We start from the raw sequence: 54171 nt of genomic DNA, 5'->3' as shown, positions 1-54171 counted from the left end.
GCGGGCGGCATCTATCGGCAGCGCCGTGGCACTCATCGTCGTGCCGTCGGGCGTGTACGGCGATGAGCGGCTGCTGTCGTTGCAAAGCTTCTTCACACGTCAGGACGACACTCTGTCGGGTCGCCTCGTCGTGTGGGAGTTCGCGCGCAGCATGTGGCAGGACCATTGGTTCACTGGAATTGGGGCCGGCATGTTCCCAGTCGCCGACCCATTCGGCATCGGCGCTCACAGCGTGGTGTTGACGTTGTTCGTTGAGCTTGGCGTCATGGGCACCCTGCTGTATGCGGCGGTGTGGTGCTCAGCGATGGTGAACACGGCGCGCTCTAGTTCCGACGGGCGTCGGGCGGTAGGGCTGCTACTGGTGACATGGCTGCCCATCTGGCTGTCGGGCCACTGGGAACTGTCCCCGGCGGCCTGGGTCGTCCTCGGCGTGTGGTCCAGGGTCCAGGGGCGGGAACGCCGGGGCGCGGGACGGGTCCGCGACGGTCAGGGGTTCGGGACGCTGTCAGGACATTCGCGCGGCGGTCTTCCCTCGTCGTCGGCATGTTCGCCCTCATGGCCGAGTACGAGGCGGACGTCATCCGCGAACGCACCATGGCCGGCCTCGCCGCCGCCCGCACCCGCGGACGCAACGGTGGCCGGAAGCCGAAGATGACTCCGGAACTGATCGATAAGGCCCAACGGATGTACGACTCCGGCAGTTCGCCATGACCGAGATCGCCGCCTCTTGCGCCGTCAGGCCCATGACCATCTACCGCAACATCCGCACGATACCCACGACGGCGTGGCCCTACGGCCACGCCTTAATGTGACCTCAGCCGCCTCGCACGGCTGACCAGCTCAAACCAAAATCATCCTTAGCGCGAATTTCCCGAGCGTTAGTCCTCAAGCGCCTGCTCCCAGTCGAGGCTGCGTAACGCGCCGTGGAGAGCTGCTGGTGCTGGTGCTCTCGGCGGTCAGGATGGCTGGACCTGGTCGAAGAGGGCGAGGGCTTCGGCCGGGTCCGGGCTCACGAGGCGTTCCAGACCGGCCGTCGTGATCGTCGCCCACCTGCTGGCCCGTGCCCACATCCGCTCCTCGAAGGCGCGGACGGCCTCGTCCAGATCTTCAGGATCGGCAGCGATGGACTCCGCGAGCTCGGCACCGTCGAGCATCGCGAGGTTCGCGCCCGCCCCCAACGGTGGCATCAGGTGGGCGGCGTCGCCCAGCAGCGTCACCCCGCGGACGTGGGCCCAGGTGTGGGATACGGGCAGGACGTAGAAGGGGCGGTGGACGAAGGCGGTGCCGTGGCCGAGCAGGTCGAGGACATCAGGGGCCCAGCCGTCGAACAGCGCCAGAATGCCCGATCGCGCGGCCTCGACGTCGGCCAGGTCCAGCTCCGCGTGCCAGTCCAGCGGCGCGCGAAACTTGGTGTACACCTTGACGTGACCGCCGCTGTTGCGCTGGGCGACGACAGATCGGTTCACGCCGTACACGGCCACCGAACCGTCGCCGATCAACTGGGCGAGGTCAGGGTGGCGGGTGTCGACGTCGTCGAGGGAGGTCTCGACCGAGGTGACACCGGTGTACTGCGGCGTCACCGGCGAGACCGCCGGGCGGACCCGGGACCAGGCGCCGTCCGCGCCCACCACGAGGTCGAACGTCTCCTGCCCCCCGTCCGCGTAACGAACCAGTACGCCATCCTCGGTCCCCGGCACCACCTGCACGACCTCTCGACCCCACCGCACGTCGAGGGAGCCGAGCAGCAGATCGCGGAGTTGCCCGCGATCGATCTCCGGATTGGCCTGCTCATCTGGAGAGGGTCGCCAGTCCCGCAGAACGGTCCCAGCGGCGTCCAGGATGCGCATGGCCTGCCCCTCCGGGCGAGACAGCGCCTGGAACTCTGCCAGCAGCCCTGCCTTGTCCAGTGCCAGCTGGCCCAGTCCTTCGTGCAGGTCCAGAGCGCCGCCCGGGGGCGGGCGTCGGGGGTGGGATCGCGTTCGAGGACGGCGACGGGGTGGCCGTGGCGGTGCAGGACACGGGCGAAGGTGAGGCCCGCGGGGCCACCCCCGACCACGGCGATACGGTGTCTCATGGCGATACACTGTATTCCCCTCGTACGATGCACAGCAACAGAACGGTGGTGACCATTGACTGTGTGGGACCGGCCCGAGCCGTCGAATCCTCCCGTGCCGCTCGACCGCGAGCGGATCGTCGCCGCCGCCATCGCGTTGGCCGACGAGGGCGGGCTGGAGGCGGTGTCGTTGCGCAAGGTCGCCGCCCGACTGAACGCCGGCCCGATGCGGCTGTACGGGTACATCTCCACCAAGCAGGAGTTGTTCGACCTCATGGTGGACGAGGTCCACGCCGAGATTCTCCCCGCAGAGCAGCCCGGTGACTGGCGAGAGGCGCTGCGCGTCCTCGCCCACCGCACCAGGCAGGCCGCACTGCGCCACGTTTGGCTGGCCGACCTGCTCGGCGGCCGTCCGACCCTGGGACCGAACGGCATGGCCGTGACCGAGGCCAAGCTGGCCGCCCTCGACGGCTTCGCCGACATCGACACCGTTCTGCGCGCCGTGGAAACCGTCAGTTCCTACCTCACCGGCGCGATCAGGCGCGAGATCGCGAACCTGCGGGCCGAGCGCGTCACGGGCCTGTCCAAACGCGAATGGCAGCGCGCCTCCGGCCCCCACCTGACGAAAATGTTGGCCACGGGCCGCTTCCCGGCGCTGACCAGGGCCGTGCACGACGGCGCAGACGTGGACGCCGAAGCATCCTTCGCGACGGGCCTGGACTGGGTCCTCGACGCCGTGGCCGCCAAACTCAGCCGACCGCCGGCCGTTTAGCGGCGAGGGCGGGGCAGCAGGGCGATCAGCGCGACCGCCACGGCAACGTGTGTCGCCCCGAGGGTCAGCTTGGCGCCACCGGTGGCCTCGACGCCGACCAGGGGGACGAGGGACAGCAGGGTCACCGCAACGGCCAGCGAGATCCAGACCGGACGGGCGGCCCGTGGGGCGAACCGCTCCAGCAGGGCCAACACGGCCCAGCCGAGCAGGGCGGCGCCCAGGGCGACCACGAAGATCGCGCCCGCACCGATGACCGTGGCGGGCTTACCCGGACTCTCGACGGTGTAGTCGACCCCGGCCAGCGCGCCGATCGACCAGATGGCCAGGCAGGCCACGACGGCGACGCCGACAGCGAGGGCACGGCGGCGCAGGGTCGAGGTGGTGGGGGTCGTGACGGCGGCAGCACTCATGACGGCTCCTCGTTCAGGGGAAACGAACGAGTACGACCGTAACAGATAGTCTTGTTCGGAACTATCTTTGTCGGAACTAACAGCCCGAACGGCTACCTGGCGCGTACGGGGAGCTGGTGGCCAACGGACCGGTCACCAGGGCCACCAGGGCACGCAGGAACACCTCGCGATCCTGCTCGGGCAGGGTCGCGAGCAGGTCCTCCTGGATGCGCTCGACCACCTGCCGCGCCCGCAGCAGGACCTGCTCCCCCGCCGGGGTCACCGCGACCAGCCGGGCGCGCCGATCCGTCGGCACGGGGCGACGCTCGGCCAGCCCGGCCCGTTCCAACTGGTCGAGCGTGACGACCATCGTGGTCTTGTCCACGCCGCACCGCTCGCCGATCTGCCGCTGGGTCAGGTCTCCGGTGCGCGCCTGCGCCAGCACGTAGTGCGCCCGCGGCGAGATGCCGAGCTCGGCCAACCCCGCGGCGTGTTCGGTCTGCAGCGCGTGACTCGCCCAGGAGAGCAGGAACAACAGATCCGGGGGGCCGTCAGCGGGCGTGCAGGAGGTCATGCGCCGAGGCTAGCAAGATCCTCCGCGACGAGACGGTTCGCCAAGCGGACGATCAGGGCCGCTGGTAGATGCCGTGCTCACGGGTGAGCAACCGCTCGTCGATCAGGTACCGACGCAGCGTCGCGTGATCCGACCCGCCCGCCGCACACCACGCCTTGAGCGCGTCATCGACGGCGCGCTCCGGATAGCGGGTGCCCGGTTCGAACGACCGCTCGGCGATATGTGCCAGCAGGACCCTCCGTCGGCTGCGCTGCGCCGGCAGACCCACCAGGACGCCCGCGCGCAGGAAGGTCCGCAGCACCGGGTCGGCGTCGGGCTCCGCGTCGTCGGCCGGGCGACTGTTGCGGGCGGCCGCCCGCAGCGACGCCTCGTCGACCGCCAGCGAGCCGTCCGCGCCGGTGACGAGACCCGCGTCGGCGAGCCGGCGGACCCCGGTGAGCACCACCCGCGCCGGCAGGCCGGTCCGTTCGGCGACCTCCGTCGCGCTGGTGGCACCCAGCACGATCGCTGCGAAGATCCGTCGCCGTCCGTCGTCGGCCAGGGTTCCGGCCAGAGCATGCGCAGTCACGCCGGTCACCCTTGCATCAGCTGTACGCGAGGCGCCACGCGATTTCTCCGAGCCTGCTCAGTCGACCTTCGGCTGTTCGGCGACGAGCATCACCCGGCGCAACAGGTCGGAGAGTTGTCGCCGTTCGGTCGCTGTGAGCGCGCCGAGCAGGCGGTGCTCCTCTGCGCCCTGGATCTCCATCGCCCCACGCCAGGCGGCCTGACCCGCGTCGGTCAGCTCCACGTCCACCCGCCGGCGGTCGACTGTCGACGGAATCCGGCGCACAAAGCCCCGCCGGAGCAGGGTGTCGACCCGGGCCGTGATCGAGGCGGGGGCAACCGCGAGATCCACGGCGAGGTCCGAGGGGGCTGCCCGGCCGCGTCGGCCGGCCAGGGCGTGCAGGGTGTCGTACTCGTGAGCGGGCAGGTCCAGGTCGGCCAGAACCCGTTCCTTGACCGTCCGCAGGTGCCGGATCAGCTTGATCATCCTGGTCACCGCACCCTCGACGTCCGCGTCGAGGTCAGGCACCACGGGCAGCCAACGCTCGATGTGACGGTCGACGTCATCCGGAGTGGTGGTCACCGCACCAGCTTACCTCAGCGCCGAAATATTCATTGCCGAAAGGTTCGGCGTCGAAGTATGTTGTGGCCATGGCTCACCCGCTGCGCATCCCCGCCTTCCGGTTGCTGTTCCTGGGCCGTACCGTCTCGGCTCTCGGCGAGGCGGTGGTGCCCGCCGCTCTGGCCCTGGCCGTGCTGCGGGCCACCGGCTCCACCGGCGCGCTGGCCGTGGTCCTCGCCGCGGCGATGATCCCCCGACTGCTCCTGCTGCCACTGGGCGGTGTCGTGGCCGACCGGTTCGACGCCCGTCGGGTCGCCATGGCGGCCGACCTGGTGCGCTGCGCGACCCAGCTCGCCGTCGGCGTGGAGCTGCTCGGCAGCGACCCGTCGCTGACCATGGTTGTCGTGGCGTCCGCGCTCGGCGGCACCGCGTCGGCGTTCGCCATTCCGACCGCGTGTCCACTGGTCGCCGGCACCGTCGAGCCCGCCGACCGGCAGCGGGCCAACGCCCTGATGGGCATGACCGCCAACACCAGTCGCCTCGCCGGGCCGGCATTGGCCGGCGCGCTGATCTGGGCTGCCGGCCCCGGCTGGGCGTTCATCCTCGACAGTGCGTCGTTCGGGCTCAGCGCCGTCCTGCTCGGGCTGCTGCGGGTCCGCCACGTCCCGGTGCCCCGCCGTTCCGTCCTCGCCGACCTGCGGCACGGCTTCGGTGAAGTACGTGCCCGCGACTGGTTCTGGACCAGCCTGCTCGGGCACGGCGTGTGGAACGGTGCCGCCGCCGTGCTGATGACCCTCGGGCCGGCCGTCGCCATCGACCGCCTCGGCGGTGAGACGACCTGGGTGGTGCTGTTGCAGGCCGGCGCGGTCGGGATGCTCGTCGGATCGCTGCTGGCCGGACGGGTCCGGCTACGCCGACCGGTGCTGCTGGCCAACCTCGGGCTGGCCTGCTACGCCGCGCCGCTCTTCCTGCTCGCCGTCGCCGCGCCCGCCCCGGCGGTGATCGTCGCCTACGCGGTGGCGCTGACCGCCCTCGGTTACCTCAACCCGGTCTGGGAGACCGTCGTGCAGCACCACTTCCCACCGGAGGTGCTGGCCCGCGTCACCTCGTACGACTGGTTGGTGTCGCTCGGCGCCATGCCGCTGGGGTACGCGCTGGCGCCGCTGGCCGCCGACGCGTTCGGCGCGCCCGTGCCTCTGGCCGTCGCCGGCCTGCTGGTTCTCGCCTCCTGCGCGGGCACGGCCCTCGTCCCCGGCGTACGCCGACTCACCTGGCCAGCGACCCCGCAACCGCAACCGGTCGCACCCGTCGCTTCCCGCTGAGACCAGCGCCGGGATCCGTCCCGCGAGGTGGTCAGTCAGTCGGCGTCGCGTGCCATCGTCACGAAGCCACGCCACGACTGCGGGCTGAAGGCCAGTGTCGCGCCGTCGCGGTCCTTCGTGTCGCGGACGAGGACCACGCCGGGAAGGTTGTCGGCAACCTCGACGCAGTCACCGCCGTTGCCGCCGCTCTTCGTGCTCTTCCGCCACCGCGCGCCGGTCAGGTCCATGATGCTGCCGCTTCTCTCAGAAGGTCCACGGAACGTCCTCGGGGCAGTGCCTCTCCGCGAATACGCTCCCACCGCCGCTCCAGGCTAACAAGGTCCGACATCTGGTCGAGGATCTGCGCCTGGGCGGGGCTGTCGACGTGCGCGACCCGCGATCCGTCCGGCATGTCGGCGATGGTGAATGGTCCGTCGAGCCCGGGGTAACTGGGCGCGTCCGACGGGACGATGTGGAGCTGAACGCTGCCGCTCTCGGCAAAGCCAAGCAGGCGCGCGAGCTGCGACGCCATCAACGCGCGGTCGTCGCCGACGCGCCGCCTCAGCACCCCCTCGTCCAGCACCGCGATCAGCAGCGGTCCGCCGTCACGACTCAGGATCGCCTGGCGGCTCATTCGGGCCTCGGCGAATTCGGCGACCGCGTCCGGTGCCAGCACCCCGCCCGCCAGGGTCGCCCGCGCGTACGCCTCCGTCTGGAGCAGTCCGGGCACCCACGCGAGTTGAAACGACCGGAGCGTCACCGCCTCGCGTTCGAGGTCGACCCACGGCCGGAACCACACCGGTTCGCGGCGACGGACGACATCCGGCCAAAGTGCGTCGGCATCTTTTGCCAGGAGCTTTGCGACGGTCGAGCGATGGCGACTCTGGGGAATGTGACCCGGGTTTGCCCACCTGGCGACGGTCTTCGGGTGCACACCGATCTGACCTGCGAGGCTCTCGGCGGTGTGACCCGCCCCAGCCAGCGCTGCGACAAAGGCGTGATTCATGCCGCCCCTCCCCTGGAACAAACCAACTGCCTTGAAGAGATTAGATAACGCTGTGTATTTGTCCAGCAACCCGCGGCAAGGTGCTCTGTAGACGGCGCGGCCGGCAGGGGACCCGAACCCGGCGGACGCGTTCGTAGCGGGGCCGCTTCCGTTAAGCGAGCACTCACGGGGGCGGCCCCTTCCCACACGTCGATCAGGGGGAAAGCCGTGTCCGACGAGGACGGAGAAGAAGCCCGCCCAGTACTCAGGGCTGGGGACGTGATCCGCTTGACCACCGCCGCGAGCGTCCAATTTATGAAGCCGATCGTCGTCCGGGTCATCCGCGAGCTGCCCGATCGCCACACCTACGACGGTTGGCTCTGGCTCGACGCGTACGAGTTGGGCAAGAAGGGCGAGGCGGTCACCCGGCGCGAGCTGTTCGTAATGCGTGCGGGCGTGCAGGTGCAGGTTCAGTCCCCCCGCTCCTCCGGGGACGCCCGCTCACTCGCACCGATCCGGCCTGTCAAAACGGTGGAGGTCGTCTGATGCCCGAGCGACCGAAGCACTCCCCCTTGCGGCCAGCGTGGCGCTGCCCGGTCTGCGGCATCCTGTGGCCGTGCTCGGCCGCGAAGCTGCGTCTCCTCGGCGAGTACCGCGAGGATCGGCCGGGCCTGTGGAGTCACCTGGCAAAGCTTCAGGAGGCAGCCGAAGCCGATCTCATTACGCTGAACCCGGGCGTCGCGCTGCCCGATCTGACCCCGCGTTTCGTCGGCTGGGCCCAAGCCCGCTGAGCCACACGCCCCGCGTCGGAGTCCGGCGGCAGCGAAATCCTTGGTGCATCGGCCGCCGCTCGTGCACGGCATTATTCACGCGCTCGCCGACGCTTGACTCGTTATGTTCACCCAGAGGCCGGTCGGTGAACCGCACTGCTCGCAGCTCACCTACCGCGCGCATCGGTGGCACACCGCGCTGAGCGTGATCGGTATGGCGACGGTGGAGGGATGCGACATGCCAGGCGCAGCGGGAGGCACCTCGTCGCTGCGCCCCACCCAACTGCTTCGCCGCAACAGGCCCTTCCGAACTCTCTTCTCGGGACGGCTGGTCTCGTACGCCGGTGATTCACTCGGCCTTGTCGCGCTGATGTTCCACGTCGCCGAGACGACGGGCCAGGCACTGGCGATCTCCCTGCTGTTGCTTGTCGGAGATTTCGCGCCGTCCCTGTTGGGTCCCTTCACCGGTGCCCTCACCGATCGGCTCGATCTCCGCCGGCTGATGATTGTCTGCGAACTCGTCCAAGCCGGGGTCCTGCTGGTCATCGTGCTGACCCTGCCTCCGCTGCCGGGGCTGTTGGCCCTCGTCGCGATTCGCGCGACCGCCTCGCAGATCTTCCAACCGGCGTCCCGGGCAGCGGTGCCCGCACTGGTTGCCGACCGTGACCTGGAGACCGCCAACTCGACAGTCGGGTTCGGCGCGAACGCAGCGGAGGCGGTCGGTCCGCTCATCGCCGCGGCGCTGTTCCCGGTGGTCGGAGTGCGTGGTCTGCTGCTCGTCGACGCCGTGTCGTTCCTGGCCTCGGCCGCGCTGCTCGCGACGCTCCCGTCACTCCCGGCGGCCACCGGCGATGGCCACCAGCCGTCTTTGCTGCGACAGGCCAGAGCGGGAATCGGCTACCTGCTGAGTGTTCCGACGGTGCGGGTGATCTTCCTTGGCTTCGCCGCGGTGGTCGCCTTCAACGGGGTCGACGACGTGGCGCTGGTGCTGCTGGCCCGGGACACCTTCCAGGCCGGCAGTTCCGCGGCCGGACTTCTGCTGGGCGCGGTCGGCCTCGGCCTTGTGGCCGGTTACGCCCTGTTGTCCCGGTGGGGTACGCGGGCGTCGATGCCGCTGCTGCTGATCGTGGGCTTCGCGGTCAGCAGTGTCGGTAACCTGCTGACCGGGCTCGCCTGGGCCGTCGCCGCCGCGATCGCCCTGCAGGCCGTCCGAGGGATGGGGTTGGCGGCCATGGACATCGCCTCGATCACGCTGCTGCAACGTACGGTCCCGGCGGGCATGCTCGGCAGGGTCTTCGGCAACCTGTACGGCGCCATCGGGGTCGCCGCCGCGACGTCCTACATTGCCGGCGGACTCCTGCTGGACGCCACCTCCGCCCCGGTGACCCTGGTGATCGCGGGCGTCGGCGGCCTGGTGGCCACCGGCATCGTCGCGCTGCGACTGCCGAGGGTGATGCGGCGCGCCGACGAGAACGACGCGACGGGATCCGCGCCGACCACCTACCCGGGCGGCGCCACGTCCGGGTAGGTGGTGGCCGGGTCAGCTCGGGCTGAGCAGGCAGAACTCGTTGCCTTCGGGGTCCGCGAGGACGGTCCACGCGACGTCGTCGGGGCCCAGATCGACGGCGGTGGCACCGAGAGCCCGCAGTCGGGCCGCCTCGGTCTCCGGGTCGTCACCCGGGTAGGGCCGGACGTCGAGATGGACGCGGTTCCACACGGTCTTCACGTCGGGTGTCCGGACGAACTCCAGGTACGGGCCGACGCCCTTGGCGGAGCGCAGCACCGCCTGGCGGTCGGTCACGTCGTGCAGGACCCAGTCCGTGGCCTGGCTCCAGAAGTCGGCCATGGCTCGCGGATCCGCGCAGTCGACCACGACCGCGGCGATCGGCCCGGTGTCCCGGTAGAGCGGTCGGGGCTCCAGCACGCAGAACTCGTTGCCCTCCGGGTCGGCCAGGACCGTCCAGGGAACGTCGCCCTGGCCCACGTCGGCAGGTGTCGCGCCGAGATCCTTCAGGCGCGCCACCACCTCCGCCTGGTGAGCCGCCGAGGTGGTGGCGAGGTCGACGTGCACGCGGTTCTTCACCGTCTTTGGTTCCGGGGAGACGACGAGGTCGATGCAGACAGCGACGGGGTCCGGGTAGACGAAGCCCTCGGGTTCGAGGTTGGTCACGCCGGGGCCCTCGCTGGAGATCTCCCAGCCGAGCACCGCCGCCCAGAAACCGCCCAGCGCGGAATCGTCGCGGGCCTTCATGTTGATCTGTACGAGCCGCGTTGCCATGCCGGAGATGGTAGGGCCCGTCGAGTCGGCGGTGGTACCCGCCCAGACCCACATCCCTTGACGTCCACTGATCAGGTCAAGCCGTCGGTGCGCAGCCGTGCGTGCAGGGCTTGTCGAGCGGTACTACGATTCCGTATAGTCCGATATCGTGACTAACTCTTCTACGTCATCACCGGAGAAGTCTGCGTTGCTTGCTTTGCAGCGCGCGACCCATGCCACCTTGCAAATCCTCGCCGCGAGACTTGTCGACCTCGATCTGACCGCCTCCGAGATCAATGTTCTGGCCATCCTCGCGGACGGCCGTGGCCGCACGATCTCCGAACTGGGGGCCGCCGCCGGCACCCGGCCGACCACGCTGACCAGCGTGCTGGACCGGCTGGAGCGGCGCGGGCACATCACGCGCGGCGCGCGCCCGGGAGACCGCCGGGTCGTGGTCATCGAGCTGACCGCCTCAGGCCGCCTGGCCGCCGGCACCATCCGGCAGACGCTGGCCGAGCTGGAGGAGCGTGCCCTCGCCGGCCTGCCCGCGGAGTCGATCGCCGGCTTCCACATCGTTTTGCGCGCATTGGCAGAGGTGTCCGCATGACCCCGACCAGCTCAAGAGCATTGCTTTTCGACAAGCTGATGGCCGAGGTGACCGCAGCCAACGAACGTTTCGACCACCGGGCTCACCTGCACCTGACCTGGCTGGCAGTCCGCACTGCCGGCATGCCGGCCGCCATCGGTCTGGTCAGCGATGGCATCCAGAGGACCGCCCGCTATGCCGGGATGCCGCAGAAGTACCACGCCACTGTCAGCCGGGCCTGGGTGGAACTGGTTGCCCACCACGTTGCCGACCGTCCCATCGGGGACTTCACCGTTTTCATCGATCGGCATCCCGCACTGCTCGACAAGCGACTACTCACCCGCTTCTACAGCTCAGCGACTTTGGCCAGCACGCAAGCCCGCACCGGCTGGGTCGAGCCCGACCTGGCCCAATTTCCCGCCACATGACCCCCCGGTCGCACCGCCCGCTTGGAGCTGATGAGCGCGCCGCGCCTACCTGGGCGATACGGAGTCCGTCGCCAGCCGTGCGTGCAGGTGCATGTCGTGCCAGCCGTCGCTGTGGCGGACCGACCCGCGAGCCACGCCCTCGGCGGGGAAGCCTGCCCGCATGGCCACCCGGCACGACGCCGGGTTGGCGGTCGAGTGCTCCAGGGCCAGCCGGTGCAGAACGGCGTCCGTGAAGCTCCACCGGGTCAGAGCTCCCAGCGCCTCGGTGGCGATCCCCCGACCGCGCGAGCCGGGCAGCAGCCAGTACGACAGGTGCGCCGACCCCTCGGCCAGCAGCACGCCCCGCAACCCCACCTGACCGAGCGGCCGGTCGTCCGCGTCGACGATTGCCCAGCTCGCGGACGTCTCCTCGTGCCAGTGGCCGGCCCACTGCGCCGTCCACGCCCGCGCCTCGTCGTCGCTGTCGAGACGGCGGACGTGCCAGCGCTGGATCGCTGGACAGTCGAACGCGACCCGGACGACCCCGGCGTCGTCGTCGCGCCACGGCCGCAGCGCCAGCCCGGGGCGTACCGGTAGGTGGGGTTGGTCCTGGGCGCCGAGGCTCCCGGCGGACAGGGCGGGTGTGACGAGCGACGGCATTCGCCCATTATCGAGCCGGGGGCTCACTCGCCGACGGGGCCGTCGGCGAGTTCGGCGACCACGTCGAGGTGGCCGAGATGGCGGGCGTACTCCTGGACCAGGTGGAACAGCACCCGCTCCAGCGACGCCGGGTCCGCGCCGTTCCAGCGCGGCCCCGGCGCACCGATCTCCGCCAGGTCGTGCGCCGTCACCACCGCGCTGGTGTGCTCGCCCTGCGCTCGCAGCGCCGCCACCAGGTCCTCCCGGGTTTCCTCCGGGGCGACGTACCAGCGGTCGTCGCGGCGGTCGCCCCACGGGTCGGCGACGTCCCGGCCCTGGAAACCCCACTCGATCCAGCGCAGCTCGACGTGGCGCAGGTGCGTGAGCAGCTCCAGTGGGGTCCACCCCGATGGCAGCCGGCTGCGGCGCAGCTCCGGCTCGGCCAACGCCGACACCTTGGCCACAGTGGACTCGCGGAAGTAGTCCAGGTAGCGCAGGAAGACCTCGGTGCGGCTGCCGGCCGGCGCGGTGGGCTCGGGGAAGGGAATCATGATGAGGTCGGCAGGTCGCGGCCGCGCTGCCGCACGCCCGCCGCGCCGTACGGGTAGTCCCCCACCGGCGGGGCGCTCGCCTCGTCCAGCAACCGCATCTGCTCGGCGTCGAGGACCAGGTCCGCGGCGGTCAGGTTGTCGTCGAGCTGTTCGGTGGTGCGCGCGCCGAGGATGACCGAGGTGACCGCCGGTCGGGCGGCCAGCCAGGCCAGCGACACCGCCGACATGGACACGCCGTGTTCGCCGGCGACATGACGGACCGCGTCGAGCACCCGCCAGGTGCGCTCCTCGGCGTTGCGACCGGCGTACGCCTCGACGCCGCGCTGGGGGTTTTCGCCGAGGCGGGTCGCTCCGGTGGGCGTGCTGTCGCGCTGGTACTTGCCGGTCAGCCAGCCGCCGCCCAGCGGTGACCACGGCAGGATGCCAATGCCCTCGTTCTCGCAGACCGGCACCAGCTCGAACTCGATCTCCCGAGCCAGCAGGTTGTACTGCGGTTGCAGGGTCACGATCGGGGTGAGGTTGAGGTGCTGGGTGAGCAGGGCGGCCTTCTGCAACTGCCAACCGGTGAAGTTGCTGACCCCCGCATAGCGGATCTTGCCGGCGCTCACCGCGTCGTCGAAGAATCGCAGGGTCTCCGGCAGTGGGGTCATCGGGTCCCAGGCGTGCGCCTGATAGAGGTCGACGGCCTCGACCCCAAGTCGCCGCAGGCTGGCGTCCAGCGCGCGGGTGAGGTGCACCCGGGACAGGCCGGCGTCGTTCGCCCCCGGGCCCATCGGGAAACGCCCCTTGGTGGCGATCACCAGCCGGTCGCGCAGGTCGGGCCGGGCCCGCAGCCAACGCCCGACGATGTCCTCCGAGACGCCGGCGGAATAGACGTCGGCGGTGTCGATGAAGGTGCCACCGGCCTCGACGAACCGGTCCAGTTGGGCGAAGCTGCCAGCCTCGTCGGTTTCCGCGCCGAAGGTCATGGTGCCCAGGCACAGGGTCGAGACCACAGTGCCGGTGGAGCCCAGAGTGCGGTAGCGCATATCGTCCTTTCGGTCCGAGTGACGAAGCTGATCTTCGCACCCGTCCCGACCACCCGCATGCGGGACAGTGCCGAACGCGGTACGGGCACCCGCGCGACCACCTCGCGGGTCATCATGAGCAGGTGAGCGACCCCGCGATCGACATTGACCGGCCTCAGCGGCCGGCTCCGGCGTCACCGCCGGGCGCGCCACCGGAGGTTGGCGCACGAGGGCGCGGCCCGTGGCTGGTTTCCGCCGCGACCACTGTGACGCTGCTGCTGCTCGCCGGCCGGTACGGCTACCACCGCGACGAGTTGTACTTCCTGCTCGCCGGCCGACACCTCGACTGGGGCTACGTCGACCAGGGTCCGCTGGTCCCGGCGCTCGCTCGGCTGCTCGACACGATCGCACCGGGCAACCTGGTGGTGCTGCGGACGCCGTCGGCGCTGCTGGCCGGCGTCGCGGTGTTGCTGGTCGCCGCCATCGCCCGGGAGTCGGGCGGCGGCCGGGGCGCGCAGACCTTCGCGGCGGTGCTGGCCGCGCTGTCCGGCATCGTTCTCGCCAGCGGTCACCTGCTCAGCACCACCACCGTCGACCTGCTGGTCTGGCTGGCCGCCGTGTGGTGCACGGTGCGGTTGCTCCGCACCGGCGACAGCCGCTGGGCACTCGGCATCGGTCTGGCGCTCGGGGTGGGCATGCTCAGCAAACTTCTGCCGGCGTTGCTGGCAGTGGGTCTGATCGCCGGGGTGCTCATCGCCGGGCCACGTCGGCTGCTGCGTGACCGGTGGGTGCTCGCCGCTGCCGGGATCGCCGTGCTGCTGGCCGCTCCGAACCTCATCTGGCAGGCGGCACACGGCTTCCCGCAACTCGGCGTGGCGGCCTCCATCTCCGATGGGGACAGCTCCTACAGCGGTCGGGTCGACGCGTTGACCCTCCAGTTTGTCATCATCAGCCCGTACGCCGTACCGATCTGGATCGCGGGCCTCGTCGCGCTGCTGCGCCGACCGGCGTGGCGGGCGTACCGGGCGGTGGGCTGGGCCTGGCTGGTGGTGGTCGGCATCGTGCTGATCGCCGGCGGCAAGGGTTACTACGACGCGCCGCTGCTGCTGGTCCTCACCGCCGCCGGCGTGCTGGTCACCGTCGCGTGGGCGTCGCGCGGGTCGATCCGGCTGCGTCGAGGGCTGCTCGTGCTGGGTGTGGTGCCGTTCCTCCTGCCCAACATCGTGCTGCTGCTGCCGGTGCTGCCCGCCGAGCGGCTCCCCGGGTTCGTGGTCGACGTCAACTACGACGCCGGCGAGACGATCGGCTGGCCGGCGTTCGCGGATTCGCTCGCCGCCGTCCACGGTGGCCTGTCGCCCGAGGAGCGCTCCCGGGCGGTCATCCTGACCGGCAACTACGGCGAGGCCGGTGCGGTGGCCCGTTACGGTCCGGCCCGTGGTCTTCCGCGCGCGTACTCCGGGCACAACAGCATGGTCGACTTCGGTCGGCCACCCGCCGACGCGGACGTGGTCATCGCCGTCGGCTGGGAACGGCCCGACCCGTTGAGCGCCTGGTTCGAGACGTGCACGCTCGCCGGGCGGGTGGACCAGCGGGTCGAGGTGGAGAACGACGAGAACGGCGGCCCGATCCACGTGTGCCGGGGGCTGCGGCGTCCGTGGGCGCAGATCTGGGACACCGAGGTACGCCACACCGGCTGACAGTGGTCAGCCGGCGCGGTCGCCGGTGAGCCAGGTGTGGATGCCGGCCAGTGCCTCGGGGCCGGAGGCGGTGTCGACGTCGCGGGCGAGATCGGCGATCGTGACCGCGGCGAGCGCCTGGCGCCACGCGTCCTCGGCTGCCCACATGGCACGGGCGACCGGGCAGGGCGTGGTGCAGGAGTCGGCCGGTGTCGCGAACGGGCCGCGCTGGCGGATCTCCGTGCAGACGAAACTGGGTCCCGGGCCGTCGACGGCCCGCACCACGTCGAGCAGGGTGATGCTCTCCGGCGCCCGGGTGAGGACGTAACCGCCCGACTTGCCCTGAACAGAGTGGATCAGGTCGGCGCGGGCGAGGGACTGGAGCTGCTTGGCGAGGTAGCTGCTGGAGACATCGTGCAACTCCGCCAGTTTGGCCGCCGGGACGGGGGTTTTGCTGGTCGTGAGGACCACGCAGCAGTGCAGCGCCCACTCGACCCCGCCGGACATCTTCATGACCTCACCCTAGCCAACCCCGGATACCCGGACTCGCAATGTCCGAGTATTGTTCTCGGACAGGAGAGGTCCGAGTTTGGCTCGAGCCAGGAAGCCGGACAGACGACCACATTTCACAGGAAGGTGCATGAGCATGAAGATCGCCGTACTGGGTGGGACCGGCCTCATCGGGTCGCAGGTCGTCAAGATCTTGCAGACCGCCGGGCATGAGGCGGTGCCGCACTCGCTGTCCACCGGGGTGGACCTCCTCAGCGGGCAGGGGTTGTCCGAGGCGCTCAGCGGCGCCGACGTCGTCGTCAACCTGACCAACTCGCCGACCTTCGACGACGCCTCCCCCGCCTTCTTCCAGACGACCATGGACAACCTCCTGGCCGCCGCCGAGCGTGCGGGCGTCGGTCACGCGGTGGTGCTCTCCATCGTCGGCGTCGACCAGGTGCCCGACCTGGCCTACTACCGCGCCAAGACCCTCCAGGAGGACATCCTCAAGGCCGGTCCCGTTCCGTACTCGATCGTCCGCGCCACCCAGTTCTTCGAGTTCGTCGAGTCGATCCTCTCCTGGACCGCCGACGAGACCACCGTTCGCCTGCCCGGTGCTCCCCTGCAGCCCATCGCCGCGGCCGACGTCGCGCAGGCCGTCGCGGACGTCAGCATGGGCGCGCCGCTGCGGGGCATCCGCAACGTCGCCGGCCCCGAGGTCTTCGCCCTCGACGAGTTGGGGCGTATCACCCTCGCCGCCCGTGGTGACCAGCGCACCGTCACGACCGACAACAGCGCTGGCATGTTCGCCGCCGCCCCCGACGACGTCCTCGTCGCCCCCGACGGCGCCGTCATCGCGCCCACCGCCTACCGGGAGTGGCTGGGCCGCCAGGGCTGAGCGTCGGGCCCTACCCGCACGCCGCCGTGGCAGTCGATCATCACGGCGACGTGCGGGTACGGCTTTGCCACTCGTGGTCCAGGATCGCGAGCACGAGCCGGTCAGCCCACTCCCCCGCGAACAGATAGCTCGCGACGTGGTGTGCCTCGCGGCGCATGCCGAGCCGGGCCATCAGCCGGGCGGAGGCGGCGTTGCGCCCATGACACCGGCCATAGATCCGGTGCAGGCCGAACTCGGTGAAACCCCAGTCCACCAACGCCGAAGCGGCTTCCGTCGCCAACCCGCGACCCCCATGGTTGGGGTTGAACACGAAACCGAGTTCAGCCGTACGGTCGAGTTGGCTGCGCCACACCAACTCCACGGTGCCGATCACCCCCGCTTCACCGACCGCGGCCAACGCCAGGCAGTCCCCCTCCGCGCGCAGCGCGTCCTCGCCGGCCATGGCGAGCACCGACGCCCGCGACTGCTCACGGGTACGCGGCTCGGCACCGAGCATCCAGCGAACGACGTCGGGTCGACGCTGGTACGCGTACACGTCATCGAGGTCGTCGATGGTGAACGGACGCAGGGTGAGCCGCGCGGTGCGGATCGGATAGGTCGGCTGGAACATCAGGCGAACTCCCGCATCGTCTGCGGGCGGCCGTCATCGTGGGCCTCGGCGTCCCCTGCCGCTCCGGGATCGGGGCGGCGCGGTAGCAGCAACGGGCTGGCGAGGATCAGCAGTCCCGCGACCAGGATGGCCGTGCGAAGGCTGGTGGCGGCGGCGAACAGTCCGCCGAGCGCGCTGAGGACCGCGATGGTGGCACTGCTGCCGATCGACCAGGCCGTCAGAGTCCGGACCACGCGGTCCTTCGGCGTCTGCTCCAGGCGGTAGGTGGCGAGAACCGGGTTGTACAGGCTCATGCTGATGATGATCGCAAGTTCGACGGCGATCACCGTGGCGAGCCCGACGACACCGGGCTGGACGAAGGCGAGGCCGACCAGCCAGATCGCGCGTAACGTGCCCACGGTGCGGATGATCCGGTGTCGGCCGTACCTCGCGACGACCCGGCGGGCCAGCCGTGAGCCGATGAACCCGCCGACGCAGGGCACGGCGAAGGCAAGCCCGTACTGCCAGGGTGGGAACCCGAGTTCGCCGAGCAGGAGCACGGCCAGCAGTGGCTCGGTGGCCATGATCAGCCCACTGACGAGCAGCTGGTTGAGGTAGAGCGCCCGCAGGCCACGGTGGGTCAGGAGGTGCCGCCAGCCGTCGAGCACCTCGCTGGCACGCACCCGGCGACCGCCACCGCGCCGGGGGTGTTCCTCCCGCCCGCCGATCGCCGTGATCCCCAGCGCGGAGAGCAGGTAGCTCACGGCATCGGCCACGATGGTGGCGACCGGGCCGAACAGGCCGACCGCCGCGCCGCCCAGCGGCGGCCCGAGCGCGATGGCGCTCCAGGTCGTCGACTCGAACCTCGCGTTGGCCACGAGCAGGTCGTCCGGCCGGACGAGGGCCTTGAGGTAGGCGCCGCTGGCCGCACCGAAAGCGATCCTGGCGGTGGCGACGACGGCCGAGACGACCAACAACTGCGCGAAACCGAGACGGCCGAGCGCGTACGCGATGGGGATCGTCAGCAGCACCACGAACCGGGTCAGATCCATCACGACCATCACCGGCCGTTTGCGGCGGAACTCCACCCATGGCCCGAGCGGCAACGCGACCAGCGCGCCCACCGCCGGCCCCACAGCCGACAGCGCGGACACCTGGGCGGGGCTGGCGTCCAACACCAGCACGGCGATCAGCGGTAGGGCGCCGAAGCCGAACCCGGAACCGTAGGCACTGACCGCGTACGCCGCCCACAACCACCGGAACCGCCGGCCCAGGGATCGTCTCGCCGCCACACCCCACACCCCCGCTTCCAACAACCCGCCGTTGGCCGGTGCGATCAAAGCAAGGGCGCAGGGGCCAGATCAAACAACCGAACCCACGGTGAGTCACAACCAGATGTTGTGGAAGTAGGGTTCCTGGCGTGGATCTCGACGCCGTACGCACGTTCGTCGCCGCCGCCGACGCCGGTCAGTTCCAGGACGCCGCCACCACGCTGTCGATCACCCAGCAGGCCGTGTCCAAGCGCATCGCCGCCCTGGAAAAGGATCTCCAGGTACGACTGTTCAACCGCACCGCTCGCGGCGCCCAGCTCACGATCGACGGCCAGACCTTCCTGCCCCACGCCCGGGAACTGCTGCGCGTCGAGGCGCGCGCCGACGCCTCCGTACGCCCCGGTCGGCGCGCCCTGCGCGTGGATGTGCACAGTCGGCGCATCGCACCGGCGGTGCTATTGCAGGACTTCCACCGGGCGCACCCCCGCATCGAGCTGGATGTCGTCACCCTCGACGCCGATGTCCATGCCGCGATGGCCGCCGTCGAGGCAGGGGCGGTCGACGCCACGTTCCACGCGGTCCCCATCCCGGAGCGCCACCTGCCCGACGGGATCAGGACCGCCCGCGTGATCGACGAACACCACGAACTCCTCGTCGGGCCACGCCACGCCCTCGCCAACGCCCGCACCGTCACGCCCGCGCAGCTCGCCGCGCACCGCATCTGGATGCCCGGCATGGCCTCCGGCACCGAGTGGGCGGACTACTACGACGAACTCGCCGCCGCGTTCGGCCTCACCATCGACCTGGTCGGGCCGGTCTTCGGCAACGAGGCGCTGTTGGCCGAGATCGCCGACTCCGCGGAACTGGCGACGTTCGCCGGCGAACGCACCCGGTACCTGTGGCCGGACAGTTACGACCTGCGGCGCATACCGGTACGCGGACCGGCGCCGATCTACCCCATGTCGCTGATCTGGCGCGACGACAACCCGCATCCCGCGCTCGCCACACTCCGCGATCATCTCGATTCGCGACGAACGAGCCCAGTCGATGCGGAGATCTGGCTGCCAACGTGGGCATGACCAGCGGCGGACCGTCCCGCCGCGCCCGTCAGGGGCGCGGCGGGACGGTGTGACCTACTTGACCACCCACCGCAGCCGGCGGGTACGCCACAGGGCCGCCATGCCGATCAGGATCAGCAGGACCCCGACCGTCGCGATGGTGAGGATGGGTGAACCGGTGATCGGCAGTCCACCGCCGCCACCGCCTGCTGGGCCGCTCGGCGCTGGGTTCGCCTTGTTCAGGCCGACGAAGCCGGGGATCTCGTCGGCGCCGCCCAGGTAGGCCTGCTTCTCGTCCGAGGATCTCGTGACCTCGGTGAGCGACCTGTCGACGGTGGTCGGCAGGCCCGCGTGCTGCTCCTTGAACGTGGTGTCACTCAGCTTGGTCGTCTTGACCGGCTGCGTGAAGTCGACGCCACCCGTGGTCACCTGCACACCGTTCGGCAGTTCGTACGTGGTGCCGGAGATCTCCTTCACGTACTGGTTGAAGACGTCGACCGGGTTCCAGTCATCCTCGCGCTCCAGGGTGCTGACGTCGTTGCTGTCGATGCCGGCGTCGGCCGCGCGACCGTCGGCTGCCATCCGGCCGCGGTACCACTCGGCGGCCACCCGGCTGATGTAGACCCGGCGGAGGTCCTTGAACCCGGGCGCGTCATTCACGGCCTTGTTCAATTCGGGCAGGAGCAGGTCCCGGTAGACGGCCATGGACGGCTCCGGATTGGCTGGACACTTGAAGTCCGGGTCGCCGGGAATCGTGAAGTCGAACGCCTCGGCCTTCACCTCGAGGGGCGCGTCGAGGATGTAAAGGCGGTTCCCCTCCTCGCGGATCGTCGCCGTCTTCGGCACGATCCACTGCCGGATGCAGGCCCCGTCCAGGCCAGTCATCCGGTTCCAGTACTCCAGGCCGACCGCCGTCTTCGGGTCCTGGAATCGCGTCCACGCCCGCTTCAACTCCAGGTCGGCTTCGAGCAGGATGCGCCCGACCTCGGTCCGGCCGAGGTACTGGTCGATCACCTTGTCCGGCTGACTCGGGTTGAGGTTCACCCAGAAACGCGACGGCTCCACGGCCATCCAGGTGTTGAGTGCCTCGTCGGCGTCGTAGATCTGGTCGGTGCCGTCCTTGGACTCCTGGCCCGGGGTGGTCGCCGTCTCGAACGAGTACGTGTCGCCACCCGATCCCCCACCGTCCGTCACATAGCGCAACTGGACCGACGAGAAGTCGATGCCACCGGGCCGGATCGGCCCCATCTGCTTGCCGGCTGCCTTGCTGACCGCGCTGCCCTTGGCCAACTCCTCGGGTGACTTCGGAAGGATGGGACCCGAGGCCTTCGTCTCGTTGAGCAGCGTCTGGACCGCGACCTGCTTCGCACCCGTGTTGCGGTTGTTGGTCCGATCCCGCAGAACCTTTTCGTCCTCGCCCGGCGCGGCGTTCCACCGGTAGCTGTAGGTGAACTTGTCCCGGACCTTCGCGTTCTCCAGCGCCGGGTTGCAGGTCTTCTTGCAGGGCTCGATCTCGGAGTATCCCTCCTTGATCGGCGACGCCTTGGCCGGCTGGTACGACACCTTGCCGGTCTTCGGGTCGAACTCGATGCGCGGGGCCTTGCCCTGCATCTGTTCGATCAGTCGGATCTCGGCGTGCTTCGCACCGTCGCTGTAGCCGATGATGTACTTGCCATCCTGCAGCTGGGCGATCGCGTAGTTGCCCCGGACGTTGGTGTAAAGCTTGTCGGTGGTCTTCGGCGGCCGGTTGTACCGGAGATCCAACCGCGCCTCCTGCAGGTACGTGCTCAGCTTGTGGCACCCGTAACCGACCAGTCCCTGAGGCGTGATCGGAGCACACCGGGCATCGATGATCGGCCAGTCCGCGACGACGCGTGGCCCGGCGTGGCTGGCGGCCGGCGCAATGCCGATCACCGACCAGATCAGGACCAGGACCGCGGCGAGTCGCGTCAGCACCGCGATCCTCGAACGCTCCTTGATGTCATTGCCCATCAAATTCGCTGTCCCCCTCCGCACCCGTGACACAAAGGCCCCCCAACGCGCGTGGAAGATCGCGCGGCGGCACGGATGCATTTTTGTTAACCCGTTTGTCAAAGACGGGTGATGACATGCCCGAGTGTCAATGCCACGCGGCCTTGAGGGATGTTAGATGGCCGTTCTTTAGCGGATGGCCCCGGCCGACATTTCGGGCAGGAGTCAGAGGTCAGACTGGTCGGCGTAGTTGCCGGTGGCGATGTCCCACGAGAGGCCGTCCCAGTAGTTGTCCGAGGTCATCGCCGGTGCGTCCCACTCCCCGATGACCCGCTGCATCTCGTTCTTGGCGTCTTCCCACCCGTCCGGTTCGCCGCCGACGATTGCGGGCGCCAGACCGGCGACCAGGCGCAGCGAACGGGCGTACAGGTCGAGCGACGAGTTCACGAACGTCCGTGTCCGAATGTCATCGACGACCAGCACGGCGCCGGTGTCCAGGTCGAGGCAGAATTCGCCGCCCCACGCGTCCGTGCCGTAGCCGAATCGCAGCAGGCCATCCCGAAAGATCAGGTCCGGGCCGAGCAGAAACAGGTCGTACTCGTCGAGTCGCAACGATTCCGGCAGGTCGGCCGCGACCATCCGCTCCCGCAACTCCGGCGACAGCGACTCCCACCCGTCCAGCTTGCCCAGTGACGACATGGCCGCCAATCTATCGAGCGCCGACCAGCAACGCGGGGACCAACTCGGCCAGGACCGGCGGGTCGCTCGCTCACGCCGGTCCCACCCGGTCGGTCCTCGTCACCCACGCGCGGCCCCCTGATCTAGCCTGGTGAGATGCTGTCGCAGGTGAAGGGCTTGTCCCGACATTTCACTGAGGAGACCCTGCGCGCGTACCTCATCGGTCGTTCGGTCCGTCGAGACGACGGCTGCCTGATCGTGCGCGGTTACGGCAGCCAGCGGGGCGTGTACCAGAAGGTCGCCGGGCGGGCCTGGGCCCACATCACGGCCTACGTCGTCTTCGTCGGTGGATACGACCCCGGGTTGGACGTGCGCCACCTGTGTGGCGCGCCGGACTGCATCGAACCCACCCATCTCCAGCAGGTGACCCACGCCGAGAACTGTCGCAGCCGCACCCAGCAGCCGCGTTGCCGAAACGGGCACGAGCGGGAGCTCGATCCAACGAGTGGTCGCTACCGCACGGTGTGTCGAGTGTGCAACAGCGAGGCGCAGAAGAGGTGGCGCGTACGGCAGTCCGAAGAGGTTGCCGCAGCACGGGCCGCGTACGGCCGGCAGGTGGGCTGAGCGCGCGGGACACGCGCCCTTCGCACGATCTTCACCGGCCGGCTCCTGCCCCCTGCCGTCCCGCTCCGGCGTACTGCCGCGGTCACCCTGGTCAGCCGCGAGCGCTGCCCCGCGATCAGTGCCGCAGGAGTCCGGTCGTCTGGATCGTCTCCACGTGCCCGGTCGGCGGCGCACTGCGGTGCAGCTCAAGCCCGACGTCGACGACGACGGAGCGCTCCAGGGTCGAGACCTGTGCCATGGGTGTCCACTGCGCCAGGTCGGTCGTGCCGGACGTCTCGGATCGAAGCTCACCGGCAACGATCCGGGCCCGGTAGAAGATGGCCAGCATGTGCAGCTCGACAACATCCCTGTCGTTGCGCTCCACATTCCTCGTACGCGAGTTCACACCGAGCAACTGCTCGACCTGTGCCTCGTACCCCGTCTCCTCAGTCACCTCCCGCACGACGGCGTCGAACGGATCCTCGGCGTGCTCGACCCCGCCGCCGGGCAACGTCCAGTGCCGCCGAGCACCGTCGGGCGAAACCCAACGGGCGAGCAGCACGTCCTCATCCCGGAGACACACCGCGTACGCGGCGACCCGGAGCCGTTGCGTGATCACGGTGACCAGGATGTCGCAGTCTCGGGGGAAGCGCTGCCCTCGAACGGGTTGAACGGTTCTGTCAGAACGATTCTCCTGGGATTTCGGCGGTCAGGCTGCCGGCGCGCAGGGCCGATCGCCGACCTGAGCCGCTTGGCTGCTTCCCACCTGATCGGGTCTGTCAGGGCGCTGACCTAGCCCTGCGCGCATACCTCATCGGTCGTTCGGTCCGTCGAGACGACGGCTGCCTGATCGTGCGCGGTTACGGCAGCCAGCGGGGCGTGTACCAGAAGGCCGCTGGGCGGGCCTGGGCGCACATCACGGCCTACGTTGTCTTCGTCGGCGGTTACGACCCCGGGTTGGACGTGCACACCTCTGTGGAGTGCGTGACTGCATCGAACCCACTCACCTACAGCAGGTGGCCCGCGCCGAGAACTGCCGCAGCCGCACCCAGCAACCGCGCTGTCGCAACGGGCACGAGCGAGAGATCGATCCCACGAGTGGCCGGAACCGCACGGTGTGTCGCGCGTGCAACAGCGAGGCCCAGAGAAGGTGGCGGGTGCGCCAGGCCGCAGAGGTTGCCGCAGCCCGGGCCGCTTACGGGCGCCAGGTTGGTTGAAGCCCTCCCGGCAACCGGCGGAGTGAGCACGTGAGCTGGGCATCGGGTCGCTTCTGTCCTGGCTCCGTGAGACTGGCGAATGTTGACCGCTACGTCGATCAGGTCATCCGCCTGCTCACCGCCTCGGACGCCGGTCAGGAGCGGGTGGGCCGGTAGCGGTCATGTGGTGCCACGAGGCTTCCCTGGTGACCGGTCCGTATGATCCGGCGATGATCAGTGAGTCGTTGCGCCCCGGCCCGGCGGCCACCGGGCGTCGACCGCCCAGCATCAGCGCCAGCGTGCTGCTGTTCGCGTTCTGGTGGGTGTACGTGCTTGCCGTTGACATCGCGCTCCTGGCCGAGGTCGGCGGCGCCGGGAACTGGCTCGCCCTGGGTGGCTGCACGGTGGCCGTCGGTGTCCTGCTCCGTGGCCTCCGGCGCGGGGGTCCGACCGCGTGGCGGGTGGCCCAGCGATTCGCCGTGGGCGTCGGGCTCGCTTTTCTCGGTGGTGCCGGGACGATGCTGCTGTTCGGGCCGCGTCTCGGGTCGCTGATCACGCCGCCGGTCGAACCCGTTGTCGTCGTGGGGATGCTGGGCGGGCTGCTGGCGGTGCTGGCCCTGCTCGTCAGCGGGCTGCTGCTCCGCACCGCTTCGGCCCGGGCCTGGTGCGGTCGCTGATCGCTCATCGACCAGGATGGCGCCATGCACTCGATCTTCACCGGCCGGCTCCTGCTGCCCCTGCTGTCCCCGCTCCGGCGTACTGCCGCGGTCACCCTGGGGGACGGAACTCCGGTGGCGGTGCTGCGCCGCAAGTTCGTGTCCAAGCGGCACCAGTTCGACGTTCTTGATGCTGGAGCTACGACGCTGCTCGCCACCGGTGCCGCCACCAGCTTCGCGAACGACCATCACCGGCTGATCGGACCGCGTTCCGAGGTCATCCTGGAATACCTGATCGACTATGCGGGTCGCCGGCGGGGGACGGTGACTCTGCCGGACGGCCGGGTGTTCACGACCGAAGGCGACCGCAATGCCCAGCATTTCGCCATCACCGACCGGTCGGGTCGCCCGGTGGCCACGCTGGTGACCACGAGCAGCGCCTTGTCGATGCGGTCGGCGGACCTGGTGCTGGACGTCGGTGCGCCGGTGCTGACGCTGCTCGAAGCGATCGGCATGGCGCAGTGCCTGCTCACCGTGGTCAACTCCCGGCGGGGCGACGCGACCTGACCGGCAGTCGGCGCCGCCGACCTTCAACCAACTCCCAGGGGTACGGCGGCGCGAACGCCATCGACATCCGGGCCGCCGCCGGCAACCGGTCACCGCAGACTGGGAACCGCTGCGGCGGCTCCTCCGCCGTGCCGCTCGAGCAGCTGTCGCGCGGAGCCAGGACAGCTTTAGGTGGATCGTTACAACATCCTGAACCATTACGCACAAGAACTGTCATTATGATGCATGCCCGCTTCGCCCCCTTTTGTGGCAGCTAATTATCGGATTACCGTTAACGGCAAACTGTTAATGTGCCCAGACGGCGAAGAGGAGCTTGTGGCAGCGCGCGAGTTGGTGAGTTGACCGAGGTCTCAAGGATCTGAAGGTCCTGAGGTCAGCTCAGGTAAGCGACGACATCTGATCCACGCGCCCGCTCAGGGCCGGAGCCAGCGATCGAACCAGGCGCGAGTCCGGCGCAGGACGTCGAGTTGATGGTTGCGTTCCCGGACCGAGTGGCCCTCTCTCGGGTAGATCACGAACTCGTGCTCGACGTCGAAGTGGCGCAGCGCCCGGTGGAGGTACACGGCCTGCCCGAGGGGAACGTTGGTGTCCTCGGCACCGTGCAGGATGAGCACCGGAGTGCGGATGCGGCTGGCGAAGGAGATCGGGCTGACCGCGTCATGGGGGTGTGGGCCGATGCCGGACCAGCCGGTGCTGCCACCGAGCGCGGCTTCGAACTGGCCGTTCTCCCCGGTCGCGGCGAGCATGCCCCAGTCGACGACGCCGGCACCGACCAGCGCGGCCTGGAAGCGGTCGGTCTGGCCGACGGCCCAGGCGGACATGAAGCCGCCGTGACTCCAACCAGCGATGCCCAGCCGGTCGGGGTCGGCTATGCCCTGAGCGATGAGCAGGTCGATGCCGGTCAGGATGTCGGTCCACTCCTGCTCTCCGACCCGGCCTGCGACGCTGGCGGCGAACTGGTGACCATGGCCCTGGCCGCCGCGCGGGTTGGGCAGGAACACCGCGTAGCCGGCGGCGGCCAGCCACTGCGCGCTGGGGAACCAGAACAACTGGCACCGATCGGCGTAGCGATCGTAGGGGCCTCCGTGCACGATCGTGACCAGCGGGAACGGGCCTTCCGATGCGGACCTTCCGACCGGCAGCACGAGCAAACCGTCCAGGTCGAGGCCGTCGGCGGCGCGGTAGGCCAGCGGTTGTTGCGTGCCGAGTGCGATGCCGTCCAGGTCCGGGCGGGTGTTGGTGATTCTTCGTAGCGGCCCGGTCAACGGCCCGAGGTGAACGTTCGGGGGTTGATAGCGGGTGCCGGTAATGGCGGCGATCTCTGTGCCGGTAGGAGTGGTGGTGACGTTGTCGAGGCGTCCGGGGTGATGCGACAGGGTGCTGAGGCCGGCGGGGTCGAGCCGGGCCAGTGTCGTGTTCAGACCGTCGGCGAACACCACCAGCGGGGCGCCACCGGTCTGGCAGAGCTGGGTGGGGCACATCGAGAGACCAGCTGTCCGGTTGCGCAGGACGCGGCTGTCCACGGCCAGGTCGAACACGGCGGTGCCGGCCTGCAGCACCGGTGGGGTGAGCGCGACGTAACCGAGGTGCCAACCGTCCTCGCCCGGCCACCAGGCCAGAGATCGTGCGTCGGCCGCGACCGGGCCAAGGTTCTCCGCACTCCCGGTCGTGGGGTCGAACAGGTGCAGTTGGCCGGTGCGCGGGCCGTGGTCGTTGTCGGCGCTGGCCCAGGTGAGCACGGCAAGTGGGCCGCCGCCGGGACGTTGGCACAGTTCCACGACGTGCCGGTCGCCGAACACACCCGGGGTGGTGACCCGGCCGGTGCGCAGGTCGAGCATCCGCAACCGGGCACGCGATTCGCGCTCGCCGACGACGACGGCGTCGTCTCGATCCCGGGCGCGGCGCGCGTCCTGCTCGGTGGGTTCGTCCTCCGCGAGCAGAGCGACCAGGTGGGGGTCGCTCAGCGGCAGGTGGTCGATGACGCCGGTTCGCCAGTTGGTCACCGTGGTCACCGCGCCGTTGGCGGGGGTGAGTCTGTGTAGCTGCGGGGTGCCGCGGTCGGCGCGGTCGGACAGGAAGAACAGCGTCTCCGAGTCGGCCGACCAGAGCGGCCGGGACTCGGTTGCGGTGTCGGCTGTCGCCCTGCGCGGCGCGACGGCGTCATCGGTGCCGGCGAGCCAGAGTTGGGTGTCGAGGTGGTCACCGGACCGGCTGATGGGAGCGAGGACGTAGCAGAGCAAGCGCCCGTTCGGGGCCAGCGCCGGGGTCTGCGGGGCACAACCGTCGACCACGAGCTCGGCTGTCAGACCCGTCATGCGATGAGTGTGCCAGCATCGACAGAACGTCATGGTCGGTCCGGTACTGGATCGACGCATCCGATTCTCACCGAACGTGCCGGGATCGATCGGCGGCCACAAACCAGTAAGCCAACCGATCCGGTGCTCACGATTCCGGGTGGGCTCCGGGCCCGGGCAACAGGTCGATGTCAGTAGCCCGCATGGGCTGTTCGCACTCCGAGCACCGCAGCTCCACGTGGCTGATCTTGCCGCAGGCGTGGTGGCGGTAGAGCACCGGCGGGCCGGCCTCGCCCGCCGTCCACCGGTCACCCCACCGCACCATCACCAGCAGCAGATCGCAGAGCTCCCTGCCCTTGTCGGTGAGCAGGTACTCGTGGCGGACCGGCCGGTCCGAATACTCACGCCGGGTCAGGACGCCCTGTTCGACCAGCCAGCTCAGCCGTTCGGCGAGCACCTTGCGGGACATGCCGAGGCCCCGCTGGAGTTGCTCGAAGCGGTGCGTGCCGGCGTAGACGTCCCGCAGGATCAGCGGAGACCACGGCTCACCGATGACGTCGAGGGTGCGGGCGATCGAGCACGCCATGGCACCGAACTGCGTTCGTTGCATGACGCCACGATACGCAAAGATGGTTCCTTCAAGGAACTGACTCTGTTAGCGTCACATCAGTCCATCCCCTTAAGGAACGGACTGGCCCTGTCCCCCTCTCCACACGCGTGTGGAAGCCGAAGGAAGGCCCGCATGAACCATCCGCCGATCGTGCCGACCAGGGACTGGCAGGACGCGGTAGACGCCCTGCGCGTACGCGAAAAGGCACTCACCCGCCAGCTCGACTCAGTGGCCGCGGCGCGTCGCCGGCTGCCGATGACGCCGGTCGAGCAGGACTACGTGTTCGAGGGCCCGTCCGGGCCTGCCAGTTTGAGCGACCTGTTCCAGGGCCGCCGCCAGCTCATCGTGTACACGTTCATGTGGCACGGCATCGACGCCGTCTGCTCCGGCTGCTCGATGTTCACCGACAACGTCGGACACCCGGCCCACCTCAACGCCCGTGACGTCACCCTCGCGTTGACGTCTCACGGCCCACTGGACGACCTGCTGGCGGTGCGGCGGCGAATGGGTTGGGACCTGCCCTGGTACTCGTCGCTGAACAACAGCTTCAACGCCGACATGGGCACCGGTGACGGATTCGCGCTGAACGTCTTCCTCCGCGCCGACGACCGGATCTTCCGCACCTACACCACCACCTCCCGCGGCGTGGAACGGCTCGGCAGCAACTGGACCTTCCTCGACCTGACGCCCTACGGCCGACAGGAGACCTGGGAGGACTCGCCGGAAGGCTGGCCGCAAACCCAGCCCTACCGGTGGTGGCGACTGCACGACGAGTACGACACGACCAGGGATCCGTCATGACGGTCGACACGCCAGTCGCTGAACTCCTCTTCCAGCAGGAGGATGCGACACCCTTCAACACCGACGTGGCGACACTCAAGCCGTGGAGCCAGGCATTGGCCTGCCTGCGGTCGGCGCACAAGTGTTGGCTTCCACTGTGGGACCGGATGGTCGGCCACACGCCGCACCGGTGATGGTCGTGCTGGTCGACGGGGCGCCGTGCATTGCGAGCCGCCCGCACTCCCGTAAGAGCCGAAACCTGGCTGGCAACCCCCGCGCTGTCATCACGGTGAGCAGCGAAGATCTCGACCTGGTGGTGAGCGGTGAAGCTCACCAGGTGTCCGGCGGGACCGCACTGCGCCGGGTGGCCGCCGCCTTCGTCACAAAGTACGGCTGGACGTTCGACATCAGGGACGGCCGGGTCCACGACGAGAGTCTGCCCGGATCACCCGAGTACGCCTTCCACCAGGTCTCCCCGGTCCGGGCTTTCGGCTACGGCACGGACGGGCTCACCGCGACCCGCTGGCGGTTCAACCGCACCTGAGGTCACGCCGAGCCCGTCCGCCGCTGGTATGTCTAGGGCGACACTCTTCGACGTCGGGGCCGCCGGCCTGCGATCAGTGGGCGGGCTCGCCGAACCAGCGGGAGAGGTGTTGGTCCAGGCTCTGCTGATCGTCACCGACCCAGGCGACGTGCCCGTCGGGGCGCAGCAGGACACAGGGGACGTCCAGCTCCGCGGTGGGATCCGTCAGGTGATCGACCCGGTCTGACCAACCGCCGGCGGTCAGGCGTTCGGTGCGGTCCAGCAGCAGGCCCCGGCCGCGATGCAGCAGACCGTAGAGGTTGCCCTGTTTCACGGCGAGGTCGCCCAGGCGGCGGCCGAGCAGGTCGGGGCCTGCGCCGAAGTCGTACCGGATGCCGATCGCGGTGATCTTCTCGATCAGGTGGCGGTTCACCTCGTCGAAGTCCATCAGCTCGGTGAGCAGCCTGCGCACGGCCTGCGAGCCTGGTTCGGGGGACAGCAACTCCATCTGGGCTCGGGTGTTGTCCAGCACGTCCGCGGCGACCGGATGACGTTCGGCCTGGTACGTGTCCAGCAGAGCCTCCGGCGCCCAGCCCTGGATGTGCGCGGCCAGTTTCCAGCCGAGGTTGAAGGCGTCCTGAACGCCCAGGTTGAGGCCCTGTCCCCCGATGGGCGGATGGATGTGGGCGGCATCGCCGGCCAGGAGGACGCGGCCGACCCGGTATCGGTCGGCCAGCCGGGTGGCGTCCCCGAAGCGGGACAACCAGCGCGGGGAGTGCACACCGAAATCGGTTCCGGCGATGGTGCGCAACTGTTGTTGAAAATCCTCGAGGGTGGGCGCCACCGCACGGTCGCTGACTCCCGCGGCGGGGACCACGACGCTGTAGACCCCGTTGCCTGCGGGCCGGAGCCAGAAGGGGTGATGGTTTTCGCGGATCGCGTTCACCGTGGCGGCGATCTCCTCCTGCGGCGCGCCCACCTCCATCTCGCCCATCAGCGTCTCGGTCCGTGCGGGTTCCCCGGGAAAGCCGACGCCGAGCAGTTTGCGCACCGTGCTGCGTCCGCCGTCACAGCCGACGAGATAGCGCGAGCGCAGTTGCTCCCCGTCGGTCAGCTCGACGGTCACACAGTGGTCGTCCTGCTCGATGCCGACGACCGCGCGACCACGCCGAACCTGCGCGCCCAGTTCGATCGCATGCTCTTCGAGCAGGCCGACGATGACTGGCTGCGGGATACCCAGCAGATAGGCGTACGCGGAGTCCAGGTCTTTCGGTGCGGGTTTGGCGATGGCAGCGAAGAAACCGGCGGCCGGCCGCTGCCTGCCGTGCGGGAGGATGCGATCCAGCAGGCCGCGCATGGCCAGCAGTTCGAGGCTGCGGACATGCAGACCGACGATGCGGACGTACGACGCGGGCTCGGTTTCCTTCTCCACCACGAGGACCCGTACGCCGTGCAGCCGCAGTTCGGCGGCCAGCATCGCACCGGTCGGCCCGCACCCGGCAATGATCACGTCGAAGATGAGGGGTGTGCGATCCGCACTGGTGGACGGCGACTCGACCCTGGTCTGAGACGCGGGCTCGGCGGTGAATTGTTGAGGGCGCATGGGTGTTGCCTTTCGGGAGGGCCTTGTTGGCGGGGCGCTCCCGGCGACACCTACGTCAATCGCCCGGTCGTGACGGGAAGGGGGAGCACCCACATCGCTGCATCGTTCATGGGTCTCACCTCCTCGGGCGGGTCACGTCACCTGCAAGCTACAAGCCCGACCATCGTCCCGCCAGCTCTTTTCAGTCATGGTCACGGGCGTACGCCTTCTCGTCCGCGCGGCGTTCGCCCTGTCGCCGTCAGCGGTCCTGCGGGCGGGTCAGCGATCGGTGGAGCCACTCGGCCATCAGCGCGCGTTCGGCGTCGGTGAGCCCTGGGAGGTCGGGCAGCACCGTCGCGAATGTCACCGCGACCGCGTTCGTGGCCGTGTCGGGTGTCGCCGGAGTTGTCGCCAGGATGCTGGTGAGCACAGCGTCGAGCATGGCCTCGCTCAGACCGGGGTCGCGCTGCTCCGGGGGCACTCCCAGCAGGGTGAGGATGGTTCCGTTGCCCGCAGAGTGGATCATCAAGAGTGCGCGCTGTTCATCGACCCGCAGGAGGCCGGCTGCGGCGAGTCGCCGAACGCGGCGACGCAGCACGTCGAGGCCCGCGACCGTCGCCGGTGAGGGTGCGCCGCTCCCCCGCGTCGCGATCAGCGCGTACAGCTCGGGGTTCGCCAGGCCGAAATCCACGTGCGTACGCCATCCGGCGCGCAGGTCCGCGACCGGGTCACCCGCCGCGACGTCCGCCGCGACCGACTTGCCGCTGACGTAGGTGGCCATGACGTGTTCGGCGACGGCGTCGATGAGGCCGTCCTTGTCGCCGAACAGGCGGTAGATGGTCGGGGCCTGCACTCCTGCGGCCTGAGCGACGGCGCGCGTCGTCACCGCGTTCGCGCCCTTCGCACGCAGCAGTTGGGTGGCTGCCGCGACGATGCCGGAACGGACGTCGTCGCGAGATGCCGTGTCCTGCGTCGTCACCATGAACCGATGCTAACAGCACCTTGTTATCTGCGGAATATCGGTGTTAACGTCGGATACGAATCACCGATAACAAGGGAGCGTTCATCATGTTGGTCGTCACCGGTGCCACTGGTCAGCTCGGGTCCCAGATCGTCGACCTGCTCCTCGACCGGCTACCACCCGAGGCCGTGGGCGTGAGCGTGCGCGACGTCGACAAGGCCGCGGGCCTCGCCGAGCGCGGTGTCCGGGTCCGTGCTGGAGACTTCACCGACCCAGCCACGCTGGAGCACGCCTTCGAGGGTGCCGAGAAGGTCCTCATCGTGTCCGCCGCCATTCGCGGCGCCGGTGCGCTCGTCGCAAACCGCGCCGCCGTCGACGCCGCCCGGGCCGCGGGAGTCAAGCGAATCCTGTACACCAGCCACCAGGCGGCCTCCAGGGACTCGCTGTTCGCCCCCCAGCCCACGCACGCCGCAGCCGAGGAACACCTGGCCGGCCTGGGGGTTCCCTTCACCGCCCTGCGCAACGGGTTCTACGCGAGCACGCTCAGCTACTCCATCGGTGCGGCGCTGGAGACCGGGCAACTCGTGGCGCCGGCGGACGGGCCGGTGTCCTGGACCGCGCATTCCGACCTGGCCGAGGCCGCAGCCATCGCAATGGTCGAGGAGGGCCTGCTCGATGGCGTCACGCCCGCGCTGACCGCGGCGGAGGCGCTCGACCTCGAAGCGGTGGCCGGGATCCTCACCGCGATCACGGGCCGCGCCATCACCCGAGTGGTCCTCGGCGACGACGAGTGGAAGGCCGACGCCGTCGCGCATGGCATGCCCGCGGCAGCCGCCGACTTCACCCTCGGCATGTACCGCGCAGCGCGACGGGGAGAGTTCGCCGTCACCGACCCGACGCTGGAAACCCTCATCGGTCGTCGACCGACGTCCGTCCGTTCGGTGCTCGAGGCCATCGTCTCCCAACGGTGATGCGTGCTGACGAGCACCGGGCCTGCGGGCCGCTGAGTTGACCCTCGACCGGGTCGAGGCCCGACCATCGGCGACATGGACAACCAGCCGACATCCGACCCGACCATGACCCGCATCGGTGCGGCGGTGCAGCTCGGCCGATCAGGACAGAAGGCTCTCGCCCGGGACGCCCTCGCCGCACTGTGGGACGAGATCGGCCCCACCGGCGACGCCTTCCACCGCTGCACGCTCGCCCACTACCTCGCCGATCTCCAGGACACCACCGAAGCGGAGCTGGTGTGGGACGAGCGCGCCCTGGCCGCCGTGTCCGACCTGACCGACGAGCGCGCCCGGCGTTACCTGCCCTCGCTCCAGGTCCAGGCGTTTCTGCCGTCGCTGTACCTGAATCTGGCCGACTGCCACCGGCGCCTGGGCAACCCAGCCCAGGCCCGGGAGCACCTGGCCCGGGCCGGCGAACACCTGGTGCACCTGTCCGACGACCCGTACGGCGAGGCCATCCGCGCCGCCATCCGCGAGTTCGCCGCGGACGACCCGAGCGACGCCCGGCGGTGACGGTCGACGGGGCCTGATGGCGATCTGTAGGTTGTCTTCTTGACGGGCGGCTGAGGTGTAGCTAAGTTTCAGCCACCCGGACTGAGAGGCGTCTATGCAGACCCGACTCGTTACCGCGACCGCCTGGGCGGCCACACTGGTGGCCACCCTCGCTTCCCTCCCTGCCCAGGCCGCCACGCCGGCGCGCCCGCCGAATGCCGAGCACGGCTGGGTGACGTCCACGCTGCGACACATGAGCCTGGAGCAGAAGGTCGGCCAACTCTTCGCCACCTACGTCTACGGCGGTGACGCCGTGGACCCCAGCGCCACAGACCGCGCCGCGAACCTCGCCGCCTTCGGTGTGGAGACCCCAACCGAGGTGATCGAGCGGTACCACCTGGGCGGCGTCTGCTACTTCTCCTGGTCGCACAACCTGGACAGCCCCCGGCAGATCGCGACCCTCTCCAACGGACTCCAGCGGGCCGCCCTCGGCGACGGGACAAAGGGCAGGGTGCCGCTGCTCATCTCCACCGACCAGGAGCAGGGCGCGGTGGTGCGAATGCCCTCCCCCGCCGCCCAGTTCCCCGGGTCGATGGCACTGGGTGCGGGGCGGTCGGCCCAGGCCGCCCGGACGGCGGCGGAGGTCACCGGACGCGAGCTGCGCGCCGTCGGCATCCGACAGCCGTACGCGCCGATCGCCGACGTCAACGTCAACCCGGGCAACCCGGTGATCGGGGTACGGTCCTTCGGCGCCGACCCCACCCTCGTGGCCGACCTCACCGCCGCCCAGGTCACCGGTTTCCAGGACCGGGCCGGGGTGACCGCCGCGGCGAAGCACTTCCCCGGTCACGGCGACACGGCCACCGACAGCCACACCGGTCTCCCGGTGATCAACCACAGCCGCGCCGAGTGGGATCGGATCGACGCGCCGCCGTTCAGGCGGGCCATCCGCGCCGGCGTCGACACGATCATGACCGCGCACATCGTGGTCCCGGCGCTCGACCCGTCCGGCGACCCCGCGACCTTGTCGCCCACGATCCTCACCGGCGTGCTGCGTGGCGAGCTCGGTTTCCGGGGTGTCATCGTCACCGACGCGCTCAACATGGCTGGCGTACGGGCGAAGTACGGTGACGAGCGGGTGCCCGTCCTGGCGCTCAAGGCCGGCGCCGACCAGCTCCTGATGCCGCCGGATCTCGCGCTGGCGCGGGACGCGGTGCTGCGGGCTGTCGCCACCGGCGAGCTCACCGAGGGTCGGATCGACGAGTCGGTCCGACGCATCCTCGGCGTGAAGTATCGCCAGGGACTGGCCCGCTCCCCGCTGGTCGACGTGGAGAAGGCCGTGCGGACCGTCGGCGCTCCGGAGCACCTCGCCGCCGTCACCCGGGTCACCGACCCCACGCTCACCGCCGTCCGCAACGACGCCGGAGTGCTGCCCCTGCCCCACGCCGACCGGTCGGTCCTGATCACCGGCTGGGACAGCGCTGCCTTCGCCCCGGTCGCGACGGTCGCCGCCGGATTCACCGCACGTGGTGCCCGTGCCACCGCCCGACCGGCGACCCTGCCCTCCGACGCGACGATCGCCGCCACGGCGAGCCAGGCCTCCGAGCACGACCTCACCGTCGTGCTCGTGAACAAGGCGTGGGACACCGCCGTCACTGACCCGCGAGCCACCCAGCAGCGCCTGGTCGCGGCGCTGCTCGGCACCGGGAAACCCGTTGTCGTCGTGGCTGTCCGCGACCCGTACGACATCGCTTACCTGCCGGGTGTCACCACCTACCTGGCGACGTACTCGTACACCCGCGCAGCGATGGACGCCCTCGTCCGCGCGCTGCACGGCGAGTTGTCCCCGAGCGGACGGCTGCCCGTCACGATCCCCACGGCCGAGGGGGCGGGCTCCGTGCTCTACCCCTACGGCCACGGCCTGAGCTGGTAGGAGGCAAGCATGCAGCGGAGGAATCTCCTCATCGGCGCGGTCGGCGCGGGCGCGCTGGGGGCGGGGACGCTCGGCGCAGGACCGGTGTCGGCCGGCTCCCGTGCCCGTCGGGTTCGCACCGGCCTCGACGAGCTGGTGTCGTCCGGGTTCGCCGAACTCGCCGGTCAGCGTGTGGGCGTCGTGTCCAACCCGACCGGGGTCGACGTGTCCTACCGGCACCTCGTCGACCTGATGCACGGCTCCGGTCGGGTGCGACTGGTCGCGGCGTTCGGCCCCGAGCACGGCTTCCGCGGCTCCGCCCAGGCCGGTGGCAGCGAGGGAACCGGCGTCGACGCACGCACCGGCATCCCGGTGTACGACGCGTACGGCGCCTCGCAGGCCCGATGGGAGGCCATGTTCACCGAGGCCGGGGTGGACACGGTGGTCTTCGACATCCAGGACGTCGGAGTCCGCTTCTACACCTACATCTGGACGATGTACACCTCGATGGTCGCCGCGGCCCGGGTCGGCAAACGCTACGTCGTGCTGGACCGGCCCAACCCGATCGGCGGGCGGGCCTACGGGCCGTTGATGACCAGCCCGTACACCTCGGGAGTGGGCCTGAAGGAGATCATCCAGCAGCACGGGATGACCGTCGGGGAGCTGGCCCGCTTCTTCAACGCCACGTTCCTGCCGGCCGAGGCGGGACGACCGGTCGACCTGCACGTCATCCGCTGCCGGCACTGGAAGCGCGACGCCCTCGCCGCCGACACCGGCGTGCCCTGGGTGATGCCCAGCCCGAACATGCCCACCCCGGACACCGCTCTGGTCTACCCGGGCACCGGGCTGTTCGAGGGCGTCGCGTCAATCACCGAAGGGCGCGGCACCTGCCGCCCGTTCGAGCTGATCGGCGGGCTGGCGACGGACTTCGACCACCACTGGGGTGACCGGCTCAACGCCCGGAACCTGCCCGGGGTCGAGTTCCGCGAGGCGTACTTCTCGCCGACCTCGGCCGGGCAGAAGCCGGACCTGCTCAACAAGCTCTGCGCCGGCGTCGAGGTCAAGGTCGTCGACCCGGCGGTGTACGACCCGATCCGCACCGGCGTGGCCATGCTCGTGGAGGCGCACAAGTACCCGGCGTTCGCCTGGCGACGCGACTCGTGGGACACCGTGCGCCCGTACTGGATCGACAAACTCACCGGATCGCCGCGACTGCGGACCCAGATCGACGCCGGAGCTGACGTGGACGACGTCGTCGGCGCCTGGGCCGAGGAGTTGGCCACCTTCAACCGGCAACGCCGGCCCTACCTGCTCTACTGAGGAGCGCGGTCATGACCAGGTCGACTCGTCGTCCGCTCCGCTCACTCGCGCTCGGTCTGGCTCTGGTGACCCTGGGCACGGCGCTGCCCGCCACCGGGGCGGCCGCCGCGACACCGTCGTCCGGTCCGCCGACCGTCACCCCCGCCGACATCCAGTTCCGCCACGACACGTTGCGGCGTGGCAGCGCCCGCCAGGTCGGACTGCTCCCCGACCAGGTGGATCGCATGCCCGCCGACCTGGCGGCGTACCTGCAGCCGACCCCGGACCACCCCGGCTACCCGGCGTACGCCGGCGCGGTGGTCCTGGCCGCCAAGGACGGCGTGATCGTCCAGCACGCCGCCGTGGGCAGCGCGGTGAAGTACTCCGCGGTGGGGCCACCGCCCGACCTGGTCGGTGTGGAACTCCCCGCCGACCAGCAGATCCCGACCCGGCGCGACACCATCTTCGACCTGGCGTCGGTGTCGAAACTGTTCACCACGATCGTCGCCATGCAGCAGGTGGAGCGGGGACGGGTGGAGCTGGACACTCCGGTCGCCCGGTACGTGCCGGAGTTCGCCGCCGGCGGCAAGGCGACGGTGACCGTGCGGATGCTGCTCACCCACACATCGGGTCTGCCCGCGTTCACACCACTGTGGAGCAGGTACCCGACACCGGCCGAGCGGTTCGCCGCCGCGCTCGCCACACCGCTGGCCACCGGGGCGACGCCCGGTGGCCAGTACGTCTACTCCGACCTGGGGCTGATCGCGCTGGGAGTCCTGCTGGAGCGGGTGGCTGATCGGCCGCTGGCCGACCTCGTCCGCGACGGCGTGACCGGGCCGCTGGGCATGACCGACACCGGCTACAACCCCGGCCCGCAGCGGCGGTCGCGGATCGCCGCGACCGAATACCAGCCGTACGCGGGACGCGGCATGGTGTGGGGTGAGGTGCACGACGAGAACGCGTGGTCGCTCGGCGGGGTGGCCGGGCACGCCGGGGTCTTCTCCACGGCCGCGGACCTCGCCGTGCTCTGCCAGTCGCTGCTCAACGGCGGCGAATACCGCGGCCGGCGGATCCTGCGCTCGGAAACGGTGCGCGAGATGCTGGTCAACTACAACGCGCCGCTGGAGTCGGCCTACCCGGAGAGCGACCGCGGGCTCGGTTTCGAGCTGAACAAGCACTGGTACATGATGGGGCTCTCCTCTCCGGTGGCCTTCGGGCACACCGGCTTCACCGGCACGTCGATCGTCATCGACCCGCTCTCCCACTCGTTCGTCGTCATGCTCAGCAACCGGGTGCACCCGGACCGGGGCTGGGGCAGCAACAACGTCGCCCGACGGGCCGTCGCGCGTGACCTCGCCGAGGCGTTGCCGGTGCGGCCGCAGTCCGCCAGCGCCTGGCGGGCCGACCCACGCGACTCCGCGACGAGCACCCTCACGGCGCCGCTGCGTCGGCCCGGCCGTGGCGGCACGGCCAGCTTCCTGCTCTGGTACGACACCGAGCCCCGCTTCGACAGCGCGCGTTTCGAGGTTTCCACCGATGGTGGCCAGACCTGGGTGCCGGCGACGATGCAGCTCCGCGATGCCGCCCGCCGGTGGAGCGCCGACGGCACGGTCACCGGCTACGGGGGTCGCGTGTGGTGGCAGGTCACGGTGGCGCTGCCCGATCAGGCCACCCACCTGCGGTTCAGCAGCAGCACCGACGGCTCCGGGCAGGGACGTGGCGTCTACGTCGACCGGGTCGTGGCAGCGGACCGGCACGGCGTCCTCTTCTCGGGCGAGGGTCCCGACGCCCCGCGGTTCGTCGCCGACGGGTGGTCACCGGCGCGGAGGTGAGACGTCGCACTGTCGGAGCGTCCCTGCGAGGTCGGTCGGGGCGGGTCACCGATCCTGGCGAGAGACGCCTGTGCGGTATTCCTGCGGCGAACGTCCGTAGTGGGCACGGAAGAGGCGGCTGAAGTGGGCCTTGTCCGGGAAACCCCAACGGGCGGCGATGGCCTGGATCGGCTGCCGCAGCAGCGGGTTGCCGAGATCACGCCTGCACTGCTCCAGGCGCTTGGCGCGGATGAGCTCGGCAACCGTCGTCGCCTCCGCCTCGAACAGGCGGTGCAGCGACCGCGGCGAGATGTGGTGGGCGGCGGCGACGCTGCGAGGGCTGAGTTCGTCACTGTCGAGGTGGCGGTCGATGAAATCGACGACCCGGGCCCGCAGTGCGGTCTGCCGCGCCTCCGGTGGCAGGGTGTCCTCGATGTCGAGGTACTGAGCGAGCGCGGCAGTGAGCAGGTCCACCGCCACCCCGCCCAGGATCTCGGCCTGAGCCGGCTCGAACTGCTCCGGGTGCGCCGCGATGCTCCGCAGGTGGTGGGCCAGCAGCCCGCCCACGCCGAGGTGCGACGGCATCGGCGTGGCCAACAGGCGGCGGAGGCGGTCCGGCGCCAGGGGCAGCGCCGCGTGCGGTATCTGCACGGTGATCGCGGTGGCGAGACCGGGGCCGTCCGCGCGATGCCGGGCGACGTGCGGTCGCGCGGTGTCCAAGAGCGTGAAATGGTTCGCGGCTTCCAGCGTGGACTCGGTGCGGTCCTGGATCAGGGTGCTGTGACCCGTCAGTGGTAGCGCGAGTTGATACAAGTCCCCCTCGGTTCGGCGGACCAGTTTCGTGGGCCGGATCGAGTCCAACGACGGGTAGCCCAGCGACGTCATCCGAATGCGGCCGAGATCGATGGCCTGCGCGTACGCGACGAAGTTGTCCAGGTGACCGCTGCTGATGTGCGCGGGCGCCGTCTCCTGGGCGACCAGGGCATACCAGAAGGCGAACCTGTCCGCCGGAGGCACCACGGTCGTGTCCACCACCAGGTTGGGCAACATTCCGTTCACCTCCCCCCACATGCGAGGATGGATTCTTGCATGCCTCGACGCCCTTTACCCATGACCGGATTCCCACGCCCGGTGCTGCCCGGTGGGTTGGCGAATGTCGGCGGTGACCGGCGCCGACCTGCGCGAGGCAGCCGACGAGATGACCCGGGTGCTGCTGCCACACCGGGAACGCGACTGGTCGGTGCCGGCCGGCTCGCTGAGCTGGAGCTGCTGGACCACCGCGGCGCACGTCGCGCACGACCTTCTCGCGTACGCGGGCCAGGTCACCGGCCGCCCGGACGACGGCTATCTGCCGTACGACCTGCGGGTCTCCCCCGACGCGAGCCCGACGCAGGTGCTCACCGTGGTGCGGGCCTGCGCCGGTCTGCTCGCCGTCGCCGTCGACGCCGCCCCGGCAGACACGCGGGCCTGGCACTGGGGCCCGTGCGATCCGGCCGGTTTCGCCGCCATGGGCGTGGCCGAGACCCTGCTGCACACCCACGACATCACCCTCGGCCTCGCTGTGCGGTGGCAGCCGCCGCAGCGGCTGAGCACGCTGGTGCTGCGGCGACTCTTCCCGGACGCCCCAGTCGGGGCGGCACCCGAGGTGCTGCTCTGGATGACCGGCCGCGGTGAGTTGCCCGGCCGTGCCCGGCGTACCTCCTGGGTCTGGCGGGCCGCAGTCGACTGACTCGCACCAGCGTCGAGGGCCGGGTGGTCGCCTGTCGGGGCGACCACCCGGTTGGAGCGTCAGGGTCAGGTCCAGCTGATGCCACGGTTACGAACGCTGCGCATGTCCTACTCCTCCCCCTCGGTGACGGCCCCCGTGCCCGCCAGGTGACCTCAGAGTCGGGCACGGCCTGCTTCGGCGGTAGGGATGTCGGCGTTCGGAGTCGTTCGGGCTTGTTCGACCGGAGAGTCGAACGTCGCAGCTCTGGAGTCGGGTCGCCGTGGCCACAGCGGCATGACAGCGAGAACCGCCACCGCGCCCGACAATCCGCTGAACCCGATCACCGTGGTGGCCGCCCACCGGTCGGCGGCCAGACCCGCGAGGACCATCGCAGTCCCTTGCATGCCACTGAGACCGGTGATGGCCACCCCGAACGCGCGTCCCCGGTACTGCGTCGGCACCGCCCGGCCGAACAACGCGTTCAGGGGGATGGCGAAGGCGCTCGCGGCGCCAGCCAGCGCCAACAGCAGGAGCATCATCCACAGCGGAGGGATGAGCCAGGCCACTGTCAGCACGCCGGCCGACATCGCGGCCAGCGGCAGGATGAGCCGTGGCCGGGCCGCCGGTGGACAGAACCGGGTGAGCGCGACCCCGCCGAGGGCCATCCTCAACGGCGCCGCCGCCAGCAACAGTCCGACCGTGCCGGCCCCGCCGCCGTACTGTCGGGCCAGCGGTGCCATCAGCCCCTCGGCCGCGTAGGTGAAGGCGCTCGCCGTCCACAGGACGAGGACGTAGGACCGCAGCCGGGGATCGGCGAAGACGACCCGCAGCCCGACCGCCCGGCCCTGGCCGGTCGGACGCGACGGCGGTCGAGGCGCGGGGCGGGAACGCACGCCGATCCCGATCAGGAGAGCGGAGACCAGGAAGGTGCCGGCATCCACCAGCAGGGCGCCGCGCAGCGACAGCAACGCCACCAGACTCCCCCCGACGGCGAAGCCGACCACCTGCACGACCTGGGCGCAGATGTTGTCCACGCCGTTGGCCACGGCGTAGCGGTCGCCGTCGAGCACCTCCGGCATCAACGCCGCCCGCGCCGCCACGAACGGTGGCCGCATCAGGTTGACCCCGAAGAGCAGCACCACCAGGGCCGGCGCGGGGAGGGCCGGCAGCGCCGCCAGCGGGATGAGCGCCGCGCGGCCCAGGTCGCACGCGATCATCACGCTTCGCCGGGGGAACCGGTCGGCCAGACCGGACAGCAGCGGTCCGCCGGTGAGCCAGGCCAGGTAGGAACTGGCGTAGGCGGCCGCCGCGAGCGCGGCCGAGCCGGTTTCGCTGAAGACGAGATACGCCACCGTCACGGCCGTGAGCTGGTCACCGGCCAGGGACAGCAGGTACGCACCGAACAGGTGGCGGTACTCGCGTACCGCGAACACCTCGGCGTACGTCGCGGCGCGCTCGGTCACCTCGCCCCGTCCCTCCCGCGCCGGCGGTCGTCTGGGCGCTCGGCCCAGACCGTATCCGCGTTCACGCGGCCGAGGCCGGGAGCAGGCGTTCGGACCTGTTCGGATCCGTTCGCGGCAGGTTCGGACGGCCGGCTAGCCGGCGTCGAGTGTGTGGCGGTGACCGTCGAGTGGGAAGGGCGGCCGGGCCGGCAGGATCTCCTGGAACACGAAGCCGGACTTCTGCGCCACCCGGCAGGACGCGACGTTGTCCACCTGGTGCAGCAGGTCGAGACGCGTCACCTCGGGGAACCGGTCGAACGCCCAGCGGCTCAGCGCGGTGACCGCGCGAGGGGCGACGCCGCGGCCGCGTGCCCACGACGCCGTCCAGTAGCCGACCTCCGGGGCCGGGCGCTCCGGCGTGACCCCCTTGAGCACCACGTTCCCCACCAGCAGAACGCCGTCGGCCTGCTCTTCGACGACGGCGAAGGTGTACCGCCGGCCGTCGGCCCAGTCCCGCTGTGCGCCGTCCAGCCACCGCCGTGCCTCGGCGGCGGTGGTCACCGGAGCTCTGGTCCAGCGGCGCAGGATCGGATCCCGGTACGCCCGCACCAGCTCATCCAGGTCGTCGGCGCACCAGGGACGCAGCGCGACTCCCGGCGTCGAGGGCGTGTCGGGTGACCGCGATTCGATCAGCATCGGCACAGTCTGCCGTGGTCGTGGCCGGGGGTCAGCCCCGTCGGCGCCACCGCCGCCACCAGCTGCGGCGGGGCCGACGCGACGGTGTCGGAACGGTCGCCGGTTCGATGGCGGTCGAGGTGATCTTGGGGCGGGCCCGTTCGGCGCGCCAGCGGCGGACCACGTCCTCGGTGTTCACCGGGCGCACCGCGACCCGGGGGCCGTCGTCGGGGAAGCGCAGCCACGCCACGATCTGCGCGTTCAACTGCCCCACGAAGTCGCGGACGGACTGCTCGGTGGGCAGGTCACGGACCTCGTCGGGGACCTGCTCGATGCGTCGGCGCAGTTGCAGCGACGTGGGCAGGAGCAGGTCACTGGGGAGCGCCTCGCGCTCCAGGAAGCTCTTGATCCACCACGCCTCGTCGTACGGCGCCCCCCGACCGGGGATCGGCTTGCCCATGCCGGGCAGGTCGTCGAACTCGCCGCGCTGAACGGCATCCTGGATCTTCGCCTCCACTGACGCTTCCCACGCCTCGGTCACCGTGCGGCACCTCCCTGGCCACCGTAACGCGCCGCCTCCGGCCGGCGACACGCACTTGCCAGGGGTCAGCGCGCCCGCCACGGTGAGCATTCCCGCCGACGGTGCTGGCGTTGCGCCGAACGCGGGTGGAGCACCCCGGATCGCAGGCCACGGCCTGCCAGGTGGCCCTGGGTTGGGATGTTCATCCCGATTACGGTCGGTGTGGGGATTACCGAACGGGGGAAGCGTCGTGGTGAGTACGGGTGCACTGCTGGGCATCACGCTGGTGGCGTTGGGCCTGGTGCTCACGCCCGGCCCGAACATGGTCTACCTGGTGTCCCGCTCGGTGGCGCAGGGCCGCCGGGCCGGGCTGATCTCGCTGCTCGGGGTGGCCGCCGGGTTCGGCGTCTACCTGGTCGCGGCGGTCGCCGGCCTGGCCGCGGTCTTCGTCCTGGTGCCGACGCTGTACGCGGTGGTGAAGCTGGCCGGGGCCGGCTATCTGCTGTGGCTGGCCTGGCGGACGCTGCGCCCGGGCGGTCACTCGCCGTTCGCGCCCACCCCGCTGCCGCCGGACCCGCCCCGGAAGCTGTTCACCATGGGCCTGATCACCAACCTGCTGAACCCGAAGATCGCCATCCTCTACGTGTCGCTGCTACCGCAGTTCATCGACCCGGCGCAGGGGCACCTGGCCATGCAGAGTCTGCTGCTGGGCCTGACCCAGATCGCCGTCGCGTTGAGCGTGAACGCGCTGATCGTGCTCAGCGCCGGGGCGCTGGCCGGCTTCTTCGCGCGCCGGCCGGTGTGGCTGCGGGTGCAGCGGTGGGTGACCGGGACGGCCCTCGCCGCGTTGGCCGTCCGGATCGCCACCGACCGCTCCCGCGCGGCGGTCGCCACACCCTGACAGCCGACGGTCACTGCCCCCGGTGGCGGCGGAGCATCCCGGCGGCCAGCGGCGCGGCGTCCAGGTCACCGGCGGCGAGCCGGGCGGCGAGGGTACGGCGGACCAGCCGGTCGGCCAGCGCGGGCGCGTGTCGACCGACGGCCATCTCCAGGCGTCCACGGGTGGTGGTCGCCACGTCCCGGGGCGCGCGACGGGCGGTGGCGGCGCGCAGGATCGCCGCGACCACCCCCTCGACCGGCTCGGGGCGGGACACGCCCCGCAGGGACAGGCCCGCCTCGGCGGTGCTGTCGTGGATGGGTGAGGCGACCATGCTCGGGTAGACGACGCTCACCCCGACGTGGCTGCCCACCTCGTGGCGCAGGGCGTCGGCGTAGGCGACCAGGGCCCGCTTGCTGACGCCGTACGCGGCGGCGAGCGGCAGTGGCAGCACCGCCATCCGACTGGACACGAAGATCACCCGTCCGTGGGCGGTAACCAGCGGCGGCAGGGCCGCGGCGGTGGTCCGCCAGGCGGCGAGCAGGTTGACCTCCAGTTGCTGGTGGACCACCTCGTCGGGCGGCAACTCGGCGGGGGCGGGGCCACCCACGCCGGCGTTGTTGATCAGGAGGTCGAGCCCGCCGAGCTGGTCGACGGCGGCGCCCACCGCCGGTGCGACGGCGTCCGGGTCGGTCAGGTCGCAGCCGAGCACCGGCAGGTCGTCGTCGGGTCGCGCGTGCAGGTCGAGGCCCACCACCCGGGCGCCGGCGGCGGTCAGCGCGGCCCCGAGGTGTCGCCCGAAGGTGCCGCTGGCCCCGGTCACCAGCACCCGGCGGCCGGTCAGCGTCCGGCGGCTCACTGCCCCGCCCCGACCGGCGTACTCGCCCCGGCGCGGCGCGTCCCGGCGGCCAGTTCCCGGGTCAGCTCGGCCAGGTAGGCGTCGAAGTCCACGCGCATCGCCGGGCGGCGCTGACCCCAGCGGGCGGTCGCGGCCCGCAGCTCGGCGCGGCAGACGGCCCGCTGCCGGTCCTCATCGGGCAGCGCGTAGCGGCCGGCGAGGTTCGCGGCGATCAGTTTGGCCTGCGCCTCCACCAGGGGAAACGCCGAACCGGTGGACTGCATCAGCCCGACGAAGCTCAGGCCGGGGGCGTCCGGGTGGAACACGTGCCGGTACAACGGCAGGGTGTCGGCGCCCCCGCCGAGCAGCGCCGGGTCGAGGAACGGGATCTCCACCCGGTAGCCGGTGCACCAAACGATCAGGTCGACGTTGTCGCTGCGACCGTCGGTGAACTCGACCCGGTCGCCGTCGAGGGCGGCGACGCCGGGCCGGGCCTCGACGTCACCGTGGGTCAGCCGCGACAGCAGCCCGTCGGAGAGCGTCGGGTGGTCCTGGAGGAAGCCGTGCGTCGGTGCGGGCAGCCCATAGCGGGCCGGGCTGCCGACGGTGGCGGTGAGCATCGTCTGGCTGATGCGCTGACGCAGCCGCCACGGCAGCCGGCGGGCCAGCGCCCCGTTGAGGGTGTCCGAGGGGCGACCCAGCAGGTACTTCGGCACCACCCAGACACCCCGGCGCAACGACAGCAGGGTGCGGGTGGCGGCGTACGAGGCGTCCACGGCGATGTCCATCGCGGAGTTGCCGCCGCCGACGACGAGGACCCGTCTGCCGACCAACTGCTCCGGACCCCGGTAGTCATGGCTGTGGATCTGTTCGGCCGTGCAGGTGCCGGGGTACGCGGGGTCGGGCAGCCGGGGCACCCGGTTGTGCCCGTTGGCGACGACCACGGCGTCGACGGTGACCTCGACCGACCCGTCCGGCCCGCGAGCGGTCACCGTCCAGGTGCCTGCCGAGTCCCGGGTGACCTGCTCGACGGTGTGGCGCAGCCGGATGTCCTCGCCCAGCCCGAAACGGTCGGCGTAGTCGGCGAGGTAACCGGCGACCCGGCGGTGGTCGGGATAGTCCGGCCAGTCGGTCGGCATCGGGTGGTCGGCGAACTGGGTGCGGCCCCGGCTGGTGTTCAGGTGCAGCGTCCGGTACGCGGGCGAGTCGGGTGCCCCGTACACCCAGAGGCCGCCGACCTGGTCGGTGCTCTCGAAGCACACCACCGGGACACCGGCGTCGCGCAGCGCCTTGACCGCGGCGAGCCCGGCAGCGCCGGCGCCGATCACCGCCACCCTGGGTGGTACGCCCATCGCCGCCCCCTTTAATCCAACGTCCGATGGATAATCGTCGGCGGGCGGCGGCCCGTCAAGTCGCCGAGGGCCCGTAGAGCCCGTCGAGCAGACGATGCACGAACGCCCGGAACTCGCGCCGCTCCCGAGCGCCCGGCGCACCCGCGGCCAGCGCCACCACGTGCCCGTGCGTCGCCCACACCAGGCTCCGGACGGTGATGTGCGGGGTGGGTTCGGCCAGCGCGCCGGCCGCCGCGGCGGCGGTGAGCAGCTCCGCCACCAGCCGGTACAACGGTTCGGCGTAGCGCTGGTCGAGCTCGGCGTGCCGCTGCGGTTCCAACCAGCGACGCAGCCACAGCGCGGTGGTCTCGGGGCGGTCCTCCAGGAAGTCCACGAAGACGTCGACCAACTGGTGCAGCGCCCGCCGCGCCGCGTCCGGCCCACCATTGAGGGCGGCGCGGGCCTGCTCGGCGGCCTCGGTCAGCACCTCCCGCTCGGCGGCGAAGACCCGGGCGAAGCAGGCGTCGTAGAGCGCTGCCTTCGTACCCGTGTGGTGCGCGACCGTGGCGACGTCGACCCCGGCGGCTGCGGCGACCTCCCGCAGCCCGACGGCGTCGAAGCCGCGCTCGGCGAACAGCGCTGTCGCGGCGGTGAGCACCACCTCGCGGGTCGGCCGGGTCTCGTCGCGTCGCGGGCGACCCGGACGGCGTCGGGGCATGGTCATGGCTGCCATTCTGCCCCTAGAATCCAGCAACTGTTGGATTGCGGAGAGGATGCGGCGATGACCGGGCTCGACCGGCGGCCCGTGGCCGCCCCCGACGCGGCACTGCCCCGCGGCCCCCTGGCGGGCTTCGCGGCCGGGTCGCTCGGCATGGGTGTCTGGGTGACAGTGCCCGGCCTGCTGCTGCTCTACTTCCTCACCGACGTGCTGGCCGTCGGGCCGTGGCTGGCCGGTCTCGTGCTGCTGCTGCCGAAGATCGCCGACGTGCTGCTGCACCCGTGGGTGGGGCACCGCGCCGACGTCGAGCAGACCCGACGCGGCGACCGGCGTCGCCTGCTGCTGGTCGGCTGCGCGCTGCCGCTCGCGTTCGCGGCGCTCTTCGCGGTGCCCGGCGGCCTGACCGGCGCCCCAGCGGCTGCGTGGGTGGCGGTGTTCTTCATCGCCGGCAACCTGCTCTTCGCCGCCTACCAGGTCCCCTATCTGGCCACCCCGGCCGACCTGCGGATCGGCTACCACGAACGCACCCGGCTGATGGCGTTCCGGATGGTCGTGCTGACCCTGGGCATCCTGGTCTCCGGCCTACTGGCCCCGCTGCTCACCGGCGGCGACGCCGCGACCCGCGACGGCTACCAGCGGATGGGCATGGTCCTCGCCGTCGGGATGCTGGTGGCCATGCTGGTCGGTGTCGTCGGCATCGCCCGGCTGCGCGGCTCGGCGGCGGACCCGACCCCGGCCGGGCACGGCGGGTGGCCGGCGTTGCGTATCGCGCTGCGCGACCGGCAGTTCCGCTGGCTCGTCGCCGCGTACCTGGCGATGTCCACCACCACCCACCTGGTGCTCGCCGGCGTTCCCTACTACGCCGAGTACGAGCTGCGGGCCCCCGGCCTGACCACGGTCCTGGTGGCCGCGTTCGTCGCGCCGGCGCTGCTGGTCACCCCGGTCTGGCTGGTGGTGGCCCGCCGCGTCGGCAAGCAGCGGGCGCTGCTCGGCGCGCAGGGCGCGTTCGCCGTCGGGTCGCTGGTGCTGGCGGTGGGTCGACCGGCTGGGCTGCCGGTGCTGATCGGCGCGGTGGCGGTGCTCGGGGTGGCGTTCGCCGGCATGCAGCTGCTGCCGTTCTCGATGCTGCCCGACGTGATCCGCGCCGCCACCACCAAGGACGGGACCGCCACCGGCGCCGGCACCTACACCGGGGTGTGGACGGCCACCGAGGCCACCGGCGCCGCCCTCGGCCCGTACGCCTATGCCCTGTGCCTGGCCGTTGGTGGTTTCGTGGCCTCGACGGCCGGTGAGTCGCCGGTGCAGCCGGACGCGGCGTTGGCGGCGGTCCGCTACGGCTTCGGGTTGCTGCCGGCGGTGGCGATGCTCGCGGCCCTGCTGCTGCAACGCCGCTACACCCTGGACGCGACCGCCCGGACGACGACGTGAACGGCCGGCACTAGACTTCGCCCTCGATGGACGCCCAGCCCACCACCACCGAAACCCGCCCGTGCGCCCACTGTGGAGCGCCGGTGCCGCAGCGTGTCGGCGCGGGCCGGCCGTTTCGCTACTGCCGGGACAACGACGGCGCCTGCCAGCGCGCCTCGCGCAACAGCCGGATGCGGCACCGCAACGCCCCCGGCCTGCCCGGGCAGGTGGCCCGCACCTGGGAGGCGGTGGACCGCCTCGATCAGATCGTCGAGACGTTGACCGAGTCGCTGCACGCCGAGTTGTCCCCGGTGGGTGTGCAGCGGCAGGTCGCCCAGGTTCGCGCGGAGGCCGCCACCGAGGTCGCGGCGGCGCAGACCGAACGCGACGAGGCTCGCGACGACGCCGAGAACGCGGCGGCCGACGCGGCGCGCGCCCGCGAGCAGGCCCGGGCGGCCCTCGCCGAGGCCGACGACGCCCGTCAGCGCGCCGAGCAGGCGCACCGGCAGTCCACGGCCGCCGACGAGCGGGCACAGCGCGCCGAGGCCGCCCGTGATCAGGCGCGCCACGACGTCAGCGCCGCCGAGGCGTTGCGCGCCCAGGCTGAACGCGACCGGGACCAGGCCCGCGCCGAGGTGCGCGACCTGCGGGCGCAGCGCGACGCCGAGCGGCAGCGGGTGGCCGACCTGAGCGTGGAACGCGACGCGGCGCGCGCCGACGCCGAGCGGGCCACCCGGGCCGCCGCCGAGGCCACCGAGCGGGCCGGGCGGTGGCAGGCCGAGGTGCAGGACGTGCGGCGCCAGATCGAGCAGGCCCGCGCCGACGCCGCGCGGACCCGCGCCGAGGCCGCCGACGCCGCCCGCGCCCGGGAGCAGGCCGACCGGGCCCGCGACCGCGCGCAGGTCGCGGCCGTGCAGGCCGCTGACGCCCGGCAGGAGGCCGCGGAGTTCGCGGCGCGGCTGCGGGCGGAGCTGGCCGCCACCGTCTCCCAGCGGGACACGCTGACCGCCGAGCTGACCGCGGCCCGGCAGGCCGCGGCGACCGCCGAGGGCCGCCTCACCGCCCTGACGGTACGACTCGACGCCGCCGAGACCGACCGGGACCTGGCCCAGCGGCGGGTGGCGCAGCTCGGCGACCAGGTCAGCGACCTGGCGTTGGCGCTGGCGCGCCTCGGCGCTGCCACCCCCGACGACGCCACCCGATGATCGTCGCGCAACCTTCGCTACGCTTCGGCGGTTAACATCCCCGGTGGCGGCGGACACACAGCCCGTTGCGACCCGCCCGGTGATCACCTCACCGGGTGATCGTCCCGGCCGGCTACCCTTGGTCCCGGCCCACACGTGGACGCCTCACGCCCTCGGGCGGGAATGGCTCGACGGGCACACACCGTTACACCCAGAAGACCAGCACCACGAACGAGGGGAAGTCGATCATGGGCGAGCGTATGCTGCGCGGAAGCCGCCTTGGCGCGGTGAGCTACGAATCCGACCGCAACACGGAGCTCGCGCCGCGTCAGACCCGCGAGTACCTGTGCGCCAAGGGCCACCAGTTCGAGGTGCCGTTCGCCGTCGACGCCGAGGTCCCGATGACCTGGGAGTGCAAGTTCGACGGCAGCGTCGCCCGACTCGTCGACGGCAACGAGCCGGAGCAGAAGAAGGCCAAGCCCCCGCGTACCCACTGGGACATGCTTCTGGAGCGGCGTTCGATCGCCGAGCTGGAGGACATCCTCGAGGAGCGCCTGCAGGAGGTTCGGACCCGCCGCGGCCGCGCCTGAGCCGCACGACGAACAACGACGGCGCCCCCGGGACAACCCGGGGGCGCCGTCGTGTCTGTACAGGTGGTCTCAGTGGCGACCGGGCTCGACGATCTCTCCCTCGATGGCCCGCCCGCCGTCGACCACGACCGGTTGCTCCGGCTGCGGGGTCGGTTGCGGCGTCGGTTGCGGCGCACCCTGACGCACCCGCACCGTACGCGGGCCGAACAGGTCACCGGCGACCATCGACGACACCCGCCGCTCGGTGGCACGGCGCACCCCGGCGCGGGCCAGTCGACGCACCGGCGGCACCAGCAGCAGCAACCCGACCAGGCCGCTGACCAGGCCGGGCACCGCCAGCAGCAACGCGCCGGCCAACCCGACGAGCCCGTCGGTCACCTGCCCACCCGGTGGCTGTCCGGCCGCGGCGGCGGAGCGGAAACCACGCCAGGCGCGCATTCCCTCGCGGCGCAGCAGCACCAGCCCCAGCAGGGACGCGGCGAACACCAGCAGCACGGCCACGCCGAACCCCAGCGCCCGCCCCACACCGACGAACACCGCCAGCTCCAGCACCACCGCCAGCAACAGGGCCAACGGCACGAACCTCAGTCCTCGGCGCATCTCACCTCATCGCCATTCCCGCGGGCACCACGGACGTGTCCCGCTCATCCAGCATGACACGGCCGCGCTCACGGCCACCGGGCCTGACCGGTGGCGGTGCCGTGCAGACCTCGGCGTACCGCCTGGCGGCGGTCCCGCACGCCCCAGGCGGTGATCCGCCACAGCGCCTCGGCCACGATCTTCGGGCTCATCTTGCTGTCGCCGTGTTCCCGTTCGGCGAAGGTGATCGGGACCTCCACGATCCGCACCCCGGCCTGGTGCGCCAGCCGGGACAGCTCCACCTGGAACGAGTAGCCCTGGGAGGTCACCGACTCCAGGTCGATGGCGTCCAACGCGCTGATCCGGTACACCCGGTAGCCGCCGGTGGCGTCCGAGACGGGCATGCCCAGCGCGAGGCGCGCGTACAGGTTGCCGCAGCGCGACAGCAGCAGCCGCCGCAGCGGCCAGTTGAGCACCCGCGCGCCGCTGGTCCACCGCGACCCGATCACCACGTCGGCGTCGCGGGCGGCGTCCAGCAGCGCCGGCAGGTCCTCCGGGGCGTGCGAGCCGTCGGCGTCCATCTCCACGACCGCCTGGTAGCCGCGCTCCCGCGCCCAACCGAACCCGGCCAGGTACGCCGCGCCGAGGCCCTGCTTGCCGTGGCGGTGCAGCACCTGCACGTGCGCGTCGCCGTCGGCGAGGGCGTCGGCGATCGCGCCGGTGCCGTCGGGGCTGTTGTCGTCGGCGATGAGGATCTGCACCGCCGGGGCGGCGCGTCGGACCCGGCCCACGATCGCGGCGATGTTGTCGGCCTCGTTGTAGGTGGGGATCACCACCAGCACCCGGCCCACACCGGGCACCTCGTCCGGGCGTCGGATCGTATCGGTCGCCTGGATCACGGTTCCTCCGCTCCCGCCGGCGTACCGGCTGTTGCTATCCGGACATGACCCGCTGCCGGCGGCGCAGCACCGCCGCGCCGATGAGGGCCGCCGCGGCCAACGCGGCGAGCGCCACCTCCGGCCACCAGCCGAGGCGGGTGGCGAGGGTACGACCGTCGTCGAGCCGCACCTGCCGCACCACGACCTCCCGGGTGTTGAACCCGGTGGCATCGCTTACCCGCCCGTCGGGTGCGACGAACCCGGACACGCCGACCGTGGAGGCCATCAACGCCGGCCGGCCGTGTTCCACCGCCCTCAGCCGCACCATGGCCATCTGCTGGCGGGCCTCCGCCACGTCGAAGGTGGCGTTGTTGGTCTGCACCACCAGCAGCTGCGCGCCACCGGTGACGGTGTCGCGGACCACCTCGTCGTAGGCGACCTCGAAGCAGATCACGTCACCGAGCACGGCCGGGCCGGCGCGTACCACGCCCGGGGTGCTTCCGGGCACGAAGTCGCTGCGGATCAGGTCGACCTGCTTGCTGACCATCCGGGCCACGTCGCGCAGCGGCACGTACTCGGCGAACGGCACGGGGTGCCGCTTGGTGTACAGCTGGTCCAGGTCCGCGCCGGTGCCGGGGCGCCACAGGATGCCCGCGTTGCGGACCTGCCCGACACCGGGGCCCAGCAGCACCGCCCCGACGAGGATCGGCGCGCCGATGGTGTCGGCGGCCTGGGAGATCCGGGCACCGGCGGTGGGGTTGCGCAGCGGGTCGATGTCGCTGGAGTTCTCCGGCCACACCACCAGGTCGGGTTGCCGTTCCTGCCCGGCGGCGACCCGACCGGCCAGCTCGATGGTGGCGTCGACGTGGTTGTTGAGCACCGCCTGCCGTTGGGCGTTGAAGTCCAGGCCCAGGCGCGGCACGTTGCCCTGCACGATGGCCACGGTGGTGGTGGCGCCCGACCCGGCGGTGGCGACCGGCACGAGCAGGCCCCCGGCGGTCAGCGCGACCGCCACGGCGGCCGGTACGGCCACGGGCGCCCACCGACGTGCCGAGGTGACCCCCTGCGCGCCGTCAGCGTCCTGGGAGCCCTCAGCGGGCGATGGGCGGGCGGCGGCCCAGCCACGCCAGGCGGCGGTGACCAGCAACCCGCCGACGAGCGCCACCGCGAAGGTCACCAGCGGCGCGCCGCCCAACGCGGCCAGGCGCAGCAGCGGTGAGGTGTCCTGGCTGAACGCCAACCGCCCCCACGGGAACCCGCCAAACGGGGTGCGGTCCCGCAGCGCCTCCTGCCCCACCCACAGCAGCCCGGTCAGCACCGGCCACGTCCAGCGGACGCGGTCGGCCAGCGGCGACACCCAGGCGGTGGCCGCGCCCAGCAGCGCCAGGTAGCCGGCCTGCAGCAGCGACAGCAGCACCCACGGCAGGTAGCCGGTGTGCAGGTTCGTCCAGGCCAGCAGTGGGGCGAACAGCGCCACCCCGGTGAGGAAGCCCAGGCCGGCGCCGGCGCGCAACCGCCGCCGGTGCGCGGCGGCGGCCAGCAACGCCACCCCGACCGGGGCCAGCGGCCACACCCCGTACGGGGGGAACGCCACCAGCAGGGCCAGGCCGGCGGCCACGGCCAGGGGCACGGCGAACCGCAGCGGCAGCGGCCGACCGGTCACGACCGGCTGACTCGGCGCCGCCGGGCTGTGGGTTTCGTCCCGGTCCAGAATCGTCACCGCTTCACCTCGATCACGGGGCGAAGGCTACCTGGCCGGCGGCCGGAGCAGCCGCATCGGGCCGCCGGGCACGAACCACCCGACGGACATGAAATCGGGGCGCGGCTCACGCCGCGCCCCGATGCTCCCAGGCCCTTCCCGGCCGGTGTGGCGAGGATGGGGTACGACGACCTTCGGACCGACCGGACGCGGACTGGCTGCCCCCGCCGGGCCGTTGTCTACTGGCCGTGCACCTCACCCTGCCCGTACACCGGTAACCGCGGCCGGTTCGCGCCGCCCCGCCGACCCCCGCCCGCTGGACCTGGCCGCCGCGACGATGACGCTCAAAAATGTCGCTCGGCCAGCGGACGAAGGGACGAAGCGAACAACAGCCGCTTCCCGTGGTAGGACTCAAAGACGGTACGTGCCAACCCCCGTCGCTTGTCAACCCACCCCCGGCCTGTCGTGTGTTGCGCCACGGCGTGTCGGGTCGGCGAGTCTCAATGCGTCCGCAGATGGTGACGCAGCAGCGCCCCCGCCGCGGCCCGGTGTTCCTCGGCGAGCAGCCCTCCGGCGGCCAGCACGTAGTCGGCGTCGACCACGGCGGAGGCGGCCCGCGGCAACGCCCACCCGCCAGCGTGGTCGGCCAGGACGGCCGCCAGCACCTGCGCGGACGCCTGCGCCGGCGCGTGCCGCAGCACCCCACCGGAACCCACCATCAACCGCACGTCGCGCAGGTCCCGCCCGGCCCGCTCGCCGGTGGCGGCGCCCCGCGCGTGCCGCCGCAACGCCACCGTCGCCGCGAGGGTGGCGATCCGCCGGTCCACGGCCCGCTCGACGTCGTCGACGGCGAGGAACGCCGGGTCGGCCGCCCGGCGGGCCGCCGCGTCCGTCAGCTCCTCGGACTCGTCCGGGGTGAGCAGCCGCTCCTCGACGGCGGCGCGCAGCACCCCGGGGGCGCTCCACCGCATGCCCAGGTCACCCTCCACCGTGCGGGCCCGCCAGAGGCTGCCGGCGACCTCCCGCGCCGGGCCGGTGGCCCGCTCGTCGGGGGTGAGCACCGAGTACACGTCGGTGGTGGCCCCGCCCACGTCGACGACGGCGAGGTCACCGCCGATGGTGTCGGCGAGCACCTCCACACCGGTGAGGACCGCGTCGGGGGTGGCCGCGCGTACCAGCCGCGCGAACCGGGTGCCCCTCGACAGTCGTTTCCCCCCGATGACGTGGCGCAGGAACACCGCGCGGATCGCCGCCCGCGCCGACGCCGGGGCGAGCACCCCGATGCGCGGCAGGACGTTCTCCGCGCCCGTCACCGGCACCCCGGCGGCCTCCAGCAGCCCGGTCAGCTCCGCGCGGACGTCGGCGTTGCCCGCGTACACCACCGGCACCCGCCACCGGGC

General features: G+C 71.2%; 59 protein-coding genes and 2 pseudogenes (2 of these 61 cut by a window edge). 28 read left to right on the top strand and 33 right to left on the bottom strand.

What is annotated here, in order from left to right:
• Positions 1-271, top strand: a pseudogene (locus GA0070619_RS33935) (O-antigen ligase family protein) (its annotated part extends 608 nt beyond the left edge of the window); the annotation flags it as partial.
• A 95-nt stretch (positions 272-366) separates the two neighbouring features.
• On the top strand, positions 367-711 hold the full coding sequence (locus GA0070619_RS34090) for a recombinase family protein (protein WP_172862194.1): 345 nt from the start codon (positions 367-369) through the stop codon (positions 709-711).
• A gap of 245 nt (positions 712-956) precedes the next feature.
• Here the strand turns inward: GA0070619_RS34090 and GA0070619_RS12405 are convergent, their stop codons facing one another.
• Both GA0070619_RS12405 and GA0070619_RS33425 read right to left on the bottom strand, forming a co-directional pair.
• Positions 957-1847 carry an FAD-dependent oxidoreductase gene (locus tag GA0070619_RS12405; RefSeq protein WP_231927395.1) on the bottom strand — a complete coding sequence of 297 codons (891 nt, stop codon included), beginning with the start codon at positions 1845-1847 and terminating at the stop codon, positions 957-959.
• A 149-nt stretch (positions 1848-1996) separates the two neighbouring features.
• Positions 1997-2074, bottom strand: a pseudogene (locus GA0070619_RS33425) (FAD-dependent monooxygenase); the annotation flags it as partial.
• 94 nt (positions 2075-2168) lie between these two features.
• Here GA0070619_RS33425 and GA0070619_RS12400 point away from each other — a divergent pair.
• Complete coding sequence (locus GA0070619_RS12400) at positions 2169-2825, top strand: TetR/AcrR family transcriptional regulator (RefSeq protein WP_231927394.1); 657 nt, start codon at positions 2169-2171, stop codon at positions 2823-2825.
• Here GA0070619_RS12400 and GA0070619_RS12395 read toward each other — a convergent pair.
• The 4 genes from GA0070619_RS12395 to GA0070619_RS12380 form a co-directional block, all read right to left on the bottom strand.
• Positions 2822-3235 carry a DUF6069 family protein gene (locus tag GA0070619_RS12395; RefSeq protein ID WP_088948201.1) on the bottom strand — a complete coding sequence of 138 codons (414 nt, stop codon included), beginning with the start codon at positions 3233-3235 and terminating at the stop codon, positions 2822-2824. The two genes, GA0070619_RS12400 and GA0070619_RS12395, sit on opposite strands and share 4 nt — an antisense overlap.
• Before the next feature lie 76 nt (positions 3236-3311).
• The gene (locus GA0070619_RS12390; protein WP_088948200.1) at positions 3312-3788 is read right to left on the bottom strand and encodes a MarR family winged helix-turn-helix transcriptional regulator; all 477 of its coding nucleotides are present in this window, start codon (positions 3786-3788) and stop codon (positions 3312-3314) included.
• 52 nt (positions 3789-3840) lie between these two features.
• Entirely contained in the window at positions 3841-4356 is a 516-nt protein-coding gene (locus tag GA0070619_RS12385; protein WP_088951748.1) for a DUF2087 domain-containing protein, read from the bottom strand.
• Positions 4357-4413: 57 nt separating this feature from the next.
• A complete protein-coding gene (locus tag GA0070619_RS12380; RefSeq protein ID WP_197699643.1) occupies positions 4414-4917 on the bottom strand; it encodes a MarR family winged helix-turn-helix transcriptional regulator in 504 nt (167 codons plus the stop codon).
• Between the two features lie 68 nt (positions 4918-4985).
• Here GA0070619_RS12380 and GA0070619_RS12375 point away from each other — a divergent pair, with 68 nt between their 5' ends.
• Positions 4986-6218, top strand: a complete 1233-nt coding sequence (locus tag GA0070619_RS12375) for an MFS transporter (protein ID WP_088948199.1) — start codon at positions 4986-4988, stop codon at positions 6216-6218.
• A 35-nt stretch (positions 6219-6253) separates the two neighbouring features.
• On the opposite strand, the gene GA0070619_RS12370 is transcribed toward GA0070619_RS12375, so the two are convergent.
• The gene (locus GA0070619_RS12370; RefSeq protein ID WP_088948198.1) at positions 6254-6445 is read right to left on the bottom strand and encodes a DUF397 domain-containing protein; all 192 of its coding nucleotides are present in this window, start codon (positions 6443-6445) and stop codon (positions 6254-6256) included.
• Positions 6436-7203 (bottom strand): DUF5753 domain-containing protein, encoded by a 768-nt coding sequence (locus GA0070619_RS12365; protein ID WP_088951746.1) that lies wholly within the window; start codon positions 7201-7203, stop codon positions 6436-6438. Before GA0070619_RS12365 ends, GA0070619_RS12370 begins: the two co-directional genes overlap by 10 nt.
• 294 nt (positions 7204-7497) lie before the next feature.
• On the opposite strand from GA0070619_RS12365, the gene GA0070619_RS12360 reads away from it, so the two are divergent.
• The 3 genes from GA0070619_RS12360 (at position 7498) to GA0070619_RS12350 (ending at position 9480) form a co-directional block, all read left to right on the top strand.
• Positions 7498-7728 (top strand): hypothetical protein, encoded by a 231-nt coding sequence (locus GA0070619_RS12360; protein WP_231927467.1) that lies wholly within the window; start codon positions 7498-7500, stop codon positions 7726-7728.
• A complete protein-coding gene (locus tag GA0070619_RS12355) occupies positions 7728-7973 on the top strand; it encodes a flavin reductase (RefSeq protein ID WP_088948196.1) in 246 nt (81 codons plus the stop codon). Before GA0070619_RS12360 ends, GA0070619_RS12355 begins: the two co-directional genes overlap by 1 nt.
• A gap of 217 nt (positions 7974-8190) precedes the next feature.
• Entirely contained in the window at positions 8191-9480 is a 1290-nt protein-coding gene (locus GA0070619_RS12350) for an MFS transporter (RefSeq protein WP_088951745.1), read from the top strand.
• A gap of 12 nt (positions 9481-9492) precedes the next feature.
• Here the strand turns inward: GA0070619_RS12350 and GA0070619_RS12345 are convergent, their stop codons facing one another.
• Positions 9493-10230 (bottom strand): VOC family protein, encoded by a 738-nt coding sequence (locus GA0070619_RS12345; protein ID WP_088951744.1) that lies wholly within the window; start codon positions 10228-10230, stop codon positions 9493-9495.
• Between the two features lie 187 nt (positions 10231-10417).
• Between GA0070619_RS12345 and GA0070619_RS12340 the strand changes: the two genes are divergently transcribed.
• Together GA0070619_RS12340 and GA0070619_RS12335 are read left to right on the top strand one after the other, a co-directional pair.
• Entirely contained in the window at positions 10418-10816 is a 399-nt protein-coding gene (locus GA0070619_RS12340) for a MarR family winged helix-turn-helix transcriptional regulator (RefSeq protein ID WP_088948195.1), read from the top strand.
• On the top strand, positions 10813-11223 hold the full coding sequence (locus GA0070619_RS12335; protein ID WP_231927393.1) for a hypothetical protein: 411 nt from the start codon (positions 10813-10815) through the stop codon (positions 11221-11223). The genes GA0070619_RS12340 and GA0070619_RS12335 overlap by 4 nt, the downstream gene beginning before the upstream one ends.
• A 45-nt stretch (positions 11224-11268) precedes the next feature.
• On the opposite strand, the gene GA0070619_RS12330 is transcribed toward GA0070619_RS12335, so the two are convergent.
• Genes GA0070619_RS12330 through GA0070619_RS12320 form a run of 3 tightly spaced genes read right to left on the bottom strand, consistent with a single transcriptional unit; the run spans position 11269 to position 13420 of the window.
• Positions 11269-11862 carry a GNAT family N-acetyltransferase gene (locus GA0070619_RS12330; protein WP_088948194.1) on the bottom strand — a complete coding sequence of 198 codons (594 nt, stop codon included), beginning with the start codon at positions 11860-11862 and terminating at the stop codon, positions 11269-11271.
• A gap of 23 nt (positions 11863-11885) precedes the next feature.
• Entirely contained in the window at positions 11886-12392 is a 507-nt protein-coding gene (locus GA0070619_RS12325) for a DinB family protein (protein WP_231927392.1), read from the bottom strand.
• Positions 12389-13420 carry an aldo/keto reductase gene (locus GA0070619_RS12320; RefSeq protein ID WP_088948193.1) on the bottom strand — a complete coding sequence of 344 codons (1032 nt, stop codon included), beginning with the start codon at positions 13418-13420 and terminating at the stop codon, positions 12389-12391. The genes GA0070619_RS12325 and GA0070619_RS12320 overlap by 4 nt, the downstream gene beginning before the upstream one ends.
• Positions 13421-13542: 122 nt before the next feature.
• Here GA0070619_RS12320 and GA0070619_RS12315 point away from each other — a divergent pair, with 122 nt between their 5' ends.
• Positions 13543-15096, top strand: a complete 1554-nt coding sequence (locus tag GA0070619_RS12315; RefSeq protein WP_088948192.1) for a glycosyltransferase family 39 protein — start codon at positions 13543-13545, stop codon at positions 15094-15096.
• 6 nt (positions 15097-15102) lie between these two features.
• Here GA0070619_RS12315 and GA0070619_RS12310 read toward each other — a convergent pair whose 3' ends face one another.
• Positions 15103-15588 (bottom strand): RrF2 family transcriptional regulator, encoded by a 486-nt coding sequence (locus tag GA0070619_RS12310; RefSeq protein WP_197699642.1) that lies wholly within the window; start codon positions 15586-15588, stop codon positions 15103-15105.
• A 133-nt stretch (positions 15589-15721) separates the two neighbouring features.
• Between GA0070619_RS12310 and GA0070619_RS12305 the strand changes: the two genes are divergently transcribed.
• Positions 15722-16462, top strand: coding sequence for an SDR family oxidoreductase (locus tag GA0070619_RS12305; RefSeq protein WP_088948191.1), 741 nt, complete (start codon positions 15722-15724; stop codon positions 16460-16462).
• A gap of 40 nt (positions 16463-16502) precedes the next feature.
• Here the strand turns inward: GA0070619_RS12305 and GA0070619_RS12300 are convergent, their stop codons facing one another.
• Both GA0070619_RS12300 and GA0070619_RS12295 read right to left on the bottom strand, forming a co-directional pair.
• Positions 16503-17072, bottom strand: coding sequence for a GNAT family N-acetyltransferase (locus tag GA0070619_RS12300; protein WP_088948190.1), 570 nt, complete (start codon positions 17070-17072; stop codon positions 16503-16505).
• On the bottom strand, positions 17072-18343 hold the full coding sequence (locus tag GA0070619_RS12295; protein ID WP_231927391.1) for an MFS transporter: 1272 nt from the start codon (positions 18341-18343) through the stop codon (positions 17072-17074). Before GA0070619_RS12295 ends, GA0070619_RS12300 begins: the two co-directional genes overlap by 1 nt.
• A 128-nt stretch (positions 18344-18471) precedes the next feature.
• Here GA0070619_RS12295 and GA0070619_RS12290 point away from each other — a divergent pair, with 128 nt between their 5' ends.
• Complete coding sequence (locus GA0070619_RS12290; RefSeq protein WP_088948188.1) at positions 18472-19401, top strand: LysR family transcriptional regulator; 930 nt, start codon at positions 18472-18474, stop codon at positions 19399-19401.
• A gap of 54 nt (positions 19402-19455) precedes the next feature.
• Here the strand turns inward: GA0070619_RS12290 and GA0070619_RS12285 are convergent, their stop codons facing one another.
• Together GA0070619_RS12285 and GA0070619_RS12280 are read right to left on the bottom strand one after the other, a co-directional pair.
• Positions 19456-21372: a hypothetical protein gene (locus GA0070619_RS12285; RefSeq protein WP_088948187.1), complete on the bottom strand. Its 1917-nt coding sequence runs from the start codon at positions 21370-21372 to the stop codon at positions 19456-19458.
• A 204-nt stretch (positions 21373-21576) separates the two neighbouring features.
• Entirely contained in the window at positions 21577-22050 is a 474-nt protein-coding gene (locus GA0070619_RS12280; protein ID WP_231927390.1) for an SUKH-4 family immunity protein, read from the bottom strand.
• Between the two features lie 135 nt (positions 22051-22185).
• Here GA0070619_RS12280 and GA0070619_RS12275 point away from each other — a divergent pair, with 135 nt between their 5' ends.
• Positions 22186-22653, top strand: coding sequence for an HNH endonuclease (locus GA0070619_RS12275; protein ID WP_088948186.1), 468 nt, complete (start codon positions 22186-22188; stop codon positions 22651-22653).
• 115 nt (positions 22654-22768) lie between these two features.
• On the opposite strand, the gene GA0070619_RS12270 is transcribed toward GA0070619_RS12275, so the two are convergent.
• A complete protein-coding gene (locus GA0070619_RS12270) occupies positions 22769-23251 on the bottom strand; it encodes an NUDIX hydrolase (protein ID WP_197699641.1) in 483 nt (160 codons plus the stop codon).
• Positions 23252-24058: 807 nt separating this feature from the next.
• On the opposite strand from GA0070619_RS12270, the gene GA0070619_RS12260 reads away from it, so the two are divergent.
• Both GA0070619_RS12260 and GA0070619_RS12255 read left to right on the top strand, forming a co-directional pair.
• Entirely contained in the window at positions 24059-24505 is a 447-nt protein-coding gene (locus GA0070619_RS12260) for a hypothetical protein (RefSeq protein WP_157743983.1), read from the top strand.
• A 24-nt stretch (positions 24506-24529) separates the two neighbouring features.
• Positions 24530-25051, top strand: coding sequence for a hypothetical protein (locus tag GA0070619_RS12255; RefSeq protein WP_088948184.1), 522 nt, complete (start codon positions 24530-24532; stop codon positions 25049-25051).
• A 413-nt stretch (positions 25052-25464) separates the two neighbouring features.
• Here GA0070619_RS12255 and GA0070619_RS12250 read toward each other — a convergent pair whose 3' ends face one another.
• On the bottom strand, positions 25465-27366 hold the full coding sequence (locus GA0070619_RS12250; RefSeq protein WP_088948183.1) for a S9 family peptidase: 1902 nt from the start codon (positions 27364-27366) through the stop codon (positions 25465-25467).
• Positions 27367-27493: 127 nt separating this feature from the next.
• Positions 27494-27955, bottom strand: a complete 462-nt coding sequence (locus tag GA0070619_RS12245; RefSeq protein WP_088948182.1) for a winged helix-turn-helix transcriptional regulator — start codon at positions 27953-27955, stop codon at positions 27494-27496.
• Positions 27956-28087: 132 nt separating this feature from the next.
• Here GA0070619_RS12245 and GA0070619_RS12240 point away from each other — a divergent pair, with 132 nt between their 5' ends.
• The 3 genes from GA0070619_RS12240 to GA0070619_RS12235 are packed head-to-tail and all read left to right on the top strand — an operon-like array spanning position 28088 to position 29279.
• A complete protein-coding gene (locus GA0070619_RS12240; RefSeq protein ID WP_088948181.1) occupies positions 28088-28756 on the top strand; it encodes a DUF899 domain-containing protein in 669 nt (222 codons plus the stop codon).
• The gene (locus tag GA0070619_RS33100; protein ID WP_197699640.1) at positions 28753-28929 is read left to right on the top strand and encodes a hypothetical protein; all 177 of its coding nucleotides are present in this window, start codon (positions 28753-28755) and stop codon (positions 28927-28929) included. Before GA0070619_RS12240 ends, GA0070619_RS33100 begins: the two co-directional genes overlap by 4 nt.
• Entirely contained in the window at positions 28929-29279 is a 351-nt protein-coding gene (locus tag GA0070619_RS12235) for a pyridoxamine 5'-phosphate oxidase family protein (RefSeq protein ID WP_462686457.1), read from the top strand. The genes GA0070619_RS33100 and GA0070619_RS12235 overlap by 1 nt, the downstream gene beginning before the upstream one ends.
• A 73-nt stretch (positions 29280-29352) precedes the next feature.
• Here GA0070619_RS12235 and rox read toward each other — a convergent pair whose 3' ends face one another.
• Positions 29353-30777, bottom strand: a complete 1425-nt coding sequence (gene rox / locus GA0070619_RS12230; protein ID WP_197699674.1) for a rifampin monooxygenase — start codon at positions 30775-30777, stop codon at positions 29353-29355.
• Positions 30778-31099: 322 nt separating this feature from the next.
• The gene (locus GA0070619_RS12225) at positions 31100-31822 is read right to left on the bottom strand and encodes a TetR/AcrR family transcriptional regulator (protein ID WP_088948179.1); all 723 of its coding nucleotides are present in this window, start codon (positions 31820-31822) and stop codon (positions 31100-31102) included.
• A gap of 86 nt (positions 31823-31908) precedes the next feature.
• On the opposite strand from GA0070619_RS12225, the gene GA0070619_RS12220 reads away from it, so the two are divergent.
• From GA0070619_RS12220 to GA0070619_RS12200, 5 genes are all read left to right on the top strand, one after another.
• A complete protein-coding gene (locus tag GA0070619_RS12220) occupies positions 31909-32772 on the top strand; it encodes an NmrA family NAD(P)-binding protein (RefSeq protein WP_088948178.1) in 864 nt (287 codons plus the stop codon).
• A 75-nt stretch (positions 32773-32847) separates the two neighbouring features.
• Entirely contained in the window at positions 32848-33324 is a 477-nt protein-coding gene (locus GA0070619_RS12215; protein ID WP_088948177.1) for a hypothetical protein, read from the top strand.
• A gap of 94 nt (positions 33325-33418) precedes the next feature.
• A complete protein-coding gene (locus GA0070619_RS12210; RefSeq protein ID WP_088948176.1) occupies positions 33419-35236 on the top strand; it encodes a glycoside hydrolase family 3 protein in 1818 nt (605 codons plus the stop codon).
• A 9-nt stretch (positions 35237-35245) separates the two neighbouring features.
• Positions 35246-36535 (top strand): exo-beta-N-acetylmuramidase NamZ family protein, encoded by a 1290-nt coding sequence (locus GA0070619_RS12205; protein ID WP_088948175.1) that lies wholly within the window; start codon positions 35246-35248, stop codon positions 36533-36535.
• Positions 36536-36546: 11 nt separating this feature from the next.
• On the top strand, positions 36547-38346 hold the full coding sequence (locus GA0070619_RS12200) for a serine hydrolase domain-containing protein (RefSeq protein WP_088948174.1): 1800 nt from the start codon (positions 36547-36549) through the stop codon (positions 38344-38346).
• 45 nt (positions 38347-38391) lie between these two features.
• On the opposite strand, the gene GA0070619_RS12195 is transcribed toward GA0070619_RS12200, so the two are convergent.
• Positions 38392-39375, bottom strand: a complete 984-nt coding sequence (locus tag GA0070619_RS12195; RefSeq protein ID WP_172862036.1) for a helix-turn-helix domain-containing protein — start codon at positions 39373-39375, stop codon at positions 38392-38394.
• A gap of 103 nt (positions 39376-39478) precedes the next feature.
• Between GA0070619_RS12195 and GA0070619_RS12190 the strand changes: the two genes are divergently transcribed.
• A complete protein-coding gene (locus GA0070619_RS12190) occupies positions 39479-40054 on the top strand; it encodes a maleylpyruvate isomerase N-terminal domain-containing protein (protein ID WP_172862035.1) in 576 nt (191 codons plus the stop codon).
• A 152-nt stretch (positions 40055-40206) separates the two neighbouring features.
• Here GA0070619_RS12190 and GA0070619_RS12185 read toward each other — a convergent pair whose 3' ends face one another.
• The 3 genes from GA0070619_RS12185 to GA0070619_RS12175 form a co-directional block, all read right to left on the bottom strand.
• Entirely contained in the window at positions 40207-41496 is a 1290-nt protein-coding gene (locus GA0070619_RS12185; protein ID WP_157743982.1) for an MFS transporter, read from the bottom strand.
• Between the two features lie 132 nt (positions 41497-41628).
• A complete protein-coding gene (locus tag GA0070619_RS12180) occupies positions 41629-42171 on the bottom strand; it encodes a GNAT family N-acetyltransferase (protein WP_088948171.1) in 543 nt (180 codons plus the stop codon).
• A 31-nt stretch (positions 42172-42202) separates the two neighbouring features.
• Positions 42203-42691, bottom strand: a complete 489-nt coding sequence (locus GA0070619_RS12175) for a DnaJ family domain-containing protein (RefSeq protein ID WP_088948170.1) — start codon at positions 42689-42691, stop codon at positions 42203-42205.
• Between the two features lie 229 nt (positions 42692-42920).
• Here GA0070619_RS12175 and GA0070619_RS12170 point away from each other — a divergent pair, with 229 nt between their 5' ends.
• A complete protein-coding gene (locus GA0070619_RS12170; RefSeq protein ID WP_088948169.1) occupies positions 42921-43571 on the top strand; it encodes a LysE family translocator in 651 nt (216 codons plus the stop codon).
• 10 nt (positions 43572-43581) lie between these two features.
• On the opposite strand, the gene GA0070619_RS12165 is transcribed toward GA0070619_RS12170, so the two are convergent.
• Genes GA0070619_RS12165 through GA0070619_RS12155 form a run of 3 tightly spaced genes read right to left on the bottom strand, consistent with a single transcriptional unit; the run spans position 43582 to position 46440 of the window.
• Complete coding sequence (locus GA0070619_RS12165; RefSeq protein ID WP_088948168.1) at positions 43582-44406, bottom strand: SDR family NAD(P)-dependent oxidoreductase; 825 nt, start codon at positions 44404-44406, stop codon at positions 43582-43584.
• Entirely contained in the window at positions 44403-45737 is a 1335-nt protein-coding gene (locus GA0070619_RS12160; RefSeq protein WP_088948167.1) for a flavin-containing monooxygenase, read from the bottom strand. Before GA0070619_RS12160 ends, GA0070619_RS12165 begins: the two co-directional genes overlap by 4 nt.
• A 55-nt stretch (positions 45738-45792) precedes the next feature.
• A complete protein-coding gene (locus tag GA0070619_RS12155; protein ID WP_231927388.1) occupies positions 45793-46440 on the bottom strand; it encodes a TetR/AcrR family transcriptional regulator in 648 nt (215 codons plus the stop codon).
• A 57-nt stretch (positions 46441-46497) separates the two neighbouring features.
• On the opposite strand from GA0070619_RS12155, the gene GA0070619_RS12150 reads away from it, so the two are divergent.
• The 3 genes from GA0070619_RS12150 to GA0070619_RS12140 all read left to right on the top strand — a co-directional run bounded on the left by GA0070619_RS12150 (position 46498) and on the right by GA0070619_RS12140 (position 49615).
• On the top strand, positions 46498-47862 hold the full coding sequence (locus GA0070619_RS12150) for an MFS transporter (protein ID WP_088948166.1): 1365 nt from the start codon (positions 46498-46500) through the stop codon (positions 47860-47862).
• 26 nt (positions 47863-47888) lie between these two features.
• Positions 47889-49046: a coiled-coil domain-containing protein gene (locus tag GA0070619_RS12145; RefSeq protein WP_088948165.1), complete on the top strand. Its 1158-nt coding sequence runs from the start codon at positions 47889-47891 to the stop codon at positions 49044-49046.
• Positions 49047-49273: 227 nt separating this feature from the next.
• Positions 49274-49615 (top strand): RNA polymerase-binding protein RbpA, encoded by a 342-nt coding sequence (locus GA0070619_RS12140; RefSeq protein WP_030489777.1) that lies wholly within the window; start codon positions 49274-49276, stop codon positions 49613-49615.
• 69 nt (positions 49616-49684) lie between these two features.
• Here GA0070619_RS12140 and GA0070619_RS12135 read toward each other — a convergent pair whose 3' ends face one another.
• The 4 genes from GA0070619_RS12135 to GA0070619_RS12120 form a co-directional block, all read right to left on the bottom strand.
• Positions 49685-50215, bottom strand: coding sequence for an FxsA family protein (locus tag GA0070619_RS12135; RefSeq protein WP_088948164.1), 531 nt, complete (start codon positions 50213-50215; stop codon positions 49685-49687).
• 68 nt (positions 50216-50283) lie between these two features.
• On the bottom strand, positions 50284-51093 hold the full coding sequence (locus GA0070619_RS12130) for a polyprenol monophosphomannose synthase (protein WP_088948163.1): 810 nt from the start codon (positions 51091-51093) through the stop codon (positions 50284-50286).
• 34 nt (positions 51094-51127) lie between these two features.
• Positions 51128-52792 carry an apolipoprotein N-acyltransferase gene (lnt, locus tag GA0070619_RS12125; protein WP_088948162.1) on the bottom strand — a complete coding sequence of 555 codons (1665 nt, stop codon included), beginning with the start codon at positions 52790-52792 and terminating at the stop codon, positions 51128-51130.
• A 479-nt stretch (positions 52793-53271) separates the two neighbouring features.
• Positions 53272-54171, bottom strand: the 3' portion of a protein-coding gene (locus GA0070619_RS12120; protein WP_088948161.1) for a glutamate mutase L. Its footprint extends 438 nt past the window's final position; 900 of the gene's 1338 nt are visible here — the last part of the coding sequence; the start codon falls outside the window, past its right edge; the stop codon is at positions 53272-53274.

Source organism: Micromonospora zamorensis, from assembly GCF_900090275.1.
Lineage (GTDB): Bacteria > Actinomycetota > Actinomycetes > Mycobacteriales > Micromonosporaceae > Micromonospora > Micromonospora zamorensis.
Note: the sequence above shows the minus strand (reverse complement) of the source record. Positions and strands in the feature narration are given on the sequence as shown.

Coding starts and splice junctions, on each gene's coding strand:
- GA0070619_RS34090 (WP_172862194.1), top strand. CDS start 367: ATGGCTGCCCATCTGGCTGTCGGGCCACTGGGAACTGTCCCCGGCGGC.
- GA0070619_RS12405 (WP_231927395.1), bottom strand. CDS start 1,847: ATGCGCATCCTGGACGCCGCTGGGACCGTTCTGCGGGACTGGCGACCC.
- GA0070619_RS12395 (WP_088948201.1), bottom strand. CDS start 3,235: ATGAGTGCTGCCGCCGTCACGACCCCCACCACCTCGACCCTGCGCCGC.
- GA0070619_RS12390 (WP_088948200.1), bottom strand. CDS start 3,788: ATGACCTCCTGCACGCCCGCTGACGGCCCCCCGGATCTGTTGTTCCTG.
- GA0070619_RS12375 (WP_088948199.1), top strand. CDS start 4,986: ATGGCTCACCCGCTGCGCATCCCCGCCTTCCGGTTGCTGTTCCTGGGC.
- GA0070619_RS12370 (WP_088948198.1), bottom strand. CDS start 6,445: ATGGACCTGACCGGCGCGCGGTGGCGGAAGAGCACGAAGAGCGGCGGC.
- GA0070619_RS12365 (WP_088951746.1), bottom strand. CDS start 7,203: ATGAATCACGCCTTTGTCGCAGCGCTGGCTGGGGCGGGTCACACCGCC.
- GA0070619_RS12360 (WP_231927467.1), top strand. CDS start 7,498: ATGAAGCCGATCGTCGTCCGGGTCATCCGCGAGCTGCCCGATCGCCAC.
- GA0070619_RS12355 (WP_088948196.1), top strand. CDS start 7,728: ATGCCCGAGCGACCGAAGCACTCCCCCTTGCGGCCAGCGTGGCGCTGC.
- GA0070619_RS12350 (WP_088951745.1), top strand. CDS start 8,191: ATGCCAGGCGCAGCGGGAGGCACCTCGTCGCTGCGCCCCACCCAACTG.
- GA0070619_RS12345 (WP_088951744.1), bottom strand. CDS start 10,230: ATGGCAACGCGGCTCGTACAGATCAACATGAAGGCCCGCGACGATTCC.
- GA0070619_RS12335 (WP_231927393.1), top strand. CDS start 10,813: ATGACCCCGACCAGCTCAAGAGCATTGCTTTTCGACAAGCTGATGGCC.
- GA0070619_RS12330 (WP_088948194.1), bottom strand. CDS start 11,862: ATGCCGTCGCTCGTCACACCCGCCCTGTCCGCCGGGAGCCTCGGCGCC.
- GA0070619_RS12325 (WP_231927392.1), bottom strand. CDS start 12,392: ATGATTCCCTTCCCCGAGCCCACCGCGCCGGCCGGCAGCCGCACCGAG.
- GA0070619_RS12320 (WP_088948193.1), bottom strand. CDS start 13,420: ATGCGCTACCGCACTCTGGGCTCCACCGGCACTGTGGTCTCGACCCTG.
- GA0070619_RS12310 (WP_197699642.1), bottom strand. CDS start 15,588: ATGAAGATGTCCGGCGGGGTCGAGTGGGCGCTGCACTGCTGCGTGGTC.
- GA0070619_RS12305 (WP_088948191.1), top strand. CDS start 15,722: ATGAAGATCGCCGTACTGGGTGGGACCGGCCTCATCGGGTCGCAGGTC.
- GA0070619_RS12300 (WP_088948190.1), bottom strand. CDS start 17,072: ATGTTCCAGCCGACCTATCCGATCCGCACCGCGCGGCTCACCCTGCGT.
- GA0070619_RS12285 (WP_088948187.1), bottom strand. CDS start 21,372: ATGGGCAATGACATCAAGGAGCGTTCGAGGATCGCGGTGCTGACGCGA.
- GA0070619_RS12280 (WP_231927390.1), bottom strand. CDS start 22,050: ATGTCGTCACTGGGCAAGCTGGACGGGTGGGAGTCGCTGTCGCCGGAG.
- GA0070619_RS12275 (WP_088948186.1), top strand. CDS start 22,186: ATGCTGTCGCAGGTGAAGGGCTTGTCCCGACATTTCACTGAGGAGACC.
- GA0070619_RS12260 (WP_157743983.1), top strand. CDS start 24,059: ATGATCAGTGAGTCGTTGCGCCCCGGCCCGGCGGCCACCGGGCGTCGA.
- GA0070619_RS12255 (WP_088948184.1), top strand. CDS start 24,530: ATGCACTCGATCTTCACCGGCCGGCTCCTGCTGCCCCTGCTGTCCCCG.
- GA0070619_RS12250 (WP_088948183.1), bottom strand. CDS start 27,366: ATGACGGGTCTGACAGCCGAGCTCGTGGTCGACGGTTGTGCCCCGCAG.
- GA0070619_RS12245 (WP_088948182.1), bottom strand. CDS start 27,955: ATGCAACGAACGCAGTTCGGTGCCATGGCGTGCTCGATCGCCCGCACC.
- GA0070619_RS12240 (WP_088948181.1), top strand. CDS start 28,088: ATGAACCATCCGCCGATCGTGCCGACCAGGGACTGGCAGGACGCGGTA.
- GA0070619_RS33100 (WP_197699640.1), top strand. CDS start 28,753: ATGACGGTCGACACGCCAGTCGCTGAACTCCTCTTCCAGCAGGAGGAT.
- GA0070619_RS12235 (WP_462686457.1), top strand. CDS start 28,929: ATGGTCGTGCTGGTCGACGGGGCGCCGTGCATTGCGAGCCGCCCGCAC.
- GA0070619_RS12225 (WP_088948179.1), bottom strand. CDS start 31,822: ATGGTGACGACGCAGGACACGGCATCTCGCGACGACGTCCGTTCCGGC.
- GA0070619_RS12220 (WP_088948178.1), top strand. CDS start 31,909: ATGTTGGTCGTCACCGGTGCCACTGGTCAGCTCGGGTCCCAGATCGTC.
- GA0070619_RS12215 (WP_088948177.1), top strand. CDS start 32,848: ATGGACAACCAGCCGACATCCGACCCGACCATGACCCGCATCGGTGCG.
- GA0070619_RS12210 (WP_088948176.1), top strand. CDS start 33,419: ATGCAGACCCGACTCGTTACCGCGACCGCCTGGGCGGCCACACTGGTG.
- GA0070619_RS12205 (WP_088948175.1), top strand. CDS start 35,246: ATGCAGCGGAGGAATCTCCTCATCGGCGCGGTCGGCGCGGGCGCGCTG.
- GA0070619_RS12200 (WP_088948174.1), top strand. CDS start 36,547: ATGACCAGGTCGACTCGTCGTCCGCTCCGCTCACTCGCGCTCGGTCTG.
- GA0070619_RS12195 (WP_172862036.1), bottom strand. CDS start 39,375: ATGTTGCCCAACCTGGTGGTGGACACGACCGTGGTGCCTCCGGCGGAC.
- GA0070619_RS12190 (WP_172862035.1), top strand. CDS start 39,479: ATGTCGGCGGTGACCGGCGCCGACCTGCGCGAGGCAGCCGACGAGATG.
- GA0070619_RS12180 (WP_088948171.1), bottom strand. CDS start 42,171: ATGCTGATCGAATCGCGGTCACCCGACACGCCCTCGACGCCGGGAGTC.
- GA0070619_RS12160 (WP_088948167.1), bottom strand. CDS start 45,737: ATGGGCGTACCACCCAGGGTGGCGGTGATCGGCGCCGGCGCTGCCGGG.
- GA0070619_RS12155 (WP_231927388.1), bottom strand. CDS start 46,440: ATGACCATGCCCCGACGCCGTCCGGGTCGCCCGCGACGCGACGAGACC.
- GA0070619_RS12150 (WP_088948166.1), top strand. CDS start 46,498: ATGACCGGGCTCGACCGGCGGCCCGTGGCCGCCCCCGACGCGGCACTG.
- GA0070619_RS12145 (WP_088948165.1), top strand. CDS start 47,889: ATGGACGCCCAGCCCACCACCACCGAAACCCGCCCGTGCGCCCACTGT.
- GA0070619_RS12140 (WP_030489777.1), top strand. CDS start 49,274: ATGGGCGAGCGTATGCTGCGCGGAAGCCGCCTTGGCGCGGTGAGCTAC.
- GA0070619_RS12135 (WP_088948164.1), bottom strand. CDS start 50,215: ATGCGCCGAGGACTGAGGTTCGTGCCGTTGGCCCTGTTGCTGGCGGTG.